Raw genomic sequence first — 55,720 nt, 5'->3', positions numbered from 1 at the left:
GCGTGGGGAGGCCGAACGGCCCCGTACCGGCAGACGGACCCTTCGCGACGAACGGTTTCGGCGGCCCGCGACGTGTGTCAGGTCAGCCCGCGCCGGAGGGCGGCACCGTCATCGCGGGGTTCCACAGGTCCTGGTCGGAAGGAGCGCCGGGGCTCGGCGGCTCAGCCGTTCGCCGTGACCAGGACGAGCGGGGTGTCCCCGCAGGGCAGCAGGCGCAGGTCGGCGGCGCGGTGTCCGGTCGGCGGGCCCGTGAGGACGGCGGCGAAGTCGGGGCCCTTGGTGAGGGAGCCGGCGAGATGGGCCGGGTCGGTGGAGGCGGCGACCCGGCCCCGGGCGTTGACGAGCCGGGCCGGTGCGGGCAGTCGCTGGAGCACGGGGAGGACGGCCGCTTCGAAGTGCCGCAGGTAGACGTCGGCGGCGGCCACGCCCACGAACCGGCCGTCGAGGGCGACCGGCGCGGAGAGGGTGAGGCTGTACTCGTCGGAGCACAGGTAGTCCACGTAGGGCCCGGCGACGGCCCGGCGGCCGGTCTCGCGGGGCAGGGTGTACCAGTCCCAGTGGGTGTAGTCGGAGTAGGCGGAGTGCTCCGGGTCGAGGTCGAGGAGGAGCGGACGGACGGCTCCGTCGGGGCCGCGCTGCCACCATTCCAGCCAGCCCGGTACGTCGGTGAGGAGGCCGGGGGCGGCGACGAAGCCGACGCCCGAGACCAGCGGATGGTCCGCGAGCCGGGCGTGCAGTCCGGGGCGCAGCGCGGTCAGGTCGGCGGCGACGGGCTCGCGGCCCGCTCCGGTCGCCCCGGCGAGCAGGGCGCCCGTGTCGGCGCCGGTCTCGGCGACGGCGGCGAAGACCTCTTCGAGGGTGTCCCGGACGCGGCCGACGACCGCGTCGACCGGATCCGTGTCAGCGACGGCCCTCGCGGGGCCCGCGAGCCCGGTGCTCCTGCCCATGCGTGTCCTCCTCGGGACGAGGCTCGGTTGCGCGGTCGGGGACGCCGAGGCGCAGCGCGATCAGCCGCTCCACCGACTCCCGTACGCACGTCTCGGCGAGCGTTCTGGCCCGCTCGTCGGCCTCATCCTGCACGGCGGAGATCACGGCGCGGTGACGATCCGACACATTGCCGAGATGGACGGGGTCGTCGAGGACGAGGCAGAGGAGCGCGCCCAGGTCCGTCTGGAGGGCGATCTCCTCTCGGGTGAGGCGGGCGGACTGGGCGGCGGCGGCGAGTTCGACGTGGAAACGGCCGTAGAGCCTGCTGCGGGTCGCCGGGTCTCCGGCGGCGGCGAGTTCCTCGACCGTACGGATGAGGGGGCGGAGGTCTCCGGGCTGGGTGCGGCGGGCGGCGAGCAGGGCGGCGGCGCCGGAGACGGCGGCCCAGTGGTCGCCGAGGTCGCGGAGCTCCTCGGTGGACCAGTCGGCGAGGCGGGCGCGCAGCCGCTCCTGCGGCGGGTTGTCGGGCAGGGTGACGAAGCTGCCGCCCCCGCGGCCCCGGCGGGTGGTGACGAGGCCCTGCTGCCGCAGGGCCATGAGGGCTTCGCGCAGGGTGACGGTGGAGACGCCGAGCTGTGCGGCGAGTTCGGTCTCGCCGGGCAGCTGCTCCCCGTCGGCGAGGAGTCCGAGCTCGATGGCGTCGCCGATGCGGCGGACGACGGTGTCGACCCGGGCCCGGGTGTCGACGGGGGCGAAGACGGCCCTGCGGGTCGTGCCGGTCCCGGCCGCGCCGCCTGCCTCGTCCGGCCTGCCGTTCGGTCTCACGGTTAACCACCTCGCGCGTCGAGCGTTGACTCAGGCTTTACCTTAAAGGGGTCTTGAGATTTGAACTATGACTTCATATGTTTACGCCCACGCCCGAGCAACGCTCCACCGCACCAGAAAGGTTCCCGCTCATGGAGGGAATGGCGATCCGGCTGACGGGACTGCGCAAGGCCTACGGCCGGACCGAGGCCGTGGCCGGGGTGGACCTGGAGATCGCGGACGGCGAGTTCTTCTCGATGCTCGGCCCCTCCGGCTCCGGGAAGACGACCGTGCTGCGGATGATCGCCGGCTTCGAGGCACCGACGGCGGGGACCGTCGAGCTGGCCGGCCGCGACGTCACCCGGCTGGCCCCCTTCGAGCGGGACGTGCACACCGTCTTCCAGGACTACGCGCTCTTCCCGCACATGACGGTCGAACAGAACGTCGCCTACGGCCTCAAGGTCCGCGGCGTGCCCCGCGCCGAACGCCTGGTGCGCGCCCGGGCCGCCCTCGCGCAGGTCGGTCTCGACGGTCTCGGCAGGCGCCGGCCCGCCGAGCTCTCCGGCGGCCAGCGCCAGCGGGTCGCCCTGGCCCGCGCGCTCGTCGGCCGGCCCCGCGTCCTGCTCCTCGACGAACCCCTCGGCGCGCTCGACCTCAAGCTCCGCGAACGGATGCAGGTCGAACTCAAGGAGATCCAGCGGGAGGTCGGCATCACCTTCGTCTTCGTCACCCACGACCAGGAGGAGGCCCTGACGATGAGCGACCGGATCGCCGTCTTCCACCAGGGCCGGATCGAACAGGTCGCCGCCCCCGCCGAGATCTACGAGCGCCCCGCGACCCCCTTCGTCGCCGGGTTCGTCGGCACCTCGAACCTGCTGACCGGGGAGACCGCGCGGCAGGTGGTCGGGACGGCGGGCACGTACAGCATCCGCCCGGAGAAGATCCGGATCCTCCCCGACCACAAGGCGCCCGGCGACCCCGGGCACGCCACCGCCGCCGGCACGGTCGCGGAGGTCGTCTACCTCGGCGACTCCACCCGCTTCCTGGTCGACCTCGACGGCGGCGGCCGGCTCACCGCCCTCCAGCAGAACCTGGAGACCTCCTCCGCCGACCTGGCCGCCTTCCGGGGCGCCCGGATCGGCCTCCAGTGGCACCCGGACCACGCCGTGCGCGTCCCGGAGACCCCCTAGGCGCCGAGAGCTCCCCGGTCCCCCGTCACGTCCCGCTTTCCCCCTGCCCCGTCACGCCCCGCTCCCCTCCCCCCGTCACACCCCGTTCCCCCACGCCCCCGTCCCCTCACGCAACGGAGAACCACGTGCGCCCGCACCGCTCCCTCCTGGCCGCAGCCGCCCTCTCCGGGCTGCTCCTCGTCACCGCCTGCGGATCGGCCGACCCGGCGGGGTCCGGGAAGTCCGGCGGCCTCAACCCGCCCGACCTGAAGGCACCCACCGCGCTCGGCAAGGCCGAGGGCGAGGTCAACCTGATCGCCTGGGCCGGATACGTCGAGGACGGCTCGAACGACCCGAAGGTCGACTGGGTCAGCTCCTTCGAGAAGCAGACCGGCTGCCAGGTCAACGCCAAGACCGCCGCGACCTCCGACGAGATGGTCTCGCTGATGAAGACCGGCGCGTACGACGCCGTCTCCGCCTCCGGCGACGCCTCCCTCCGCCTGATCGCCTCCGGCGACGCCGCACCCGTGAACACCGCGCTCGTGCCGAACTACGCCGACGTCTTCACCGGGCTCAAGAACAAGGAGTGGAACTCCGTCAGGGGCGTCGCCTACGGCATCCCGCACGGCCGCGGCGCCAACCTCCTCATGTACGACACGCAGAAGGTGAAGCCGGCCCCCGACTCCTGGTCCGCCGTCTTCGACAAGGCCTCGGCGCACAGCGGCAAGGTCACCGCCTACGACTCCCCCATCTACCTCGCCGACGCCGCCCTGTACCTCAAGGCGACCAAGCCCGAGCTCGGGATCAAGAACCCGTATGCCCTCGACCAGAAGCAGTTCGACGCCGCCGTGGCCCTGCTCAAGGAGCAGAACGCGCACATCGGCGAGTACTGGAGCGACTACCTCAAGGAGATCTCCGCCTTCAAGAGCGGCGACTCGGTCGTCGGCACCAGCTGGCAGGTCATCGCCAACCTCGCCAAGTCCGAGGGCGCGAAGGTCGACGCGGTCCTGCCGAAGGAGGGCTCCACCGGCTGGTCCGACACCTGGATGGTCTCCGCCAAGGCCAAGCACCCCGTCTGCGCCTACAAGTGGCTCGACTGGATCGTCTCGCCGAAGACCAACGCGCAGGTCGCCGAGTACTTCGGCGAGGCCCCGGCCAACGCGAAGTCGTGCGCCGAGACCGCCGACAAGAACCACTGCGCCGTCTTCCACGCCACCGACGAGGCGTACTGGAAGCAGGTCCACTTCTGGACCACGCCCATCGAGCAGTGCCTGGACGGCCGGACGGACGCGCGCTGCGTGCCGTACGCCAAGTGGGTCCAGGCCTGGAACGAGATCAAGGGCTGACCCCGGCGCCATGACCGCACTCACCCCCGGGCTCTCCCCCGAGTCCGCGCAGCGAGCCGCCGGCCCCGGCCGCGGTGCCGTCCGGCGGCTCGCCGGGGCCCTGCACCGGCGGCCCCGGCTGCGCCTCGCCGCCCTGCTCACCGCCCCGCTGCTCTGGCTGGTCCTCGCCTACCTCGGCTCCCTGGCGGCCCTGTTCCTCTCCGCCTTCTGGTCGACCGACACCTTCACGTCGGAGGTCGTCCGGATCTGGACCTCCCAGAACTTCGAGGAGCTCGTCAGCTCCCCCGTCTACCGCACGGTCGCCCTGCGCACCATCGGCGTCGCCCTGGCCGTGACCGCGCTCTGCGCCGTCATCGCCTTCCCGCTCGCCTTCTACACGGCGCGCGTCGCGCACCCGCGCCGCCGACCGCTGTTCGTGGTCGCGCTGCTCATGCCGCTGTGGGCCGGCTACCTGGTGAAGGTGTACGCGTGGCGGCTCATCCTCTCCGAAGGGGGGCCGCTCGACTGGGCGCTGCGGCCCCTCGGCCTCAGCGGGCCGGGGTACGGGCTCACGGCGACGGTGCTCGTCCTGACGTACCTCTGGCTGCCCTACATGGCGCTGCCGATCCACACCGCGCTCGTCCAGCTCCCCGACAACCTCCTGAACGCCTCGGCGGACCTGGGGGCGAGGACCTGGCGGACCTTCGTCTCGGTGGTGCTGCCGCTGGTGTGGCCGGCGGTGGCCGCGGGGTCCGTCTTCACCTTCTCCCTGAGCCTCGGCGACTACATCACCGTGCAGATCGTCGGCGGCAAGACCCAGCTGATCGGCAACCTCGTCTACTCCAACGTCACCCTGAACCTGCCGCTGGCGGCCGCGCTCGGCACCGTGCCGGTCGCCGTCATCGTGGTGTACCTCCTCGCGGTGCGGCGCTCCGGTGCGCTGCGCAGCCTGTGACCGGCCGGAAGGACCGCGACCGATGAACCTCTCCCGTCCCGCGCGGATCGCGCTGCGCACCGCGGCCGGCCTCGGCTTCGCGGCGATCTACCTGCCGCTGCTGCTCGTCCTGCTCGGCTCGCTCAACCCGGACCGCTCGGCGAGCTGGCCGCCGCCCGGCCTCACGCTCGACTGGTGGGCGGCGGCCTGGGACAACGAGGGCGCCCGCGAGGCGCTGTGGACCTCGGTCCGGGCGGGGCTCGCGGCGACGGCCGTGGCCCTGCTGCTCGGCACGCTCATCGCCTTCGCGGTGCAGCGGTACACCTTCTTCGGGCGGGAGGCCGTCTCCTTCGCGGTGGTGCTGCCGATCGCGCTGCCCGGCATCGTCACGGGCATCGCGCTCAACTCGGCCTTCGGCACGGTCCTGGAACCCCTCGGCGTCGGCCTCGGGATGTTCACGGTGGTCGTGGGCCACGCCACCTTCTGCATCGTGGTCGTCTTCAACAACGTGGTGGCGCGGTTGCGGCGGCTGCCCGGTTCGTACGAGGAGGCCGCGATGGACCTGGGGGCGCACACGTTCCGCGTCTTCCGGGACATCACCTTCCCGCTGCTGCGCTCGGCGCTGCTCGCGGGCGGGCTGCTCGCCTTCGCGCTGTCCTTCGACGAGATCGTGGTGACGACGTTCACGGCGGGGCCCGGGGTGCAGACCCTGCCGGTGTGGATCTTCAACAACATGACCCGCCCTCAGCAGGCCCCGGTGGTCAACGTGGTGGCGGCGGCGCTCGTCCTGCTCTCGGTGATCCCGATCTACGCGGCGCAGCGGCTCTCCTCGGACACGCCGGGCGGCGGGCGGGTGTGAGGGGCGCCGCCCGGCCCGTTCCATCGGCGTCCGTCAGCGGGGTCGCTTCACCCATTCGAGGGTCACGCGCAGGCTCGCGTTGGCACTGCCCTGCACGACGAGCGCGGTGAGCCTGCCCGCGTCCAGGCCGAGCTGGCAGCCGAACTCGACGGTCGCGCGGTCGGGGGCCGCCTGGTGGAGCGCCGCGCCGATCTGCCCGGCGAAGGAGGAGAGGGCCTCGGTGACGCCCGACAGGTCGGGCAGCCGACCGCCGAGCCCTTCGAGGTCCGCCTCCGGGCCGAGGCGTCGGGCCTCCACGAAGAGGGTCGCGTCTCCGACCTCGACCTCGGTGATGTCCGGCATCGAAGCTCCCTGCGTTCAGAGTGTCGGGCTCAGTGCGCCCGCGACCGACCTGGACGCGGGGCCGGTGATGTCTGCGGTGTCCGTGCTTTCCGGGCCGTCCGCGGCGAGGGCGCTGCCCCGGAGCCACTCGGGCCAGCTGAGGTTCCAGTCGCCGAAGCCGTTGTCGAAGGGCGTCATGGGCTTCCCGTACCCGTTGACGACCCGTACGAGGTCCCCCTCGCGCACCGTGCGGAAGAGCCAGGCGGCGTCCTCGGTGCTCATGCCCGTGCAGCCGTGGCTGACGTCCTCGTTGCCCTGGGAGTCGAGCGACCAGGGCGCGGCGTGCAGGTATTCGCCGCTCCAGGTCACCCGGGTGGCCCAGCGGACCTTGAGGTCGTAGAAGTCGGTGCTGCCGCGCTCGATGCCGATGGTGTCGCCGCGCATGCGGACGAGGGGCTCCTTGCCGAGGACGACCTTGATGCCGCCCCGGGTTCGGTAGCCGGCCTTGCCGGTGGTGACCGGGAGGGTGCGCAGGGGTTCACCGTCGCGGAAGACGGTCATCCGGTGGGCGGAGACGTCGGTGACGGCCTCGATCCGGGCGCCCGTGGTGAACGTGAGGGGGCGTGAGGGGCCGCCGTAGAGGCCGCCGCCGAGGTGGGCCCCGTCGAGGCCGCTGTGGACGCGGATCGTGGCGTGGGCGGGCCAGTAGGTGCGGGGCCGGTAGTGGAGGGTGGCGGAGTCGACCCAGTGCCAGGCGCCGTCGACGTGGGGTTCGGACCGCACGTCGAGGGCCCGTTCCACGGCGCGGCGGGTGTCGGGATCGTCCTCCGGCACGGGCCTGCTGAGCTCGGCGGTGATCGGCCGGCCCACCCCGTACGGGCCGCCGCCCCCGGGTCCGAAGGTGACGGTCAGCCGCTCCCCGGCGGGCATCGGGGCGGTCCGGAAGTCGAGGCGGGCGCGGCGGGCGCCGCCCGCCCCCGCCCCGTCGACGACGAGCCGGGCGGCGTACCGGGCCCCGGCCGGCAGGGGTGCGGCGCTGGTCCACCGGGTGTGGTCCGCGCTCTGCGCTCCGGCGACCCGGCGGCCGCGCTGGTCGGTGACGGTGACGTCGGCGAGCACTCCGGGGGTGCGGAGCGCGAGCTCCACGGGCCCGGTGGCCCGGGGGCCGAGCGTGAACGGGCGGCCCGTGAGGACGCGGTCGCCGCCGAGGACGACCGAGCGGCGCGGGCCGGAGCACAGGCCACCGCCGGCGGCGCAGCCGTCCACCGCGACGACGGCGGTGGCGGCGCGGGAGGCGGCGGCCCGGCGTTCGTCCTCGGATTCCCGGTCCGGGGACTGGGCCGCCGTGCTGACGAGGACGGCTCCGACGGCGAGGGAGAGGACTCCCCACCCCCGTGCGTATCGGCGTGACGACACGTCGGACACCCTCTCCTTCATGCGGTGACGTCTTCCTGCGGTGACGTCGGCGGACGGTGCCGACCGCAGCATCAAAGCGGATGAGAGGAGAAAAAGATGATCAATACACCGGGCGTGGCGGCGGAGTCGGGGGCGAGACGACTCGAATGGGTCAGCGGGCCGGTCGACGGGCTCGGCCCACCGGTCGACGGGCTCCGCAGGCCGATCGACAGGCTCCGCAGGCCGGTCGACGGGCTCCACAGGCCGGTCGAGCGGGGCGGGAGACCCGGCGGCCGGGTCAGCGGGCCGGTTCCGGGAGTTCCTCGCCGGTCTCCAGAAGGGACTTGAGGCTGGAGATCAGCGCGGGCCAGCCCTCGCCGATCAGCCCCTTGATGGTGCCGTCGGGCTCCAGGTCCCCGTGGGTGACCGTGAGCTTGACCATGTCGCCGGACGGCTCGATCACGAAGGTGACCCGGGACCGGCGCTCGCGGGTGAGGCGCTCGTACGCCTCCTCCTCGAGGCGGACCGCCTCCGCCCAGGCCGGGGTGAAGGTGTGCCAGGTGTACGAGAGGAGGCGGCCGGGCTCGGCCTCGAGGACGACCTGCTCGGCGTCCTCGGTCCTGCGGCCGTTCTCGTCCCAGACCATCGGCGCGCCCGGGGTCCACTCCGACTCGAAGGCGACGCCCCAGTAGCGGCGCGTGAGCTCGGGGTCGGTGAGCGCCCGCCAGAGCTCCTCGGGGGTGGTCCGGATGTAGGTGGTGTAGACGAACGAGTCGCTGTCCATCGTGCTGCCCCTCGGATCTGCTCCCCCGCGGCCTGCCCCTCTCCACCCTAGGCAGGCGCCGGACGGACGTGCCAGCGAAGAACCCCCGTCCGGCACGGGTGCTCCGGCGGTTGATTAGGTGCGGAGGAAACTATTCAACGTGCTGCTAGCGTGTCCGGATGTCCCTCAAGCACGCCGTCCTCGCAGCTCTCCTGGAGGGCGAGGCCTCCGGATACGACCTGGCCAAGATCTTCGACGTGTCCGTCGCCAACTTCTGGGCCGCCACACCGCAGCAGCTCTACCGCGAGCTGGAGCGGCTCGCCGAGGCCGGTCTGATCACGGCCCGCGTGGTGGAGCAGGAACGGCGCCCCAACAAGCGGATGTTCAGCCTCACGGAGTCGGGCAGGCGGGATCTGGTCGCCTACACGACGACCCCGCCGCGGCCGAGCGCCGTCCGCGACGAGCTGATGGTGCAGGTGCAGGCCTGCGACGAGGGCGACACCGCGGCCGTCCGTGAGTTCGTGGCCCGGCGGATGGAGACGGCCCGGGCGAAGCTGGCCCGCTACGACCGGTTGCGGGAGTGGATGCTCGACGGCCGGGACGAGGACACCTATCTGGGTGAGGCGGAGCGGGTGGGTCCGTACCTCACCCTGATGCGCGGGCGGTTCTTCGAGGAGGAGAACCTGCGCTGGGGCGAGCGCGCCCTCGCCGTGCTCGACCGGCGCGCCGCCGCACGGGACGCGGCCCCGCGGAGGGATGACGCCGCCTCTACTCTGCGGTAACGTCACCGCCCGGCCGCCGGAGGCACCGGGGGCGACACAGAGACGGATCGGGCGGGCCTGAAATGAACGTCGGTGACCTCGTCGAGGACTTCACCCTTCCGGACGAGACGGGCGCTCCGCGTTCGCTGACCGGTCTGCTCTCCGAGGGCCCGGTCGTCCTCTTCTTCTACCCGGCGGCCCTCACGCCGGGCTGCACCGCCGAGGCCTGTCACTTCCGTGACCTCGCGGCCGAGTTCCGCGCCGTCGGCGCCCTGCCCGTCGGCATCAGCTCCGACGGGGTGGAGCGGCAGCAGGAGTTCGCCGAGCGGCACTCGCTCGGCTATCCCCTGCTGTCCGACACGGACGGTGCCATAAGGGAGCGGTTCGGCGTGAAGCGCGGGTTCTCGCTGGCCCCGACGAAGCGGGTCACCTTCGTGATCGGCCAGGACCGGCGGATCCGGGAGGTCGTCCGCAGCGAACTGCGGATGAGCGCGCACGCGGACCGCGCGCTGGCCACTCTGCGCGGCGCCTGACGGGGGCCTTTCTTCGCCGCGCGACGGAGGCCTCTCCCCCGCCGCGCCTGACACGGGCCTTCCCCGGCCGCGCCTGACGCGGGCCTTCCCCCGGCCACGCCTGCCCGGGGCAGCACTCTCGGGCGCCGGAGGGCTTCACCGCCGGTCAGATGCCGAGCAGCTTCACCTTGGCCGCGGCGAACTCCTCGGAGGTGAGCAGGCCCTGCTGGACGAGCTCGCCGAGCCGGGCCGGCTGGTCGGTGATCGACGGCGCCCCGCCGGCGGCGGTCGGCGCGGCCGGAGGCGGGGGCGGTCGGCACGGCCGGGGGCGGGTCCGGCTCCGGCGGAGGGGCGCCGGGGCTGCCGCCGGGCCTGGAGTCGGCGATGGCCTGCTCCTGGTCCCCCTCCCGGCGCGCGGCACGGGCGGAGTTGCGGCCCGCCGCGTAGGCCGCGCCGCCCGCAAGGACGCCACGCGACGGGGGCGCGCCGCGCCTCCTCGACGGGCTCGGGCGGGATGCGCACCGGCTCCGGCGGTCCGCGGCCTCCATCCGAACACGGCGGCGGAGGGCCCGCACGCGGGGCGGCCACGACGTGCGGACGTGCGGGGACCGGGTGAGACTCGCTGCATCGCCGGGCCTCCCACGGCCCACGCGGGAACGGAGTGTGCAGGAATGGACGACTACCCCCTCCTCAACGTCTTCTGGACCATGCTGTGGTTCTTCCTCTGGATCATGTGGCTCTTCCTGCTGTTCAAGGTGATCACCGACATCTTCCGCGATCACTCCCTCGGCGGCTGGGGCAAGGCGGGCTGGCTGATCTTCTGCATCCTGCTCCCGTACCTCGGCGTGCTGGTGTACGTCATCGCCCGTGGCAAGGGCATGGGCCAGCGGGACGTCAAGCAGGCGAAGGAGACCGAAGCGGCGTTCCAGGACTACATCCGCAAGACCGCAGGTCCGCAGGGCGGCGGAGCCGCCGACGAACTGACTCGGCTCGCCGACCTCAAGGCGAAGGGCGCCATCACGGCCGAGGAGTTCGAGAAGGCCAAGGCCAAGGTCCTGGCCTGAGGCTCCCCATGCGACGGACGGGACGGCGGCGCGCCGAAGCCGGCGGAGACGGGCGTGGCGACGGGCTTCAGGGTTCCCTCCTGCGGGAGATCGCGGCGGCGCCCGGGAGGCTTCCGGAAGCGCTCGCCCTCTTCGCCCTGCGTCACCTCGGCCCCGGGGCGGGGCCGTCGGTCGAACGCCTCCGCGCCGCCCATCCCGACGCCGACGCGACCGCCCTGCGAGCCCTCGTCGTCACCCGCGGACGCCGACGGGTCACGGCGGAGGGCTCCTTCGTCGGCGGCCCCTTCCTGTTCCTCATCCCCGTGGCGTTCTGCGGAGCCCTCCTGGCCCAGGCGCGCATCGTGCTCGAACTCGCCGCCACCGAGGGGCGCGACACCACGGATCCGGAGCGCGCGGCCGAACTGCTCGTCCTGCAAGGGGTGTACGCGGACACCGCGGCGGCCCGGGCCGCCCTCGACGCCGCCCCCGACAGGTCCCGGTCGGAAAGCCGGCGGGGGCGGATGACCGCGCTCCGCGACCTGGTGCTGCGCATGGCCTGGCTGCTCGGACTGCTCACGCCCTCCGACGAGAAGGTCGGACTGTGGACCCGGATCGGCCAGTGGGCGCTCGTCGGCTGTGTGTTCCTGGTGGGTCTGGTGGCCCCGCTCGTCTGGCTGCCGTACATGGCCTTCTCGTACAACCGCGCCACCAACCGGCTGGTCGACCGGGCCACCGTCTTCTACATCGGCTCGCGCGACCTCCGCACCTCACGGGGCATCCGGGTCGATCCCGCCACGGCCGTGGCGGGGCTGCGCGCGCTGGGGTCGATGATGCTGCCGACGGTCGCCCTGCTCCTGGTCATCGCCACCGACACCCGGATCGCGGGCGGCCGGTGGCCGGTGGTCGGCATCGTCCTGACGACGAGCTGCCTGGTCACGGGCGGATGGTGGCTGTGGCGGCGTCGGCGGCAGCGCCGAGAAGCATCCCCCTAATACGTATGCGAAATGCGCCTTTGATACGGTCGGGCCGTGAGGCTGACGAAGTTCACCGACCTGGCGCTCCGCGCCGTGATGCGCCTGGCGGTCACCGCACCCGAGGAGTCCGTCACCACCCGCGAGGTGGCGGAGTCGATGGACGTGCCCTACGCCCACATGGCGAAGGTGGTCACCCGGCTCCAGCACCTCGGCGTGGTCGAGGCGCGGCGCGGCCGGGGCGGCGGCCTGGCCCTGACGGAGCTGGGTCACCGCTCTTCCGTGGGCTGGCTTGCCCGGACCCTGGAGGGCGAGGAGGAGGTCGTCGCCTGCGAGGGCGATCCGCCGTGCCCGCTGCGCACCGCGTGCCGGCTGCGCGGAGCGCTGCGCGAGGCCCAGGAGGCCTTCTACCGCGTGCTGGATCCGTTGACCGTGGCGGAACTCGTGGAGTCGCCGACCGGTCCGCTGCTGCTGACCCTCGGGCCGCGTCCCGCGCGATCGCCCTGAGGGCGCCCGCCCCCCAGGGCGCATCCGCACGCCTTTTGACATCCGCGCGCCTTTAAATACGTAGATCATCTACCAGATTGAGAGTTCTCATGCTGTCCGAGCAGGCCGCTCCGGTCGTCCGCGCCACCTTGCCCGCCGTCGGAGGCGCACTCGGCGAGATCACCGAGCGCTTCTACGGTCGCCTCTTCGCCGCCCACCCCGAGCTGCTGCGCGACCTGTTCAACCGGGGCAACCAGGCCAACGGCGACCAGCGGAAGGCCCTCGCCGGCTCCATAGCCGCCTTCGCCGTCGCCCTGCTGGAGAACCCGGACGGCCGCCCCGACGCCCTGCTGTCCCGGATCGCACACAAGCACGCCTCGCTCGGCATCACCTCCGAGCAGTACAAGATCGTGCACGAGCACCTCTTCGCCGCGATAGCGGAGGTCCTCGGCGACGCGGTGACCCCCGAGGTCGCGCAGGCCTGGGACGAGGTGTACTGGCTGATGGCGAACGCGCTCATCTCCGTGGAGGCCCGCCTCTACCAGGAGGCCGGTGTCGCCGAGGGCCAGGTCTGGCGGACCATGGAGATCGCCGAGAGACGGGAGGAGACGGCCGACACGGTGTCCTTCGTCCTGCGGCACGTCGACGGGACCCCCACGGCTCCCTTCCGGCCGGGCCAGTACGTGAGCGTCCAGGTCACCCTGCCCGACGGCGCCCGGCAGATCCGCCAGTACAGCCTGTCCGCCGCCCCCGGACGCCCGCAGTGGCGGATCACGGTGAAGCGGGTCGCCGGGGACCCGGCGGGCGAGGTCTCCTCCTGGCTGCACGCCCACGCCGCCGCGGGCGACACCGTGGAGGTCTCGGCCCCCTTCGGCGACCTGGTCCTGCCCGAGGGGGAGAGTCCCCTGTTGCTCGCCTCCGCCGGGGTCGGCGGCACCCCGATGCTGGCGATGCTCGACCACCTGGCCGCCACCGGGTCGGACCGCCCGGTCGTCGTGGTCCACGCCGACCGCGCCCCCGCCTCCCACGCGCACGCCGACGAGTTGCGGCGCCTCGTGGACGCGCTGCCGCAGGGAACGCTGCACCTCTGGTACGAGGAGCCGGGCGAGTCCGGCGCCCGCCCGGGGCGGGCGGACGTCACGCTCCTCGACCTTCCGGCGGGCACCACCGCGTATCTGTGCGGGCCGCTGCCCTTCCTGCGCGCGGTGCGCGGAGACCTCCTCGGCCGGGGCGTCGCGGCGGCGGACATCCACTACGAGGTCTTCGGCCCCGATCTGTGGCTCGGCACCGAAGGCTGACCTACCCCCACCACCCCATTCCTTCGATCCCCAAGCACCATGGCGCTCCCGCCAGGGATATTGCATAGTGATGTGCCATATCAACCTCGCAATCAGCGGGTGCGCAGGAATGGGGCGGAAGCGATGGGATCGTTCGGAGCAGCAGCGGGCGGGCGGGGCGCGGGGCGGCCGGTGCGCGGGATCGCCCTCGACATCGGCAGTTCCCGGACCCGCGCCTGGGCTCCGGGGGCGGGCGTCTTCGCGGACGTGCCGAGCGGCCCGGTGCGACGCGGCCGGGTCATGGATCCCGACTCCCAGCTCCGGCTGCTCCGGCGCCTGGCCGCATCGGCTCCGGGCGGCGACGGGCACGACACCGTCGTCATGCTGACCCACCCGGTCCTCGCGGGTCCGGAGGAGCGGGCGGCGGCGAGGCGGATGGTGGACGGCCTCGGCCCGGTGCGGGTCATCGCCGTGGACAGCGCCCGGGCGGCGGCCGCCTACGCGGCCCCCTCCGGCGAGGGGCCTCTGCTGGTCGTCGACCTCGGCGCCCAGCTGACGGAGGTCACGCTCGTCGTGGACGGCCTCGTGGAGGACGCCCGGCAGGCCGAGGCGGGCCTCGACGACCTTCCGGACCCGGGGAGCGCGCCGGACGCGATCGCCACGACGGCCGCCGACATGGTGGGCGAGCTGTGGCGGGACGACCACACCGGCGCCGTCCGGGGCGCGCTGCGCCGGGGCGTCCTGGTGACCGGCGGCGGCGCCCTGCGACTCGACGTGACGGGGCGCCTCGCCCACCTCCTGCGCGCCCGACTCCGGCTGGCGAACGACCCGTCCACCAGCGCCGTCCGCGGTGCGGGTCTGATGCTGGCCTCCGCCCTCCGCCACCCGACCGGCGCCCTCCCGCGCGGCTGACGGGCGCGGGGAACGACAAAGCCCCGGTTGGACGGGGGATTCCAACCGGGGCCGATTGCCGTGACGGGGCGAAGAGCGGTCACCTCTCGGGGGGGACCTTGGGGACCAGACCCCTTCGCGGTCACGTACATATGAACGGTAAACCTTTCCCGAATGTTCCGGGGAATCCCCGGTGGGCGATGTGAGTCACCTCACCCGTTTTCACCGGGTCCGTCAGTCCCTCTCGGGGCGGTAGACGGTGCCGGGCTCGGCCTTGCCGGGCGCGAGGAGCTCGGGCACCGTCACGAACGTGAAGCCCCGTCGCTTCAGCTCGTCGATGATCGAGGGCACCGCCGGCACCGTTCCGTCGTAGATGTCGTGGAGCAGGATGATCCCGTCGCGGTGCGCGTTGTCGAGCACGCGCTGCCGTATGAGCGCCGAGTCGGTGGTGGAGTAGTCCTTGGCCGTGATGCTCCACAGGACCTGGGCGAGGCCGAGTTCCCGGCTGACGTCGGACACCGTGCCGTCGGTGCGGCCCTGCGGCGGGCGCATGAGGGTGGGCTTCCGGCCGGTGATCTTCGCTATGGCGTCCTGGGTGCGGGAAAGCTCGTCGCGGATCTCGGACTCGTCGAGGTCGGTCAGGATCCGGTGCGACCAGGTGTGGTTGGCGACCTCGTGCCCCTCGTCGGCGATGCGCCTGACCACGTCGGGATAGCGGTCGACGTGCTTGCTGCCGAGGAGGAAGAAGGTGGCGGGCACCTGCTTCTCCTTGAGGACGTCGAGGAGATGAGGGGTGTCCTCGCCCGGTCCCGCGTCGAAGGTCAGGGCTATGCACTTGACCTCGGCGCAGTCGACGCGACGGGCCGCGCCGCCCGCCTTGTCGTCCGTGCCGGCCTCTCGCCGGGCGTCCTGCGGGGTGACCGGATCGACTCCGCAGCCGCTCAGAGCCCACATCAGCGACACCGCGGCGAGCAGTGCCGTGCTCACCGCCTTGCCGCGGCCGGACCTGGATCGGAACATGGTGGACCCGCTTTCCCCGTGGTGTCTTCGGTACGGCCGTCACCGCTGGTCAGGGCGGTGCGCGCGGCCGGAAGGCACTCTACACACGGTGTATACCGGGGTGATCGGCGGGGTCCGCCGACCGTTCACGGGCACGCGAGAACCCCCGGGCTGCGCCCGTCCGCGCCGCCCGGGGCATCCACGCGTCCCGCTCAGCGGGACGCGAGCAACAGCCGGGCCTCGGTCTCCTGGTCGCCCGAGACGGCCTGCAGGGACTGGATGTCGAAGCCGGTGGCGAGCACCTTCTCGACCTCGTCGACGGCTCGGTAGCCGCCGTTGAGCGTGACCCCGACCGGGGCGGTCAGGTGGACGGGGCCCACCTCCTCGTGCCGCCCGCCGGCCGTGTCGAACGTGGCGGTCCACACGGTGGGAGCCGGACCCGTGGCCGCCTGGGGGTTCGGTGTCGTGTCCTCCAGCCGGTAGACCCGGTCGAGGACGTCGAACACGGCCTGGGCGTCCTCCTTGCAGCAGTCGTTGAGCTGCACGGTGACGTCGGTGTCGATGTGCAAGTCGTACACGTCGCTCATCTCCTCGCGGCCCGCCGGCCTGTCGTGCTGCCACGCGCTCCTCGTGCCGGGCACTCGTCGTGCCACGCCTCCAGCATCCCTCGCGGACGGTCGCCCCGCGAGGGCCGTCTCCCTCGGTCAGCGGCCTTCGACGACGCGCTCGACGGTGTCGGCCTCCGAGGCGCGTTTGTCGGGCCGGTGCCGCACGACCCGGGCGAAGCGGAGCGTGACGCCCGCCGGGTAGCGCGTCGAGACCTGGAGCCCGTCGTACGCGATCTCCACGACGAGCTCGGGCCGTACGCGTACGGTGAAGCCGTCGTCCGACACGGCGAGCTCCCGGAGCCGCTCGGTCTGCCAGCGCAGCATCTCGTCGGTGAGCCCCTTGAAGGTCTTCCCGAGCATGACGAAGCCGCCGTCGGCGGTCCGCGCGCCGAGGTGCAGGTTGGAGAGCAGCCCGGTCCTGCGGCCGTGGCCCCGCTCCACGGCGAGCACGACGAGGTCGAGGGTGTGGACGGGTTTCACCTTCAGCCAGGTGCGCCCCCGGCGACCGGCCGCATAGGGCGCCTCCAGCGCCTTGACGAGCACGCCCTCGTGTCCCCGGGCCAGGGTGTCCGCGTAGAACCGCTCGGCGGCCGCGGTCTGCGCGGGATCGGCCGGATCGGTGACGACGGCGCGGCGGACCCGCTGCGACTCCGGGAGCAGACGGGCGAGGACGGCGTGCCGCTCCAGGCCCGGCCGGTCGATCAGCTCCTCCCCCTCCCTCGCGAGGACGTCGAAGAAGACCGCCGTGAGAGGCAGTACGGCACGCGCACCGGCCACGTCGACCCGGGAGCCGACCCGGGCGGAGATCATCTGGAAGGACACGGGCCTGCCGCTCCCGGGATCGAGCGCGATCACCTCGCCGTCCAGGACGAAGCCGTCGGCGGCGACCGCGCGGGCCGTCGCGACCACCTCGGGGAGGCGGTCGGTGATGTCGTCGAGCGAGCGGGTGTACACCCGGACGTCGTCGCCGCGCCGATGCACCTGGATGCGGATCCCGTCGAGCTTCTCCTCGACCGCGCACGGCCCCAGGTCGGCGATCGCCTCGGCGACGGAAGCGGCGGTGTGGGCGAGCATGGGCTGCACGGGACTGCCGACCCGCAGGGTGAACCGCTCCAGCGCGGAGGCCCCCTCGTCCAGCACGGCCCGGGCGACCGGCGGCAGCGAGCCTTCGAGCATCACGGCGCGCCGCAGTTCGAGGGCGGGCACCCCGGCGGCCCGCGCGACGCCCTCCAGGGCGATGGCGTCGAGAGCGCCCTGCCGCACCTCCCCCGTCAGCAACCGCACCAGGAGTTCCTGTTCGTCGTGGGTGGCGGCGGAGAACAGTCCGTGGACGAGCCGGCTCCGCTCGGCGCGGGCTCCGGCACCCGACACGGCGGCGAGCTCCGCCATCGCCGCGTCGACCTGCCCGAGCGTGAGCGCGGGACCTTCGGCAGGCGGCACGGCCGGCGGGACGACGTCCTTGAGGACGCTCCATCCGACCCCGATCCGCCCCTGCGGCAACCTCCCGGACAGATACGCGATGACGAGCGGGCTCTCGTCGGGCTCGGCCTCGGCGAACAGCTCGGCCAGCAACGCGATCTTGCGCGAGCGCGCGGAGGCGGCGGTGACCTCCCGGGACACTTCCGCGACACGCGCCAGCAGCATGGGCCCATCCTCTCCACCACCCGCCCCGACCGCATGTCAGGGCGCCCCGTCAGGGCCAGGCCACCGGACGCCTCCTCCGCCGGGACCGCGCCGCACCCACCTCCCTCCTCCGCCGGAAACGCTCCAGGAACCTCGCACGCCCCGGACGCCCCACCGGCCGGTCGCCCGCCGCGGGGCGCCCCGCGGGGGCGGGTACCGCCGGAACCCTCTCCCCGCCGACCGGCACCGTCGGAACCGCCTCCGCCCGCACCAGCCCGGCCAGTGCCACCGTCGATGCCGGCGCCACCGCCGACGCACCGACTCCGCCCGCGCGCGTCTCGCCGGGATGCGGGGCCTGTCGCTCCGCGCGCGCCTCGTCCAGTGCCAGGGCGAGGCTCAGCCGGTGCCAGAGGATCTCGTCCGGATCGTCGGCCCGCATCAGCCGTTCGGCGATCTCGCGCGCGACCGGCGACACCGGCATCCCGGGCGGCGGAGGCGGGCGCAACCGGTCGAGGTGCGTGCGCTCGTACGGATCGTCGACGACCTCGGCCACCTGGACCGGGTCGAGCAGGGAGGCGATGGCGGCGGCCCGCGCCCAGGGGTCCTCGGCGGCCCGGAGCAACAGGGCGAGCCGCCGCGCCCGCCAGTTCCTCGCCCTCCGGTCCTCGTGCGCGGCGAGGAGCTCGCGGAGGTGCAGCGGCAGCCGCCCGGTGAGGAGGTCCGGGCGGGTGAGGCCGAACTCGACGACCTCCTGCGCCAGATACATCCACACCACCATCCGGTAGCGGTTCAGCGAGAACCGCACCGGGCTGACGTGCCCCGTCCGGGCGAGCCGGGTGAACCGGTCGGCGGTGATTCCGAGGAGGGCGGCGGCCTCCCCCGTACCGACCGCGCGCACCCGCTCGCGCAGGCCGACGGGGAAGTCCGGGGCGGCCCTGAGGCGGTCGAGCTCGCGCCGCTCGACCCGCCGCCGCTCCCCTTCGCCGGTCGGCGCCGTCCTCACCAGGCCGAGCTGGACCGCGAGCCGGAACTCGTCGCGCCTCAGCTCCAGCTCCTGCGCGGCCCGCCCCGGTGTCACCGTGCGCGCCCCTTCGTCCACCGCCATCTCGCGGCCCTCCCCCTGCGTCCGTGTTCCCTTCGAGCAGCGGGCCTCCGAGGCCCACACAGAAGAACGTAACGCAGAGTGACGACAGCCGCACCACCTGTGGACAAAGGGCTGTGGACAACCCTCGCGGGCAGTGGCGTCAGAGGACGCCGTCGCCCGGGAGGCCGGGCTGCCGGGCCGCCACGCCGAGGTGTTCCCCGACCCGGTTGACCAGCAGCGTCATCTCGTACGCCACCTGACCGACATCCGCCTCCGCCGCGCTCAGGACGCACAGGCAACTGCCCTCGCCCGCCGCCGTCACGAAGAGCAGCGCGTCGTCGAACTCCACCATCGTCTGCCGTGCCCGACCCGCCCTGAAGTGCCGGCCCGAGCCCCGCGCGAGGCTGTGCAGACCGGAGGAGACGGCCGCCAGGTGCTCGGCGTCCTCACGGACGAGCCCGCTGCTCGCGCCCGTCACCAGGCCGTCGTTCGACAGCACCAGTGCATGCCGTATGTGTCCGACCCGCTGCGTCAGGTCGTCCAGGAGCCAGTCCAGTTCCTTGTCCAACGCCATCAGTGGTCCTCCCCCTAGCGGTTGCGTCCCCCTCGGCCCGGACCCCGGTGGTCCTCAAGGCCTTCGTGGTCCGTCCCGTCGTGGTCCGCGTATCGCCGCAAGCCTTACGCACTGTCGTGAACAGGGCAAGCACCACACCGCGCCCGCGCGTGCCGCGGGCGCGGTGACGCCCCCTCAGCCGACCGTGTCCAGGAGCCGGGCGGTGTGCATCCGCCCCGCGTATTCGACCAGGCGGATCAGCACTTCCTTCCCCGAGTCGCGGTCGCGCGCGTCGCACAGCACGACGGGCGTGCCGCGGTCCAGGTCGAGGGCGCGGGACACGTCGTGCGCCCCGTACGTACGCGCGCCCGTGAAGCAGTTGACCGCGACCACGAAGGGGATCTTCCGGTGTTCGAAGTAGTCGACGGCCGGGAAGCAGTCCTCCAGGCGCCGCGTGTCGGCGAGGACGACGGCCCCCAGGGCGCCCTGCGACAGCTCGTCCCAGAGGAACCAGAACCGGTCCTGGCCGGGCGTGCCGAAGAGGTAGAGCGAGAGGCCGGAGCGGATCGTGATGCGGCCGAAGTCCATGGCGACGGTCGTGGTGGTCTTCTGGTCGACGCCCCCGGTGTCGTCGACGAGTTCCCCGGCCCTGCTGAGCCGTTCCTCCGTGCGCAGGGGCCGGATCTCGCTGACCGCGCCGACGAGGGTGGTCTTTCCTACGCCGAATCCACCGGCGACCAGGATCTTCAGCGCGAGGGCGGAGGTGTCCGCGTCGTCGCCCGCGCCGGTGCTCTCAGAGCGCTCGTAGGCCATCGATTACTTCCCTCAGGATTCTTTCGTCAGGGAGCTGAGCGGGCGGTACGGGTCGGCTGACGCGCACGAAGCCCGATTCGAGGAGGTCGCCGAGGAGGACCCGGACGACCCCGACGGGCAGGTCGGCGTCGGCGGCGAGTTCGGCCACCGACTGGGTCTCGGCCCGGCACAGGGTCAGCAGGGACCGGTGCTCGGGGCCGAGGAGTGCCTCCTCCGCCGGTCCGGGCGGCTCGTCGTCCACGACGACGAGGGCGATGAGGTCGAACCGTACGTTGCTGGGGCCCGGTTTGGTCCGTCCGCCGGTCATCGCGTACGGGCGGACGAGCGGTCCCGCGTCGGCGTCGTACCACTGACTGCCCGGTACCGGCGGCCCGTCGCCGGTGCTGTCGTCGTTCATGGGTCTCTCCGGATCAGCCGGCGGCCGGCGGGGTCACCGTGAGGCGCGGCGGGGTGTGCAGGTGCTCGCCGACGCGCTTCACGAGCCGGGCCATCTCGTAGGCGATGAGGCCGATGTCGGCGCTCACGGAACTGAGCACGGCGAGACAGGAGCCGTCTCCCGCCGCGGCGACGAAGAGGAAGCCGTCGTCCATCTCGACCATCGTCTGGCGGACTCCGCCGGTGTGGAACTGCCGTCCGGCGCCCTTGGCGAGGCTGTGGAAGCCGGAGGCGATGGCGGCCAGGTGCTCGGCGTCCTCACGGCTGAGCCCGTTGGAGGCGCCCACGGCGAGTCCGTCGTTCGAGAGCACCACGGTGTGGCGGACCTCGCGGACCCGCATGACGAGGTCGTCGAGGAGCCAGTCCAGTTCGCCGGACCGGTGGTGCGAGATCCGCTCGTGGTCGATCATGCGTCGTCTCCTTCGGAGCGAGGGTCGAGAGGTGCGGTGCCGTGGCCGAGGCCGTGGCCCTTGTCGGTTCCGAAGCCCGTGCCGAGGGGGCGCCTGGTGCCCGGGGCGGCGCCGCCGCCCCGCTGCCAGCCGTCCCGGTACGCCGCCATGCGGTCCCGGACCTGTTCCGGGGTGCGCGCGTCCGTGCCGGACGCGACCGGTGCGGGCACCGGTGCCGGGGCGGGTGCCTCGCGCAGCTGCGGAACGAGACTCGCCTGCCGTACGCGTCGGGGCAGTTCGCTCCCCGCCTCGTCCCGGGCGGTCGGTGCGACGGGCGGCTGCTCCGCCGGAGGCGCCGGTACGGATGCGGAGGGGCCGCGGCGGCGGAGTTCGGTCACTTCGGCGGAGGCGAGAGCGGGAGCGGAGGAGGGGAGGGAGGCGGGCGTGGAGGAGGGCGCGGGTGCGGAGGAGGTGGCGGGCGCGGGCACGGCGGTCGGACGCGTCGGCGGCTGCGGGCGGGAGGCCGGAGGGGACTGGGACGGGCCCGGGCGCCGCGTCCCGTCCGTCTGCTGGGGCAGGCTCGCGGGGCGCGTTCCCGGCTGCGGGGCGGCCCGGCGTCCGGACGCGGCGGGCGGGGCCGGGTCGCCGGGGAGTGCGGGGTTCCTCGGGACCGCGGGCGGGGCGGGCTGCGCGATCTGGGGCCGGCCGAAGCGGCGGGCCTCGGCGCGGTGCGCCTCCTCGCGCTCCCGTGCGGCACGCTCGTCGTCGCCGTGCGGGGCACTGCCGGGTCGGAACCCGCTCCGTGCGGCGCCGGCACCCGGTCCGCCCGGCGTGCGGGTACGGGGGTTCCCCGCGCGCGGGGTTCCGTCGTGAGGCGTGTCGGAGTGATGCGTCTCGGGGTGGTGCGCACCGGAGTGATGCGTACCGGAGTGGTATGCGTCGGAGTCGGTCGCCGGCGTGCCGCGGCCGGGTGGCAGCGCGCCCTGGAGCAGTTCGGTCGGAAGCAGGACGACCGCGGTCGTACCGCCGTAGGGCGATGTCCTCAGGTGGACCTTGATGTCGTGGCGGGAGGAGAGGCGGCTGACCACGAAGAGGCCGAGCCGGTCGCTGTCGAAGAGGTCGAGGGCCTCGGACTGGGCGATGCGGCCGTTCGCCTCGGCGAGGGTCTCCTTGCCCATGCCGAGCCCCCGGTCCTCGATCTCCAGGGCGTAGCCGTTGCCGACGGGTTCGCCGCTGACCCGGACCTTGGTGTGGGGCGGGGAGAACTGGGCGGCGTTCTCGATGAGTTCGGCCAGGAGGTGGGTGAGGTCGGCGACGGCTCCGCCGACGACGGCCGTCTCGGGAAGCCGGCGCACCTCCACGCGCGCGTAGTCCTCGATCTCGGAGACGGCGGCGCGGACGACGTTGGTGAGGGGGACGGGCATGCGCCAGGCGCGTCCCGGGGCGGCTCCGGAGAGGATGATCAGGCTTTCCGCGTGGCGCCGCATACGGGTGGTGAGGTGGTCGAGCCGGAAGAGGTCGCCGAGCTCGTTGGGATCGTCGGCACGTCGTTCCATGCTGTCCAGGAGGTTGAGCTGGCGGTGGACGAGGACCTGGCTGCGGCGGGCGAGGTTGACGAACACCCCGGAGATTCCGCTGGCGAGTTCGGCGCGTTCGACCGCGGCGGAGAGCGCCGCGCGGTGGACGGTGGTGAGCGCCTCGCCGACCTGGCCGATCTCGTCCTGGGAGACGGGTCCGGGCGGCGCTTCGGCCTGGACGTCGATCTCCTCGCCCGCGCGGAGCCGGCGCATGGCGGCGGGGAGTTTGCGGCGCGCGATGCCGAGGGCGGTGTTGCGGAGGGTGACGAGCTCGACGACGAGGCCACGGCCGATCCGTACGGAGATGACGAGCGAGGCGGCGACGGCGGCGAGGCCGAGGACGACCGCCGCACCGCTCGCCGTGAGGACGCCGGTGAAGGGGTCGGAGCGGTCGGCGGCCGCGCGGCGCGCGTCGGTCTCGATCGCGGCGAGTCCCTCGTGAACGGCCGCGAGGGCGTCGTCCCATTCGGTGGAGGTGACCGCCTGGGCGGCGGGGCGGCCGGGGTCGGCGGCGCCGACCCGGTCCTCCGCCCGGGTGAGCCGGGCGTGGTCGCCGCCGGTGGAGAGGCGGGTCCAGGCGGCTCGGGCGGCGGCGGGCAGGTCGGCGGCGGACGAGTCGATAAGGGTGCGCCGGGTCTCGACGGCCCCGGAGAAGTCGCGGAGCCGGTCGGCGGAGAGCCGGCCGGTGAGATGGGCGGAGGTGAGGAGGGCGTCCTCGCGGGACAGCATCTCGCCGGCGCGGCCGAATTCGAGGAGTACGCGCGCGTCGGACCCCCGCTCGGCGTCCTGGATGCCGGTGAGGGCGCCGTCGACCGCGAAGGCGGCGGAGATGGCGTCCGTGTACTCCTCGTACGTCCGGCCCCAGTCGGCGCGCCCGTCGGCCGCGGCGGTACGGAGCCGGGCGAGGCCCTCGACCTTGCCGACGAACGTGCTCACCCGGACGCCGACGTCGCCGGGCAGGTCTCCGGTGTCGCCGACGGTGTGCGTGTCGTCCAGACGGAGCCGGGAGACGGCCTCGTCCGTCCGGCGGATCCGGTCCTTCAGCTCGGCGGCCCGGGCGGTGCCGGGCGCCGCGATCTGGCGTACGGCGGCGCGCCGTTCGGCCTGGAGGGCGGCGAGGGCGGCCGTCACGGGCTCGCGGATCTCGGCGTCGACGCGCTGGAGCCGGCGGAGGCCGGCGACGTCCTGCGCGGTGGTGACGGTGGCGAAGCCCCAGAGGGCGAAGAGCGAGACGACCGGGACCATCAGGAGCGAGACGATCTTGGCGCGGACGGAGCGGGGGCGCAGCCCCTGGAAGGCGGGACGGACACGGTGCCCGTCGGGCGGGGGCCCGGCGGGGGCTCCGGGCCGTTCGGCGGACCGCGCGGAGGGCCGTCCGGGGATCGGTCCCGAGGGGTGTGCGGTCGCGCCGGTGAGGGCGCCCGGCGCCGAGGTGCCCGCGTGTCCCGCGGTCGGCGGGGTGCCGGGGGTCCGCTCCCCCGGTTCGTCGGCGGGCGGGCCCGCGTGTGCGCGCCGCCCGCGCGCGGCCGCCGGTGGCGGCGTGGCCGCCTCGGCGTCCTTGGTCTTGCGGGGAGTTCGCATGGCCTCCTCGTTCCGGCTGCGTCTGTGCTCTGGTGCGGTGGGGCGTGGCGTGGGGTGCGCCAGGGGTCGGATCAGGTCGTGGGCGCGGGGGCCGTCTCCCCGGCGCGGAAGCCGGGCGGTGCGACGTCGACCGCGCGCTCGTCCGGTTCGGTGAGGCGTCCGGCCGAGGCGTACGCGGCGCGTTCGGCGGCCGTCGGGGTGAGGGCGACGAAGGCGGAGGTGATGAACAGGTACGAGCCGAGGCCGACGGCGAGGGGGAAGATGAACTGCATGAGCATGGCTCCCGGGAGAGGGGCCCCGGAGGGGACGACCTCGATCCGCACGGCGAACATGCCGGTGTAGTGCATGCTGGTGACGGCCGCGCCCATCACGAGCGAGGCGACGGCCACGGCGGCGGGCGCATGGATGTTGAGCGCCGCCCAGAGGGCCGCCGTGGCGGCGATCACGGCGATCAGGACGGAGAGTCCGACGAGGAGCGGGTCGTACCGCACCTGCCCGTGGAGCCGGAGCGCGGCCATGCCCATGTAGTGCATGCTCGCCACGCCGACGCCCGTGGTCAGACCGCCGATCAGGAGCGAACGGACCCGGTCGCGTCCGTAGCCGACGACGAAGACGCCGACCCCGACGACGGCCATCGCCATGAGGAGGCTGAGGAGGGTGAGCGGAACGTCGTAGCGGATGTCGGTGCCCGTCACGCCGAATCCGAGCATCGCCACGAAGTGCATCGTCCAGATGCCGGTGCCGATCGCGGAGGCGGCGGTGATCAGCCAGTTGCGCCGTGACCGGCCGGTCGCGTCGAGCGCTCGCACGGTGCAGCGCAGCCCGAGGGCGGCGCCGATGCAGGCCATCGCGTACGACAGCACGGGTGTCAGCCAGCCGAAGGTGGCGTGGTCCAGGTGTCCCATGGCCCAGGGACGCTAGTGCGCATCGGGGGGCGCACCAGGGGCGCATTTCGAAAGCTGCTGGAATATGACAGAGAGAGGGCCCCGAACGATCAGGCCGAGTTCGAACGGGCACACAGAACGTTCACCCCTCCGGGTGTCGCATCCTGCGAGATCATGAACCCATGAGCGATGACCCCACGCAGGTACGAGAATTCTTCGGCGCCCGCGCCGCCGACTGGGACAGCCGGTTCCCCGACGACGGTCCCGCGTACGCCGCCGCCGTGGGCGAGCTCGGTCTGCGTCCCGGCGACGCGGTGCTGGACGCCGGCTGCGGGACCGGCCGGGCGCTCCCGCCGCTCCGGGCCGCCGTCGGCCCCTCCGGCACGGTGCTCGGCGCCGACCTCACCCCCGAGATGATCGAACGGGCCGTCGCCGCCGGACGCGGCGGCGAGGAGGGCGGGACGCTGCTGCTCGCCGACGTCGGCCGGCTCCCGGTGCGCGACGGCGCGCTCGACGCCGTGTTCGGGGCGGGGCTCGTCTCGCACCTCGCGGACCCCGTGGCGGGCCTGCGGGAACTCGCCCGCGTCGTACGGCCCGGGGGCCGCCTCGCCCTGTTCCACCCGATCGGGCGAGCCGCCCTCGCGGCCCGTCACGGCCGGCGGATCACCCCGGACGACCTGCGCGCGGAGCCCCGGCTGCGTCTCCTGCTCGCCGAGGCCGGCTGGCGGCTCGTCGACTACGTCGACGAGGACGCGCGCTACCTGGCCCTCGCGGTCCGCGAGGCCTGAGCCTCCGTCGCGGGCGAAAGGATCGGCAGGCGCCCGGCGGGGCGGCGGTGCCGGGGCTCGGGCCCCTCACGGGTCCGCGCGCCGAGCCGCCCCCCGCGCACCGGCCGGGCCCACCGGGCGTGCGCCCCCACACGTCCATCACCGACGCCAACGCCCCCTTCTTTACCGGCACTTCACTGTCTACCGTGGAGGTGCCGGGCAGTCGTGCCCGGGAAAGGCGGCGGGCCGTGGCACGAGTTCCGGAAAGACTGCGCAGACTCCTCCCCTCCGGCCGGAAGGCGCCCGAAGCCGCCGCTCCGGCACCCCCGCGCCCCCGCCAGGGGCACAACCTCTTCGAGGCGGCCGCCGAGTACATAGCCGCCTGTGCCGAGGACGACCCGGCCCGGGCGGAGGAGGCGGCGAGCCGGGTCTCCCCCGGCATGCTCTCCTTCGGCGTGAACGAACTGGCCTGCCGCGCCCTGATCACCCTCGCGCGGGAGCGGAACCAGTCCCCCCGCACCGTGGCCCGCTCGCTGCTCGGCCTGCGTGACCAGTCGGCCGCCGGGCGGGCCGGCGACGCGTGACGGAGCCGTTCCGGAAGGCCGAGGTTCCGGGGCGGAGACCCTCGACGCGCGGGTTACCCACTGGTTAAGGTGCGCCGACGACCAGATGGGGAGGACGCCGTGGCTGGGACGGACCCGATCGCCGAGGCCGACGCCGACGCGCTGTTTGTGCTGACCGCGGCGCTGCTGACACCCGGGCGTTTCCCGAGCGTGCTCGGTGACGACTACCCGGCGGCCTGCGCGGCGCTGGGCCTGCGGCCGTACGCCGAGGGGTACGGGCTCGTGTTCGGCCAGGACGGGCACGGCGCCCGCTGGACGGTCGTCGTCGACGACGTGTCGCTCGTCGCGGTGGCCATCTCCTCCTGGGACTGCGGCATGGCCTACGACCTCTCCCCCGACGAGCGTTCGGTGGTGACCGGGCTGCCGGGCTGGCCGCTCCCCGTGGCGACCGTCGCCCCCGGCGTCCCGGCCCCGCACGACCCGGAGCCCGAAGAGGGCGATCCCGCACCGCTGGCCCCGCCCTCCGGAGAGGAGTGGGGGCCGGCGCAGCGCCGGCTGGGCGCCGACGAGGTGGCGCTCCAGTGGGACACCTGGCGGGCCCGGGCGAGCGACGAGGGGACGGACGGAGAGCCGTCGGCACCCTCCGGCGCGGGGACCACGGGGGCCGGCACCACCGGCTCCGACCCGTACACCGGGGTCAGGAAGGCCCTGCACGAGCTGCGCGGCTACCTGGAGGAGCCGCCGCCGGTGGGGCGGGTGCGATCGGCCGCCGGAATACTGCGTGCCGACGGTCCGGGCTGGTCGCTCGTGGCCAAGAGCGACGACATGGCGTTCGTCCTCCTCGACGAGCTGCCGCGCGAGGTGCTGCCCGTGACGCGCGGACCACAGCTGCCCGCTCTCCTCGAAGCACTCGACGCGATGGCGGTGCGCTCCTCCTGAAGACCTCCTGGACCTCCTGGACTTCCTGAAGACCTCCTGAAGACCTCCTGGAAGTGCTCGGCACCATCGCCGTCCGCTCCTTCCGAGATCCCCGTCCCTCCCGGCCCCGTCATAACGCCCCATAGGACGACGGTCCGAGGTGTGGTTCCCAGCCATGGCCCGACGACAGGGGTGCGCCGCACGATGTGGCGCCGCACCTCTTTCCGTCGTCCCACCGGAGGCCCACCATGCGCCTGTCCCCAGGCGTCTCCTTGATCACCGCGCTCCTCGCCGGGGTCACCGTCCTCGCCCCCGGCGGGCCCCGCCGGGGCCGAAGCGCCGGCCGCCGCGCACTGCGCACGCCAGGACCGGATCCACGTGCCCGGCGCCGAGCGCCGGCAGTCCGCCTGTCTGGACGACCTCACGACCACCGGGCTCGCCGGCACCCCGTACACGGACATGGCGGACCAGGCCGGTCTCGCCGCGAAGGCGACCCGCAACCCCTCGGGGGTGCCCGGCATCCAGGTCGACGGCTACTTCCCCGACGACTCCCGCCTCAACACCACCCACGGTTGGGCCCATGACTCCCAGTTCGTCATCCGGCTGCCCGACCACTGGAACGGCGGGCTCGTCGTCACCGGCGCCCCCGGAAGCCGGCGCCAGTACTCCACGGACGCGCTGATCTCCGACCAGGTGCTCGCCCGGGGCTTCGCCTACGCCGCCACCGACAAGGGCAACACCGGCCCGGACTTCTTCACCGACGGACGGGAACCGGGCGACGCCGTCGCCGAGTGGAACCACCGCGTGACCGAGCTGACGCGGGCCGCCAAGAAGGTCGTGCGGCAGCGTTACGGCCGGGCTCCGGAGCACACGTACATGACCGGCATCTCCAACGCCGGCTACCTCACCCGCTGGCAGCTGGAGAACCGGCCCGAGCTGTACGACGGCGGGGTCGACTGGGAGGGCGTGCTGTGGACGACACACGGCCCGAACCTCCTGACGAGCCTGCCGGTGACGGTGGCCCGGTCCCGGGGTCTCGCCGATGACGAGGACCTGATCGCGGCGGGCTTCGCGCCGGGCTCGCGCTTCCTGTGGCCGTACCACGAGAAGGCCTACTGGGGTCTGACGCAGAAGCTCTTCCGGGCCGAGTTCGACCCCGCGTACGACCCGGCCTGCCCCGGCTCCACCGCCGGCGGGACCGTGGAGCAGATCCTCGCGCCCTGCGCCTCGGACGCCGCGTACGACTACGCCTCGCGGCCGGCGTCCGTCCACCGCGCGGTCGCGAAGGTCGCGCTCACCGGAAGGATCGGCAAGCCGCTCATCACGCTCCACGGCGATCTCGACACCCTGCTGCCGATCGCCACGGACTCCGACGTGTACGCACGGATGATCGACGCGCGGGGCCGGGGCGGGCTGCACCGCTACTACAGGGTGCAGGACGGGACGCACACGGACGGCCTCTACGACACGTATCCGGACCGGCTGCGGCCGATCCTGCCGTGCTACCGCTCCGCGTTCGACGCCCTGACGCGTTGGGTCGAGGAGGGCACGGCGCCGCCCTCGGACCGCACGATCGCGCGGCCGGCGAGCGGTGACGTGGTCAACTCCTGCGCCCTGGAGGGCTGATCAGGGGCTCAGGACGGCTCAGACCCGCTCCAGCGGACGGTGCGGCTCCGGCGGCAGTTCGACCCGGATCGGGTCGCCGGGCCGCACCTCCCCGCCGGTGAGCACGACGCTCATGATGCCCGCCTTGCGCACGATCCCGCCGTTCTCGTCACGGCCGAGGACCTGCTTGAGCAGCCCGTGCCGGAAACCGTCGATCTGCGCGCAGGGATTGCGCAGTCCGGTGACCTCGACGACGGCCTCCGCACCGAGGTGGAGGAGGGTGCCGGTGGGCAGGGAGAGGAGGTCGATCCCCCGGGTGGTGACGTTCTCGCCGAGGTCGCCGGGGGCGACCTCGAAGCCGGCGCCCGCGACCTCGTCGAAGAGCTCGGCGTGGATGAGGTGGACCTGACGGAGGTTGGGCTGGGTGGGGTCCTGCGCGACGCGGGACCGGTGCTTCACCGTCACGCCCGCGTGGACGTCGCCCTCCACCCCGAGCCCGGCGAGGAGGGTGATGCCCTCCCGGTTGGGCTTGGTGAACGAGTACGTGCCGTTGCTGCTGACCGTGGTGACGGTGCCGCTGGTCATGGTGAGGAATCCCCCTTCTCCTCCGGCCCGGGCAGCGGCTCCCCGCCACCCTTCCGGACCGATGATCACATCGCGCCTCGACGTACGACCCTACTCCCCGCCCTCGCCGCGCAGCGGCGCCCCCACCTCGTGCAGATGGCCGAGGGCCTGGCGGTACGAGTCCACGAAACCGGTCTCCGTGTACGGGACGCCCAGCGCGGCGCAGTGGGCCCGGACGGCGGGCTGGGCCAGACGGAGGTTCGGGCGCGGCATGCTCGGGAAGAGGTGGTGCTCGACCTGGTAGTTGAGCCCGCCGAGGAACCAGTCGGTCAGGGCGCCGCCCCGGATGTTGCGCGAGGTGAGGACCTGACGGCGCAGATGGCCCCAGCTGTCGCCGTCCGCGTGCTCGTCCGGCCGCTCCATGCCCTTGTGGTTGGGGGCGAAGGCCATGCCGAGGTGCACGCCGAGGAGCATCTGGTGGACGAGGGCGAAGACGAGGGCCTGGGCGGGCGTCAGGAGCGTGAGGAGCAGCGCCGCGTAGCCGGCGAAGTGGGCGAGCAGGAGGGCGCCTTCGACGAGCCGCTCGCGCCGGTCGCGGCACGGACCGTCCTTCGCGAGCAGGGCCTGGACCCCGTACACCTTGAGCGCGATGCCCTCCAGGGTGGTCAGCGGGAAGAACAGCCAGGCCTGGTGGCGGGTGAGGAACCCGCGCAGGCCCGTGCGGCCCGCCGTCTGGTGCTCGGCGAAGACGAGGACGTCGGCGGCTACGTCCGGGTCCTTGTCGAGGTGGTTGGGGTTGGCGTGGTGGCGGTTGTGCTTGTCGTTCCACCACTCCCGGCTCATGCCGAGGAGGAGGTTGGCGTGGACGAGCTGGAGGACGCGGCTCGCCCTCCGGTTCGCGGTGATCTGGGCATGGCCGGCGTCGTGCCCGACGAAGGCGGCGCGCGCGGAGAACAGGGCGAGGGGGACGGCGAGGAGCAGCGCCCACCAGGAGGGGCCGATCAGGGCGAGCCCGGTCACCACGGCGGCGATGCCGAGGAGGTTGACGGCGATGCCGCGGGCATACCAGCCGGGGCGGTGTCGGAGGAGGCCCTGTTCCCTGACCGTCCGCAGGAGGGGGCTGAACTCGCTGCCGCCCCTGGCGCGGGCGGGCGCCGCGGCGGGGGCGGCGGCCGGGGGCAGGACGGTGGCCTGGGGCATGGCGGGCTCCGGTTTCTGTGGGTCTTGCGCGAGGGATGGGCGCCTACCGAGAACGTACGGATCCGTGATCGCCCGGAGCCATGGCGTCACCACCCGTCCACGACCGGGGGCGCGCCGGGGTGGGGGGGGGGGGGGGGGGCCCCCCCCCCCCCCCCCCCCCCCCCCCCCCCCCCGTACCCCTACTCCGCCGACCGCAGCACCGGGAAGCTGCCCGTGTTCGTCGGCGCGTGGTCCGGCAGCCACAGCACCGCGATGGCACCGCCCACCCCCTCCGCGGACCCCTCCGAGGCCACGTTCCGGAAGGTCAGCCGGGCGCCGAGGACCCGGGCCTGGCCCGCCGCGATCGTCAGGCCCAGGCCGTGGCCCTGGCCCGCGCGGTCGCTCGTCCCCGTACGGAAACGGCTCGGGCCCTCCTTGAGGAGCGCCTCGGGGAAGCCCGGACCGTGGTCGCGGACCCGGACCACCCGGCCCTCGACGGTGACCTCCACCGGCGGCTTGCCGTGCTTGGCCGCGTTGGCGAGGAGATTGCCCAGGACCCGCTCCAGACGGCGCGGGTCGGTGTTCACCCAGGACTCGTGCACGACCCGGACGACGACCTCCGGGTCCAGGGCCCGCACCCGCCGCTCCACGAACTCGCCGAGCGCGATCTCCTGGAGCTCGGCCCGCTCCGACGCGCTGTCGAGCCGGGCCACCTCCAGGACGTCCTCGACCAGCGTCCGCATGGCCTGCGCCCGGTCCCGTACGAGCTCGGTCGGACGCCCCGGCGGCAGCAGCTCGGCCGCCGTGAGCAGCCCGGTCACGGGGGTGCGCAGCTCGTGCGCGATGTCGGCGGTGACCCGGCGCTCGGCCTCGATCCGCTCGTTCAGGGCGTCGGTCAGGGCGTCGACGGCCCAGGCCAGGTCGTCGGTCTCGTCCCGTACGACCCCGCCGACCGCGTCCCGCACCCGTACGTCCGTGTTCCCCTGGGCCACCCGGCCGGCCGCCACGGCGGCCTTCCGCAGCCGCCGCGAGAGCCCGCCGCCGATGAGCACGCCGAGCGCGCAGCCGCCGAAGACCACCGACACCGAGCCGATCACGAGGGCCCGGTCCAGATCGTTCATGATCGTCGCGCTGCGGTCGGCGAAGGGGATGTGCAGCGACAGCACGTCGCCGTTGGCGAGCGGCACGGCCGCCCACACGTCCGGCGGCCCGCCGTGCCGGTGCTCCTGCACGTACGTCCCGCGCCGCTTGTCCCGCATCAGCTGGTCCAGCTGCTCCGGCAGCGCCGGGTCGTTGATCTTCGTGCCGAAGCGGGGCTCCTTCGGCTTCGACGTCTCGTACATCCGCTGGGCGAAGAGCAGCCGCTCCATCTGCACCTCGCGCGCGTTGTCGAGCATCGAGATCCGGGCGGCGTTGTGCACGACGATGCTCAGGGTGACCGCGATGAGGGCGCCGACCGCCGCGATGGCCACGGCGATCTTCCAGCGGACCCCGGTCCGCAGGGGCAGCAGCTTCACACGCACCGGTACGGGCCCTAGCTCTTGAGCTTGTAGCCGAAGCCGCGCACGGTCTCGATCCGGTCCTGGCCGATCTTGGCGCGCAGCCGCTGCACGTGGACGTCCACGACCCGGGTGTCACCGCCCCAGCCGTAGTCCCAGACCCGCTCCAGGAGCTTGTCCCGGGACAGCACGGTGCCCGGCGCCGACGAGAACTCCAGGAGCAGCCGCATCTCGGTCGGGGTCAGCGCCACCGGCGCCCCGCCCCTGCGGACCTCCATGCCCTCGGTGTCGACCTCCAGCTCGCCGAAGACGAGGAGCCCGCCGCCGTCCGGCGCGTCCTCCCGCTCGCCCGCCCCGGCGCCGCCGGCGTGCCCGAAGCGGCGGAGCACGGCCCGGATGCGGGCCATGAGCACCGAGCCGTCGAAGGGCTTGGTCACGTAGTCGTCGGCGCCCGCCTCCAGACCGAGCACGACGTCGATCGAGTCGGCGCGCGCCGAGAGCATGATCACGGGCACGGTCGACTCGTCGCGGATGCGGCGGCAGAGGCTGACCCCGTCCATCCCCGGCAGCATCACGTCGAGGAGCGCGATGTCGGGCCGCTGCGCCCGGAAGGCGTCCAGGCCGGAGAGCCCGTCGGGCATGGCGGTCACCCGGAAGCCGTCCCGCTCCAGGGCGAGCTGGGTGGCCTCACGGATGACGTCGTCGTCCTCGACGAACAGGACATGGGTTTCGGCCATCGTGCGTGCCCTTCGGGGTCTGTGCGTTCTCTCGGCGGCGGCGGTCGGCGGCGGTCAGGGGTGGTCGGCGGTGGGCAGGGGCTGTCCGGTGCGGTCCGGGGCGGGACGGGGAACGGTCCGGGAAACGATCCGGGGTTCAGTCGGCGGGGGACGCGCTCGGCGCGGGCTCCGCGCCGTCGCCGTCGCCGACGGCCCTGCTGTACTCGTTGTGCACCCAGTCGTGCTGGGTGAACCTGTTTCCCGACCAGCGGTAGGTGATCACGTCCTCGCCCGAGGGGTACGCCACCGGGTCGCCCTTCGCGTACACCTGCTTGGTGACGACGAGGTCGCCCCGGTCGATCGTGGCGTAGACCGCCGCGTCCTCGGCCATGAACACGTTCTCGTACCGGTCGCTCTGCTTGCGGTACACGTACGTGCCGATGCCGACGGCGTCGCCGCAGGTCATCACGTTGACGACGACGTCGGGGGCGGAGGCGTTCGTGAGGTCGCCGTAGGAGGCGTCCACGGGGTACGCGTCGGCCACGCACGGCTTCAGATCGCTCTTGAGCCGCTGGCCGATCTTCGGGTCGGCCTTCAGGAGCGCGATCGGATCCACCCGCTCGGCGTACTGCAGGCCGGCGGTGCCGGGGGCGGAGGGGGTGGGTGCCGCGGCGGCGATCTCGTCGGTGCGGGCCGCGCCCTCGTCGCGGGAGCCGGTGCCGCCGGTGGAGCAGGCGGCCAGGGACAGCCCGACGGCGACGAGCCCGGCCGTCGCCGTGACGCTCGCCGCCTTGACGGTACGGCGCGGGCGGCGCCGCCCGGTCGCGCACCGGTCGTCGCCGCCGAAGCCGAAGCCGGAGCTGCGGTCGCCGTCGATGTCGCTGGAGCCGAAGCCACTGCGACGGCCACCGGGGCCATCGGGGCCACCGGAGCCGCTCGGGCCCGTGGGGCCTCCGAGGCGGGCCTCGGGCTCCTCGTCCTCGTGGCCTCTGCCGTCGCCGTCGGGTCCGCCGTCTAGGCCGCGCACCGCTTCCGCCCCCCTTCGTCGCCTCGTACGGTCGTCCGCTCCCCGGCCCGCCCCAGGGCACGGGCGTCGAGGTCACGGCTCTCCAGCTCCTGGCGGAGCCGGGCGAGCGCGCGGTGGAGCGTCGACTTCACCGTACCCGTCGACATGCCGAGCGCCGCCGCCGTCTCCTCCGTGCTCATCTGCTCCCAGTGACGCAGGACGACGACGCTGCGCTGCTTCGGCGCGAGCACCTTCAGGACGTCCATGAGGAGGGCGCGGTCGGCGTGCTGCTCGGTCGGGTCCTCGACGCTCGCGTCCGGCAGCTGCTCGGTCGGCACCTCCTCCAGCTTGCGGGAGCGCCACCACTCGGTCCGGGTGTTGATCATCACCCGGCGCAGGTAGGCGTCGGCGAGGGACTTGTCGGCGATGCCGTCCCAGCGGCCGTACGTACGGGCCAGAGCCGTCTGGAGCAGGTCCTGGGCGTCGACGGGGTCGGCGACGAGCCGTCGGGCACTGCGCAGCAGCGCGTCCTGCCGCGTGCGTACGTACTCCTCGAAGTCGAGCACTTCGCCCTGCCGCATCCCAACCGCCTCCGATCCCCGTGACCTGTCCCCGTGACCTGTCCTCGTGTCGTGGACGACGCTACGGAGCGGTTGTCACGGGGCTGTGCGGGGCAGCCGTCGGTCGACGCACGGCTACCCATCGGTTGTGTAACAGCGGGGGCGGAAGAGGTTTGAGGCCCCGCTCCATGGGGAGCGGGGCCTCGGAGGGGCCGGAGGGCGCCTCAGGACAGCGGGAGCCGGTACCGGTCGCCCTCCAGCGGCTCCACGAGGCCGTCCGCGACCAGCCCGTCCAGGGCCCTGCCCCGCTGCACCGGCTCGTCCCAGACCGCGTCCAGGGCCGCCTGCGTCACCGGCTCCGTCGACTCCCGCAGCACCGCGAGGAGCCGGCCGCGCACCTGACGGTCGGTCCCGGCGTACGTCTGGCCGCGCCGCGGCGGGCCGTCGTGCGCCGGCTTCCCGGAGAGCCGCCAGGCGCACCGTTCGGCGATCGGGCAGCGCCCGCAGTCCTCGTTCTTCGCCGTGCACACCAGGGCGCCCAGCTCCATGGAGGCGGCCGCCCAGCGGGCGGCCGTCGTCTCGTCGTCCGGCAGCAGCGCCCGGGCGAGCCGCCGCTCGGCGGCCGTGGTCGCGTTCGGCGGGTACTGGACGCCGGTCGCCGCCCGCGCGAAGACCCGGCGCACGTTGGTGTCCAGGACCGGATGCCGCTGCCCGTACGCGAAGGAGGCCACCGCCGCCGCCGTGTACTCGCCGATCCCGGGCAGCGCGAGCAGCTGCCCGTGGTCGCGGGGCACGTCGCCCTGGTGCCGTTCCGTTATGGCGACGGCCGCCGCGTGCAGCCGCAGCGCCCGGCGCGGGTAGCCGAGCCGGCCCCAGGCGCGGACCGCCTCGCCGGGGGCCTCGGCGGCCAGGTCGGCCGGGCGCGGCCAGCGCGCCAGCCACTGCTCGTACACCGGCAGGACCCGGACGACCGGGGTCTGCTGGAGCATGAACTCGCTGACCATGACGCCCCAGGCACCGGCCTCGGGGCGGCGCCAGGGCAGGTCGCGGGCGTGGCGGTCGAACCAGGCGAGGACGGGCCCGTGCAGCTCGGCGGGGAGCGCCGGGGCGACGGGGGCCGTGGACGTGGGGGGAGTGTCGATGGAAGTCATGGCACCTCCGATCCTGGCACGTCCCCGGCGGGATCAGTACGCGCCGTGGCGTGCGCGAGAGCGACGCCCGGAGTGCGCGGGCGCGTGCGCGGAGGCGTGCGCGTGCGTCCCGCGCCCCGCGCACCACACCACGGCCGAGCTCCGGCTCGACCGGGCCGTCTCCACCAGCGACCGCACGGGCCGCTCCGCCGCCCGCATCACGACGAGGGCGACCAGGGCGCCGGCGATCAGGCCGACGGTCACGTCGTGCGGGTAGTGGACCCCGACGAAGACCCGGGAGAAGGCCATGAGCAGCGCCATCGGCACGGTCAGCCAGACGATCCCGCGCCAGGACAGGGCGAGGGCGATCGCGGCGGCGCCCGCGATGGCCGAGTGGTTGCTCGGGAAGGACCAGTCGCCGTGCGGCGGGCAGGCGACGAGCGAGACGGGCGCGCCGGCGACCGCGCGGCACGGGCGTTCCTCGTCGATCAGCGACTTCAGGGCCTCGCTCACCACGTAGCCGAAGCCGGTGGCGACCGGGGCGAGCAGCGCGAGCGCCATCGCTCGGCTCGACCCCTCCCGGGAGCGCCACCAGCCGACGAGGAAGAGCACGGCGAAGAGCAGCAGCCCGAGCTCCGTCCACACCTCGGCGAGCCACTGGAACCAGTGGGGCGTGGAGTGGGCGAAGTCGGCGACGTCGAGATAGAGACGGTCGGAGAGGTCGAGAAGGGTGTTCATGGTGCACGACGCTAACCGGAATCCGGAGCTCGCCGCCCCGGGCCAACGTCCAGAACGACCCCTGACGAAAGTGGGGGGGCGGTGATCGGCGCTGGTTCCCTCCGTTTTCCGTCGGTTCCGGCAGGGGCGCGGACAGGGCTTCCTCGGGGTCCCGGCACGGTTCGGTCAGGGTCCCGGCAGGTTTCCGTCGGGACTCCGGCCGGGTTCCGTCGAGGTTCCGGCAGGGTTCCTCCGGGAGTGCGGGAAAAGTTCCCCGGACCGACGGATGTGATCATCGGCAAAACTTGGGCTCTCGGGCGGCGGGTGGGGCGGGAGTTGGGCCGGATCTCTCGTAAGGTTCGGGGCGTGGGATCTTTGCGCAATCCGGTCGGGCCGCTTCCCTCCACCATCTACTGGCGACGGAGGGCGGTGGCGGCGTGCCTGGTGGCGCTGCTCGCGCTCCTCGCCGTGTGGGCCTTCACCTCCGGTGACGGCGGTGGGAAGAAGCCCAACGACGCCGCCAACGGCTCGTCGCCGACCCCTCCTTCGATCACTCCCGGACCTTCCGGCACCGGCACGGCGATCAGCCAACAGCCGGGCGGACGCGACGAGTCGGGCGACTCCGGCGACAACGGCGGTTCGGCGGGCTCCGATACGGACGGCGGCACCGACGCGGGAACCGACGCCGGCACGACCTCCGGCGCCGGGGACGCGACGGGTGCCACGGGCACCGGAAAGAACGGCGACACCGACGGCGCCGGCGGCGACGGGGGCGCGGGCACCGGCGCGGGCCAGCAGGTCCCGGCCGACTCCCCGCTCCCCAACTGCCCCGTCACGGCGCTGGACTTGACCCTGCGCTCCACCAAGGTCACCTACGAGGCGGGGGAGAAGCCCCGCTTCCAACTCGTCGTGAAGAACACCTCGAACACCGCCTGCAAGGCCGACTTCGGGCCCCGCCACGCGGTTCTGACGATCAGTGACGACCGGGACCAGGAGGTCTGGTCCAGCGCCGACTGCCCGCGCCCCGGCACCCCGCTCCTGCTCCGCGTCCCCCCGCACGCCACCATCACCCACACCGTGGACTGGGACCGGCGTCGCAGCACCTCGCAGTGCGCCACCACCCCGCCGGGCCAGGCCGGCCCCGGCACCTACCTGGTGGAGGCGGAGTTCCCGGGCACGAAGGTGCTCGCGGCGTCGTTCCGGCTCGCGAAGGACTGAGCCGAGAGGTACGGACGGACGAGCGGTCCGTACGGGCCGGGCCGAGCGTCCTCTTGGTATCGAGTCGCGCGTCCCCGTACGGGCCGAGACGAGTGTCCCCGTACGGGCCGAGTCGCGCCTTCCGTACGGGCCGGGCCTTGCGTGCTCCGAGCGGTACGTCCTAGACGTACCGCTCCAGGATCGAGGACTCCGCGAGCCGCGACAGTCCCTCGCGGACGCTGCGGGCACGCGCCTCGCCGACGCCGTCGACGGTCTGGAGGTCGTCCACGCTCGCCGCGAGCAGCTTCTGCAGCCCGCCGAAGTGCTCCACCAGACGCTCGATGATCGCGCCGGGCAGTCGCGGCACCTTCGCCAGGAGCCGGTAGCCGCGCGGCGAGACCGCGGAGTCGAGGGTCTCGGGCGAGCCGCTGTAGCCGAGGGCCCGCGCCACGACCGGAAGCTCCAGGAGCTCGGTGTGGGTGAGCGCGTCCAGCTCGGTGAGCGCCTCGGCGACCGTCCGCGAGCGCTTCGCCGTCGGCTCCGGCACGTAGTCCCTGATCACCAGCTCGCGCTCCGGCTCCACGCCCGCGATCAGCTCGTCGAGCTGGAGCGAGAGGAGCCGCCCGTCGGTGCCGAGCTCCACCACGTACTCGGCGATCTCGGTGGCGATCCGGCGGACCATCTCCAGGCGCTGCGCGACGGCGGTGACGTCCCGGACCGTGACCAGGTCCTCGATCTCCAGGGCGGAGAGCGTGCCGGCCACCTCGTCGAGCCGCAGCTTGTACCGCTCCAGGGTCGCGAGCGCCTGGTTGGCGCGGGACAGGATCGCGGCCGACTCCTCCAGGACCCGGCGCTCACCGTCCACGTACAGCGCGATCAGACGCATCGACTGCGAGACGGAGACGACCGGGAACTTGCACTGCTTGGAGACCCGGTCCGCGGTGCGGTGGCGGGTGCCCGTCTCCTCGGTGGGGATGGAGGCGTCCGGGACGAGCTGCACGCCCGCGCGGTGGATCTTGGTGATGTCCTTGTCGAGGACGAGCGCGCCGTCGAGCTTGCACAGCTCGCGCAGGCGCGTGGCGGTGAACTCGACGTCCAGCTCGAAACCGCCGGTGCACATCGAGTCGACCGTCTTGTCCAGGCCCAGGACGATGAGACCGCCCGTGTTCCCCCGGAGGATCCGCTCCAGGCCGTCGCGCAGCGCGGTGCCCGGCGCGACCGCGCTCAGGGCGGCGCGCATCAGCGCTTCGTTGCCGGAGCCCGCGCCGGACTTTCCAGGAGCTGCTGCCCCGTCCTTGGCTGCCACTGCACTCCTCCGGCTCGTACGGATGGGCGAGACCAGGGCAAAGTCTAGCGACACCGCCCCGGCCCGGTTGTGGGCACACGTTCCGCCGAGGCGCGGGGGTCCCCCCGGAAGGGGTCCGGGGGAGGGCGGGCACACCCCCGCCGGGAGGACTCCCCGGACCGGTACGGCGCCCCCGGGGCCGGCTCCGATCAGTCGCCCGGCACCTCCTGCGCGCCCTTGCTCCGTCGGCTCCGCGGCAGCACCCGCAGCGCGTCCCCCACGTCCGCCACCTCCGTCACGTTCATGCCGGCCGGCACCTTCCCCGGGTCCCCCGGCACCAGCGCGTGGGTGAAGCCCAGGCGGTGCGCCTCGGCGAGCCGCCGCTGGACGCCCGTCACCCGCCGCACCTCGCCCGCGAGCCCGACCTCGCCGATCGCCACCAGGTTCTTCGGGAGCGGGGTGTCGCTCGCCGCGGAGGCCAGCGCCAGGGCGATCGCCAGGTCGGCCGCGGGCTCGGTGAGCTTCACGCCGCCGACGGTCGCGCTGTAGATGTCCCGCTTGCCCAGCGCGCTGATCCGGCCGCGCTGCTCCAGGACCGCCAGCATCATCGAGACCCGGGAGGTCTCCAGACCCGAGGTCGTCCGCCGCGGCGACGGGATCTGCGAGTCGACCGTCAGCGCCTGCACCTCGGCGACCAGCGGCCGCTTGCCCTCCAGGGTGACCGTCAGACAGGTCCCGGGCACGGCCACGTCACGCCGGGTCAGGAAGAGCCCGGAGGGGTCGGCAAGACCCGTGATGCCCTCGTCGTGCAGCTCGAAGCAGCCGACCTCGTCGGTCGCCCCGTACCGGTTCTTCACGCCCCGGACCAGGCGCAGGCGCGCGTGCCGGTCGCCCTCGAAGCTGAGGACGACGTCGACCAGGTGCTCCAGGAGCCGGGGGCCCGCGATGGCCCCCTCCTTGGTGACGTGACCGACGAGGAGCGTCGACATCCCGCGCTCCTTGGAGGCCCGGATGAGGGCCCCCGCGACCTCGCGGACCTGGGCCATGCCGCCGGGCGCGCCGTCGATCTCGGGCGAGGCGACGGTCTGCACCGAGTCCAGGATCAGCAGGGAGGGCTTCACCGCGTCGAGGTGCCCGAGGACGGCCGACAGATCGGTCTCGGCCGCCAGGTACAGATGGTCGTCGATCGCGTTGATCCGGTCGGCGCGCAGCCGGACCTGGCTCGCGGACTCCTCGCCCGTGACGTACAGCGTGCGGTGCTCGTCGCTCGCCGCCTTGGCCGCCACGTCGAGCAGCAGCGTGGACTTGCCGACGCCCGGCTCGCCCGCGAGCAGCACGACGGCGCCGGGCACCAGGCCCCCGCCGAGGACCCGGTCCAGCTCGTCGACGCCGGTCGAGCGGGCGGTCGCCTGCCGGCCGTCGACCTGTCCGATGGGGAGGGCGGCGGTGGAGACCCGGCCGGCGGCGGTCGTCCGGACGGCGGGCGCGCCGTACTCCTCGACCGTCCCCCAGGCCTGGCACTCGGGGCAGCGGCCGAGCCACTTGGCCGTCTGCCAGCCGCACTCGGTGCAGCGGTAGGACGGCCGGTCCTTGGCGGTTTTCGTACGGGCAGCCATGAGCCCCACCGTATCCGCCACCACCGACAACGGGCCCCGGCCGTCCACAGGGGGAGTCCCACGGCACCGGAACACCTGCTTCCTGTCCCCTTTCGAGCGATGTCTTCACCCGTAAGAATGAGAATCGAGCGACCGGTACGAAGAGTGCCCGCCGCCCTGCCTACGGTCGCCCAGTGACGAGCAGCAGGCTGGATCCCCCCGCACGCACCACCGGCGCACACCGGGCGCACCGCGCCACGGGCCAGGGACCGCGCACGCTCGGCCGGCGTCCCCCCGCCCGTTACGAGGCCGCCCTCGACGGCCTCTTCACGTACTGCCTCTCCGTGCTCTGCGACCACGACACGGCCACCGCCGTCCTCGGCGAGGTCCTCGCCGTCGCCGAGCGCCACCACGGCCGCTGCCCCTCCGACGAGGACGGCCGCACCGCCTGGCTGTACGCCCTCGCCCGCTGGGCCTGCCTGCGCAGCCTCGGCGAGCAGCGCGGCAGGCGCCAGGGCGCCCACACCGGCCGTCCGGCCGTCACCGCCCCCGAGCCGCCCCGGGTCTCCGAGGAGACCGCCGAGCGGCGCCGAGCCGATCTCGCCCGGCTCGCCTGGCCCGAGGCCGCGGGCACCACACCGGAGCAGCGCGAGGCGCTGGAGCTCGCCGTGCGGCACGGGCTCAGCCACCGCCAGGTCGCCGCCGTGCTCTCCCTCGACCCGCTCGCCGCCCGCGAGCTCCTCGCCACCGCCGGCTGCGAGGTCGAGCGCACCCGCGCCGCCCTCGCCGTCGTCGAGACCGGCAGCTGCCCCACCGTCGCCCGGCTCACCGGCGACCACCGGGTGCTCCTCTCGGCCGCCCTGCGCGCCGAACTCGTCCGGCACGTCGACGACTGCCCCCGCTGCCGCCGCGCCGCCGAGCGCGTCGGCGCCACCGGCCCCTGGCCCGGTGCCACCGCCCTCCCGGCGGACCGGCTGCCGCTCGTCGAGGCGCCCCGGGCCGCCGCGTACATGGCGATGCTGCACGTCCCGCGCGCGCGTGCGGGCGCCCCGCGCTTCGCGCCGACCGGCTTCCCCATGGACCCGAAGGACCACGTCGCCCGCCGCGACCGGATGCGGGCCCGCGCGGTGACCACCACGGTCGTCGCCGCCGTGGTCGCCGCCCCCGTCCTCGCCCTGTGGACCTCCTACCGCGGCACCCCCGACACGGACGCCGGGCACGACGGGGCCAGGATCAGCGCCCGCGAGGCGGACGAACCGGCCGGCCGGGACGGCGGCCCCTACGACCGGTACGAGAACGCGGGCAACGCCCGCACCACCCCGGAGCCGAGCTTCACCCAGGGCAGCCGCGCCCCCGACGTCTCCGTCGAGGTCGTCAGCCCCGGCGCCCCCACCGAGCCCACCCGGCCCGGCGAACCCGCCGCCGGCTGGATCGCGGTCACCGCCACCGGCCACGGCGACGTCACCCTGCTCACCCTCACCGCCGCCGGCGGCTCGCCCGTCGACTGGTCGCTGTGGACGGACGCCCCCTGGCTGTACGTGAACCAGGCCTCCGGCACGCTCCGCCCCGGCGAGAAGATCACGATCACCGTCCGCGTCGACCACGGCCGCGCGCCCGCCGGCGCCTGGAGCGGGCGCGTGGGGGTGAACCCCTCGGGCGCGGTGATCAGGATCGACGGCCACGGCCCGGCCAAACCCCCGACCGGCCGGGTGATCACGCCCCCGCCGGTCACGACGACGCGGCCGACCACCCCGCCGACGTCTCCGCCCACGACGGAACCGACCACCCCGCCCACGACGGAGCCGACGACGCCGCCCCCGACGACCGAGCCCACGACCCCGCCGCCCACCACGGAACCCACGACGGAACCGACCACCCCGCCCCCGACGACCGGGGAGCCCTCGCCCACGGACTCGGACCCGGGCACGCCCCCGTCGTCACCGGAGGAACCGCCTCCGTCCTCCTCCTAGGAGGGGTCCGCCGGGTGCGGGGCCACCAGCGGCAGCTGCGAGGCGAGCCGGGCCTCGCACAGCCCGGCCAGGACCTCGTACGCCTCCTCGCCCATCATCTCGACCAGCTCGGGCCGGTACGAGACGTAGACCGGCTCGGCGCCGACGTGCGCCGACGACGCCGTCGTGCAGTACCAGTGCAGGTCGTGGCCGCCCGGCCCCCAGCCGCGCCGGTCGTACTCGCCGATCGACACCTGGAGCACCCGGCTGTCGTCGGGACGGTCGATCCAGTCGTACGTCCGCCGCACCGGCAGCTGCCAGCACACGTCCGGCTTCGTCTCCAGCGGCTCCCGGCCCTCCTTCATCGCCAGGATGTGCAGCGAGCAGCCCGCGCCGCCCGCGAAACCGGGCCGGTTCTGGAAGATGCAGGACCCCTCCCAGCGGCGGGTCTGCCGGTCGCCGTCCTCGTCGAGCTGTACCCAGCCCGACTCCGTGCCGACGTCGTGGAACTGCCACAGCTCCGGCGTGAGGCGCGCCACGTGCTCCGCGACCCGCTTCTCGTCGTCCTCGTCGGAGAAGTGCGCGCCCAGGGTGCAGCAGCCGTCGTCGGCGCGCCCCTCCTGGATGCCCTGGCAGCCGTTGCCGAAGATGCACGTCCAGCGCGAGGTCAGCCAGGTCAGGTCGCAGCGGAAGACCTGCTCCTCGTCGGTCGGATCGGGAAACTCGACCCACGCGCGCGCGAAGTCGAGCCCCTTCTCGTCGGGCTCGGCCCGCTTGTCCCGCTTCTTCACGGCCTTCGCCGCGTGCGCGCTCCTGGCGTCCTTCACGCGCGAGCCGTCGTTCTCTTTGTCCGGCTTCGCCTTCTTCGTCTTTGGCACAACTCCAAGCGTATGCGGGCCGGAGCAGTAGCGTTCCGCCCATGAGACTCGGAGTCCTCGACGTCGGTTCGAACACAGTGCACCTGCTCGTGGTGGACGCCCACCCCGGCGCCCGGCCGCTGCCCGCCCACTCGCACAAGGCGGAGCTGCGGCTCGCCGAGCTGCTCGACGAGCGGGGCGCGATCGCGCCCGACGGCGTCGAGCGGCTCATCGCGACCGTGCGGGACGCGCTCCTGGCCGCCGAGGACAAGGGCTGCGAGGAGGTGCTGCCCTTCGCGACCTCCGCGGTCCGCGAGGCCAGCAACGCCGACGCGGTCCTCGCGCGCGTGAAGGACGAGACCGGCGTCGACCTCCAGGTCCTCACCGGCGAGGAGGAGGCCCGGCTCACCTTCCTCGCCGCCCGCCGCTGGTTCGGCTGGTCCGCGGGCAAACTGCTCCTCCTCGACATCGGCGGCGGCTCCCTCGAAGTCGCGTACGGCATCGACGAGGACCCGGACACGGCGGTCTCCCTGCCCCTCGGCGCCGGCCGCCTCACGGCGGGCTGGCTGCCCGGCGACCCGGCCGACACCGCCGACGTGAAGGCGCTGCGCCGCCACGTGCGCGCGCAGATCGCCCGGACGGTCGGCGAGTTCAGCCGCTTCGGCAAGCCCGACCACGTCGTCGCCACCTCCAAGACGTTCAAGCAGCTCGCCAGGATCGCGGGCGCGCCCGGTTCGAGCGAAGGCCTCTACGTCCAGCGGATCCTGACCCGCAAGTCCCTGGAGGAGTGGGTCCCGCGCCTGGCCGCCATGACCGTTCCCGAGCGCGCCGCCCTCCCCGGCGTCTCGGAGGGCCGCGCCGGACAGGTCCTGGCGGGCGCGCTCGTCGCGGAGGGCGCGATGGACCTCCTCGGCGTCGAGGAACTGGAGATCTGCCCCTGGGCCCTGCGCGAGGGCGTCATCCTGCGCCGCCTGGACCACCTGCCGGAGCACTGAGGGACCGGCCGGGGGCGCGGACCGGGCGGCCGCGCCGCCCACGAGCCGGTCGTGCCGCCCGGCAGTCGTCCGTGACGTCCGAGCAGTCGCCCGTACTGCCCGGCAGTCGCCCGTGACGTCCGAGCAGTCGCCCGTGACGTCCGACAGTCGCCCGTGCCGCCCGGCAGCCGGGCGTGACCGGAACCACCCCCCGGCCCCCCGGCCCGCCCCGTACCCTGTCCCCGTGGCAGAACCAGTGGTGCGCATCCCGGATGCGAAGGTCGCCCTGTCGACGGCCTCGGTCTATCCGGAGTCGACGGCGACGGCCTTCGAGATCGCCGCGCGCCTCGGGTACGACGGCGTCGAGGTCATGGTGTGGACCGACCCCGTCAGCCAGGACATCGAGGCACTGCGCCGGCTCTCCGACTACCACCAGGTCCCGATCCTGGCCGTGCACGCCCCCTGCCTGCTCATCACCCAGCGCGTCTGGTCCACCGACCCGTGGGTCAAGCTCCAGCGCGCCCAGGCGGCGGCCGAGCGGCTCGGCGCGACGACGGTCGTCGTGCACCCGCCGTTCCGCTGGCAGCGCCAGTACGCCAAGGACTTCGTGACCGGCATCTGGCGGATGGCGGACGAGACGGACGTGCGCTTCGCCGTCGAGAACATGTACCCGTGGCGGTACAAGGACCGCGAGATGCTGGCGTACGCCCCCGAGTGGGACGTCACGAAGGACGACTACCGGCACTTCACCGTCGACCTCTCGCACACCGCGACCGCCCGCACCGACGCCCTCGCGATGATCGACCGCATGGGCGACCGGCTCGGGCACGTCCACCTCGCCGACGGCAAGGGGTCCGCCAAGGACGAGCACCTCGTCCCGGGGCGCGGCACCCAGCCCTGCGCCGAGCTCCTGGAGCGGCTCGCGCTCTCCGGCTTCGACGGGCACGTCGTCATCGAGGTCAACACCCGCCGGGCGATGTCCGCCGCCGAACGCGAGGCCGACCTCGCGGAGGCCCTGGCCTTCACCCGCCTCCACCTGGCCTCCGCGGCCACCCGCTCCGCTGAGGGGCCCCGCCCGACCGAGCGGGCCCCCCGCCCATGACCGACCCGGCCCCGCGCCGGCGCGGCCGCCCGTCCCGTACCGAGGAGGAGAGCGGACCGGGCGCGCGCGAACGCATCCTCGAAGCGGCCCGCGCCCAGTTCGCCGAGCGCGGCTACGACAAGGCCTCGGTGCGCGGCATCGCCAAGGCGGCCGGGGTGGACCCGGCGCTCGTGCACCACTACTTCGGCACGAAGGACGAGGTCTTCGCCGCCGCGATCGAGGTCTCCTTCGAGCCCACGGCCGTCGTCCCGGCGATCCTCGGCGGCCCGCGCGAGGCCATCGGCGAACGGCTCGCACGGTTCTTCATCGGCGTCTGGGAGAACCCGGCCTCCCGCGCCCCGCTCCTCGCGATCGTCCGCTCCGCGCTCACCCACGAGGCGGCGGCCAAGGTGCTGCGGACCTTCGTGCTGCGCCGGCTCCTGGAGCGGATCGCGGCCGAGCTGGACGTGCCGGACCCGGGCTTCCGCGCGGAGCTGGCCGCCTCGCACATGATCGGGATCGTGATCATGCGGTATGTGATCCAGGTGGAGCCGCTGGCCTCGGTGGACCCGGAGCGGATCGTGGAGCAGGTGGCCCCGACGCTCCAGCGCTACCTGACGGAAGCCTGAGGAAGCCCGACGGCGGCGTCGGGAAGCCCGGTGGCGGCCCGAGGAAGCCCGACCGGACCCGACCGAGGCGTCCGAGAGCTGAACACCCGTCCCGCATTCCGGACGTCCTGTCCAGATCTTGGAGCATCGGCGTACGCTCGAAAGCAAGCACACCCATCACGAGGAGCGAGCGACGATGCCCGAGCTGAGGTCCCGCACTGTCACCCACGGCCGCAACATGGCGGGCGCACGCGCCCTTATGCGCGCCTCCGGTGTACCCGGCGCGGACATCGGCCGGAAGCCGATCATCGCCGTGGCCAACTCCTTCACCGAGTTCGTCCCCGGCCACACCCACCTCCAGCCGGTCGGCCGGATCGTCTCCGAGGCCATCACCGCCGCCGGCGGCATCGCCCGCGAGTTCAACACGATCGCCGTCGACGACGGCATCGCCATGGGCCACGGCGGCATGCTCTACAGCCTGCCCTCCCGCGACCTGATCGCGGACAGCGTGGAGTACATGGTCGAGGCGCACTGCGCCGACGCCCTCATCTGCATCTCCAACTGCGACAAGATCACCCCCGGCATGCTGATGGCCGCCCTGCGCCTCAACATCCCGACGGTCTTCGTCTCCGGCGGTCCGATGGAGGCCGGCCGCGCGGTCCTGGTCGACGGCACGGTCCGCACGCTCGACCTGGTCGACGCGATGTCCGACGCCGTGAACCCGAAGATCTCGGACGAGGACATGCTCCGGATCGAGGAGAACGCCTGTCCGACCTGCGGGTCCTGTTCCGGTATGTTCACCGCCAACTCGATGAACTGCCTGACCGAGGCCATCGGCCTCTCCCTCCCCGGCAACGGCTCGCTGCTCGCCACCCACACCGCCCGCAAGGGGCTGTACGAGGACGCGGCCCGCACGGTCGTCGACATCACCCGTCGCTACTACGACGAGGACGACGCCTCCGTCCTGCCGCGCTCGATCGCGACCCGCGCCGCCTTCGAGAACGCCATGGCCCTCGACATCGCCATGGGCGGTTCGACCAACACGATCCTGCACCTGCTCGCCGCCGCCCAGGAGGCCGAGGTCGACTACGGCCTGCCGGACATGGACGAGGTCTCGCGCCGGGTGCCCTGCCTGGCGAAGGTCGCCCCGAACGTCGCCAAGGACCGCACGTACTACATGGAGGACGTGCACCGGGCCGGCGGCATCCCGGCCATCCTCGGCGAGCTGTACCGCGCCGGCCTGCTCAACGAGGACGTGCACGCCGTCCACTCCGCCTCCATCAAGGAGTGGCTGGAGACCTGGGACGTGCGCGGCGGCTCCCCGTCCGACGAGGCCACCGAGCTGTTCCACGCGGCCCCCGGCTGCGTCCGCTCCGCGACCGCCTTCTCCCAGTCCGAGCGCTGGGAGGCCCTCGACGTGGACGCGGCCGGCGGCTGCATCCGCGACGCCGCGCACGCCTACTCCAAGGACGGCGGCCTCGCCGTCCTGCACGGCAACCTCGCCGTCGACGGCTGCGTCGTGAAGACCGCCGGCGTCGACGAGTCGATCTGGACCTTCGAGGGCCCGGCCGTCGTCTGCGAGTCGCAGGAGGAGGCCGTCGAGAAGATCCTCCTCAAGCAGGTCAAGGAGGGCGACGTCGTCGTCATCCGTTACGAGGGCCCCAAGGGCGGCCCCGGCATGCAGGAGATGCTCTACCCCACCTCGTACCTGAAGGGCCGCGGCCTGGGCAAGGCGTGCGCCCTGGTCACCGACGGCCGCTTCTCCGGCGGCACCTCGGGCCTCTCCATCGGCCACGCCTCCCCGGAGGCGGCCTCGGGCGGCACGATCGCCCTCGTCGAGGACGGCGACCGCATCCGCATCGACATCCCGAACCGCTCGATCGAGCTGCTCGTCGACGAGTCCACCCTCGCGGCCCGCCGCGAGGCCCTCGGCGGCGTGTACGCGCCGAAGAACCGGCAGCGCAAGGTGTCGGCGGCGCTGCGGGCGTACGCGGCGATGGCGACGAGCGCCGACAAGGGCGCGGTCCGGGACGTGACGAAGCTGGGCTGACCCCGGCGGGAGCACGGGAGCGGTACGAGCGAGCGGTACGAGGAAGGGGAGCGGGCTCCGGGCCCGCTCCCCTTCCTCGTACGTACGCCTCAGCCGCTCACCAGGCGGCCGGATCGCGCGCGTCCACGGCGAACACGGAGCCGTCCGGCGCGGTCCCGAACACCCGGTCCCCGGCGACGACGGGCGCGGGCACCCGGGTCGCGTACCCGAGGCGGCCGTTCCGCAGCCGCGGCCGGGTCTGGCCGATCAGAGCGCCGCGCGCGGTGTCGACGGCGAGCAGCCGTCCGTCCTGGACGGAGAAGTACAGCCGGTCGCCCGGTCCGAGGACCGGCGAGGACACGTTCCCGGCGGCCGTCTCCAGGTCCCACAGCGTCCGACCCTTCTCCGCGGCGGTGTCGAAGGCCGTGAGGTGCCCGTCCACGGCGAGCAGATGGACGACGCCGCCGCGCACGGCGACGCCCTGGAGGTCGATCCGGTGCGGCAGGGCGAGCCTGCGCACCGCCCCCCGGCCGCCGTCGCCGGAACCCACCAGGACGACGGCGTCGGCCAGGCCGGTGTCGTAGAACGAGGCGAGGACCAGGGCGCCGTCGCCGGTACGGCCCAGGGGTTCGAGGTCGCCGTCCAGTTCCCGCTGCCAGACCACCTCACCGGTGGCCGGACGGATCGCGCCGACCCGGGTGCGCGACCCGTCGGGCGAGACATCGGAGACGGTGAGCAGCCCGGAGGACGCGTCGTACGGTCCCGGGCGCGGGATCTCGAAACCGGGCAGGCCGTGCCGCCACAGCTCCTTGCCGCTGCGGGCGTCGATCGCCCGGATGCCGCCGACGCCGTCGGACAGGACGACGGAGGAGCCGGCCGGCCGGTACGACTCGGGAAGGCTCCCGGCGGCGCTCCAGCCGGGGGAGCCGTCCCCGGCCGCGTACGCCTTCAGCGGCCCGGTGGGGGCGGCGGCTCCGATCAGGCCGTCCACCAGGGCCACGGGGACGTCGGGGCCGTCCTGCCCGACGGGTCCGGTCCGCGACCACAGGACGCGCCCGGTGACCGGGTCGAGCCGGGCGAGGCCGACGCCCCGGGCCGCGCAGTACAGCGCGCCCCCGTCGTGCCCACAGGCGGGCGCGGCCGTCGGGCCGTCCTCCTGGAGCGTGGTGTGCCAGCCGGTGAACGAGGTCGCCACTTCGGCGGGGCTCGTCGGGGTCTCCGGCCCGCGGTCCGCCGGCCGGCTGAGCGCCGCGTACACCCCCGCCGCGGTCAGCGCGAGCGCGGCCGCGACGGCGATCGTCGGACGCGGCCGGATCCGGACGCGCGGGCCGCGCGGGGGCGGGGCCGGCGCGGGGGCCCGCACCGGAGTGTCCGCGTCCCACGCGGGCGAGGGGCCGGTCTCGCCCTCGGGCAGGGCGGGCCGCCGCCGCTGCGCCGGTATGAAGGCCTCGGCCGCGTACGAGGGGGGCAGCAGCGCCCGCATGATCTGGGCCGGCGTCGGCCGCTCGACGGGATCCTTGGCGAGGCAGCGGGCGACGAGCGGCGCCAGGTCCGCCGGCACCCCCGTCAGGTCCGGCTCGTCGTGGACGACCTGGTAGGCCACGATGTACGGGCTGTCGGAGTCGAACGGGCCGTGCCCCGTCGCCGCGTGCACGAGCACGGACCCGAGGGCGAACACGTCCGCCGCCGGCCCGACCTCGCGCGGCCGCTGGAACTGCTCGGGCGCCATGAACGGCGGCGACCCGATCAGCTTCCCCGTCTCCGTGTGCAGATCGCTGTCGACCGGCCGGGAGATCCCGAAGTCGATGACCTTCGGGCCGGTGTCGGTCAGCAGGACGTTGCTGGGCTTGAGGTCGCGGTGGACGACCCCGGCCCGGTGGATGTCGCGCAGCGCCTCCGCGAGCCCGGCGGTGAGCCGGCGCAGTTCGGCCGGGGACAGCGGGCCGTTCCGCTTCACCTGGTCGGCGAGGGTGGGGCCGGGCACGTAGAGGGTCGCCATCCAGGGGCGCTCGGCGTCGGGGTCGGCGTCCACGACCGGTGCGGTGAAGGCCCCGCTGACCCGGCGCGCGGCCGTGACCTCCTGGCGGAAACGCGCTCTGAACTCCGGGTCCTCCGCGTACCGTGCGTGCACGACCTTGACCGCCAGCCGCAGCCCGGAGGCGGAGCTCGCGAGGTGCACGACGCCCATGCCACCGGCTCCCAGACAGGCCTGGAGGCGGTAGTCGCCCGCGTACTCGGGCTCCTCCGCATACCGATCGGCACCCGTGCCGCGCAACGGTGGCATCGCCCACCCCCGTGTGAGTCCCCGTCACATCGCGCGCACGTGCGCGACCCGACGGAGCCTAGTCCATGGTGCCCGTGATGTCGGTGGGGCTTGCTAGCCTGCGCGTCGCGGAGAGTGAAACTCGGCGGAGCGCTTTTGCGCCACAGGGGGAGGACATCATGACCACGCGCTACGAGGTCGCACCGGGCTACCGGGTCAACGTGCGCTCGGGCCCGAGCACCAAGTACCCGGTCGTCCGGGTGCTGCCGCTCGGCGCCACGGTGGCGATCCGCTGCCAGCAGTACGGCGAGTGGGTCAGCGGCCCGTACGGCACGACGAACGTCTGGGACAACATCGCGGCGGGCGAGTACGTCTCCGACGCGTACGTCCACACGGGCAGCGACGGCCTGGTCGCACCGCGCTGCGCCTGAACCCCACCTCCGTCGCCCGGGGATAATCGACCCTGTGAGCGACGCAGAGCAGACCCCCGCCAAGGCCGGCCCGCAGCCGGAGGAGATCCGCTTCTTCGGCACGACCTGGGTCGACCACGGCGGCCACTACGCGCTGCGCCGCGCCGGCCTGGCCGCCGGCGCGCTCGCCGCCGCCGTCGCGGCCTGCTTCGTGCTGCGCTTCGCCTACGAGGGCCTGCGGATCGCGGACGTCGGCGGCGTGGTCAACGTGCTGGTCGTCGTCATGTTCGCGGTCTGCAGCGCCATCGCCTTCGGCAAGACCTGGGAGGGCTTCCTCCGCCGCCCGGCCGACCCGGCCCGCGAGGAGTCCCTCCGCAGCCTGAAGGCCATCGGCTTCATCGGCTCCCTCCTCGCCTACGCCGCCCGCTGCCTCCTCGAGGCCCCCGGCGAGAAGCTCCACCGCACGGAGTTCGAGACGGCGGTGCGGCAGTACGAGAAGCGCCGCGCCGCCCGCACGGGCAACCCCACCACCCGCAAGAAGCCAAAGCGCAGGTAACCCCCGCGCCCGCCGTGTGGGCACACGGGACGGCGCCCTCCAGCGGCGCCTCCGCGTTCCGCGCCTGAACCCGCACCCCACGAGCGGCCCCTCGTCCAGGCCCTTGACGACCGGCACCCCCACGCCCAATATTCATCACATGATGAATTACGCGGCGTCGCCCGACCCCGCAGAAAACGCAGCGGTCATCGCCCAAGCCCTCACCACCACCCGAGCCGGCCGCCAGGTCCTCCGAGGAATGGACTTCACCGTCCCCACCGGCCAGGTGACCGGCCTCCTCGGCCCCTCCGGCTGCGGCAAGACCACCCTGATGCGCGCCATCGTCGGCACCCAGGCCAAGGTCGGCGGCACCCTCCAGGTCCTCGGCCGCCCCGCCGGCGACCCCGCCCTCCGCTCCCGCATCGGCTACGTCACCCAGGCCCCGTCCGTCTACGACGACCTCACCGTCCGCCAGAACCTCGACTACTTCGCCGCCGTCCTGCTCCCCGGCCGCGCCCACCGCACCGACCGCCGCACCGCCGTCGACCGGGCCGTCGAGGACGTCGACCTCGCCGACCACGCCGACGTCCTCGCCGGCCGGCTCTCCGGCGGCCAGCGCAGCCGGGTCTCCCTCGCCGTCGCGCTCCTCGGCACCCCGGAACTCCTCGTCCTCGACGAGCCCACGGTCGGCCTGGACCCCGTCCTCCGCCGCGACCTGTGGGACCTCTTCCACCGGATCGCCGCCGACCGGGGCACCACCCTCCTCGTCTCCTCCCACGTCATGGACGAGGCCGAGCGCTGCCACCGGCTCCTCCTCATGCGCGAGGGCGAGATCCTCGCCGAGGACACCCCGGAGGCCCTCCGCCGCCGCAACGACACGGCCACCGTCGAAGAGGCCTTCCTGCACCTGGTCGACGCGGCGGCGGCCCGCGACCGCGCGCGGACCACCCACACCGAGGAGCCCCGCCCGTGAATGCCCACCCGTCGCCCACCACCACCCTTTCGAGGCCGCGCTTCGCGCCTTCTCTCTCCCGCACCCTCGCCACCGCCGCCCGGGTCCTGCGCCAACTGCGCCACGACCCGCGCTCGATCGCCCTGATGCTCCTCGTCCCCTGCCTGATGCTCTTCCTGCTCCGCTACGTCTTCGACGGCAGCCCCGGCACCTTCGACGGCATCGGCGCCTCGCTCCTCGGCATCTTCCCGCTCATCACGATGTTCCTGGTGACCTCCATCGCCACCCTCAGGGAACGCACCTCCGGCACCCTGGAACGCCTGCTCGCCATGCCCCTCGGCAAGGCCGACCTCATCGCCGGCTACGCCCTCGCCTTCGGACTCGTCGCCGTCCTCCAGTCCGTCCTGGCCACCGGCCTCGCCGTCCGCCTCCTCGGCCTCGACGTCACGGGCTCCCCCTGGCTCCTCCTCCTGGTGGCGCTCCTCGACGCCCTCCTCGGCACCGCGCTCGGCCTCTTCGTCTCCGCCTTCGCCGCGTCCGAGTTCCAGGCCGTCCAGTTCATGCCGGCCGTGATCTTCCCCCAACTCCTGCTCTGCGGCCTGTTCACCCCGCGCGACCGCATGGCCCCCGCCCTGGAGGCGATCTCGAACGCACTCCCCATGTCGTACGCCGTCGACGGCATGAACGAGGTCCTCCGCCACACCGACATGACCGCCGCCTTCGTCCGCGACGCCCTCGTCGTCGCCGGCTGCGCCGTCCTGGTCCTCGGCCTCGGCGCGGCCACCCTCCGCCGCCGCACCGCCTGACCGCCCCTCGGACACCCCACGCACCCCCGGCCCCGCCGGTGCGAGGATGACGACACGTACCCCCTCCGGCGAGGTGAAAGACCCATGACGCAGACCGTCGCAGTCCTCGGCACCGGCAAGATCGGTGAAGCGCTCCTCAGCGGCATGATCCGTGCCGGCTGGCGCCCCGCGAACCTCCTGGTCACCGCCCGCCGAGCCGAACGCGCCGAGGAGCTCCGCACCCGCTACGGCGTCGAGACCGTCACCAACGCCGAGGCCGCCAAGCGCGCCGACACCCTCATCCTGGCCGTCAAGCCGCAGGACATGGGCCGCCTCCTCGACGAGCTCGCCCCGCACGTCACCGCCGACCGCCTCCTCATCAGCGCGGCGGCCGGCATCCCCACCTCGTTCATCGAGGACCGCCTCACCGCCGGCACCCCCGTCGTCCGCGTCATGCCGAACACCCCCGTCCTCGTCGACGAGGGCATGTCCGTCATCTCGGCCGGCAGCCACGCCACCCCCGAGCACCTCGCCCACACCGAGGAGATCTTCGGCGGCGTCGGCAAGACCCTCCGCGTCCCCGAGTCCCAGCAGGACGCCGCCACCGCCCTCTCCGGCTCGGGCCCCGCCTACTTCTACTTCCTCGTCGAGGCCATGACCGACGCCGGCATCCTCCTCGGCCTGCCCCGCGCCCAGGCCCACGACCTCATCGTCCAGGCCGCCATCGGCGCCGCCGTGATGCTCCGCGACAGCGGCGAGCACCCGGTCAAGCTCCGCGAGGCCGTCACCTCGCCGGCCGGCACCACCATCAGCGCCATCCGCGAGCTGGAGAACCACGGCGTGCGCGCCGCCCTGATCGCCGCCCTGGAAGCGGCCCGCGACCGCAGCCGCGAGCTCGCCTCCGGCAACAGCTGACTAGGCGGCCCCGGCCCCCTTCAGCACGTCCTCCGTGCTCACGACCCGGGCGAAGCGCCCACCGTGCAGCGACACCGCCGTCGCCCAGGTCAGCTCCTCGGCGCTCTGCGTCCACCCGAACGGCCCGGCCAGGTCGAAGGTGTGCATGGCATCGATCGGGAACAGCACGTCGTACCCGAGGTTCCCGCCCATCCGGGCAGTGGTCTCGTTGCACATGTTGGTCTGGATCCCCACGACCACGAACTGCCCGACACCGACCCCCTTGAGCCAGGCGTCCAGGTCGGGCTCCCCGTAGAAGGCGGAGTTCACGGACTTCGTCACGAACAGCTCGGGGCCGGACCCCTTCCCCCGCCGCTCCTCGACGAAGTCCTTGAACCCGTTCCCCTCCGTCCCCGGCTCCAGCGGCGAACCCGCCTGCTTCGAGTCGTGCCGCACGAAGACGACCGGCCGCCCCGTCTCCTGCCACGCGTCGATCAGAGCCGCGATGTTCCGCTCGGCCTCCGGATTGTTCCGCCGACCCCAGAACTCGGACTCGAAGCCCTTCTGCACGTCGACGACCACCAGCGCTGCGTTCTCGTTGATCTCCATGACCACGATCCTCCCGCCGACCGCCCCACCCTCCCAGAGGGGTGAATGCCAGCGATCGATGCTTTACTGCCAAACGTGTCAGAGACCCCAGAGATCCCCGAGGTCCCCGAGACCCGCCCCCAGCGCATCGCCCTCGTCGCCTTCCCCGGCATCCGCGCCTTCGACGTCTCCGTCATCACCGAGGTCTGGGACAGCGACCGCACCCTCCGCGGCGTCCCGCCCTTCGAACTCCGCAGGGCCGCCACCGACCCGGACGCCCCCATCCCCCTCCGCGGCGGCCTCACCCTCGCCCCCGACCGCCCGCTCACCTGGCTCGACGACCTCACCCCCGCCGACCTGGTCGTCGTCCCCGGCATCGAGGACCCCTACGCCGACCTCCCGGCCCCCGTCCTCGACGCCCTCCGCCGCGCCCACACCGCCGGCGTCCCGGTCGCCTCGCTCTGCGCCGGCGCCTTCGTCCTCGCCCGCGCCGGCCTCCTCGACGGCCGCCGCGCCGTCACCCACTGGCACCTGGCCGGGACCCTGGCCGCCCTCCACCCCGCCGTCCAGGTCGAACCCGACGCCCTCTTCGTCGAGGACACCGGCATCTGGACCTCGGCCGGCACCGCCGCGGGCATCGACCTCTGCCTCCACCTCGTCCGCACCGCCCACGGCGCCGAAGCCGCCGCGACGGTCGCCCGCTCCATGGTCACCGCCCCCTTCCGTACGGGGACGCAGGCCCAGTTCATCGAGCACCCCACCCCCCGCGCCGACCGTGACGCCGACGCCCTCGCCGCCGTACGCGCCCACGCCCTGGCCCACCTCGCCGAACCCCACACCGTCGCGAGCCTGGCCGCGATCGCCGGCATGTCCCCCCGCTCCTTCGCCCGCCACTTCCATGCCACGACGGGAACCACCCCCCTCCACTGGCTCATCACCCAGCGCGTCGCGGCAGCCCAGAAGCTCCTGGAGCGGACCGACCACCCCCTCCCCGAGGTGGCCCGCCGCGCGGGCTTCGGCAGCGAGGTCACGATGCGCCAGCACTTCGCCTCCCACCTGGGCACCAGCCCCCGGGACTACCGCACCGCCTTCCGTCACCCGGGCAGAGGGGAGTCCCAGGACCAGGGTTGACACGGAACCCCCCGGTCCGTAGTGTTCTCCGAGTTGTCCGACGTGAGCACCGACCCCGGTCGGCCCCGGACAGCCATTCCGCAAGATCTACTGAAGCTGACGACGCTTTGTCGCGCCGTCGTGCTTTCCGTGCGTTTTTGCGAAATGAGGAATCCGCGTTCGAAGGTTTGAGCGCAGCGGCCCGATTAGCGTCGGGGGCAGGGAATCCGCTAAAGTCTCACTCGTCGGAACGGCCCAACAGCCGGAAAGGCAAATCCCGCTGACTGGGAATCAGACGCCGAAAGGATCTGATAGAGTCGGAAACGAAGGAAGCGCCCGGAGGGCCCGGAAACGGGACCGAAGGAAGCGTCCGCACCTTGAGAACTCAACAGCGTGCCAA

General features: G+C 73.6%; 56 protein-coding genes. 27 read left to right on the top strand and 29 right to left on the bottom strand.

The features are described from left to right. Nucleotides 1-161: 161 nt before the first annotated feature. Together ACIGW4_RS19200 and ACIGW4_RS19195 are read right to left on the bottom strand one after the other, a co-directional pair. Entirely contained in the window at nt 162-947 is a 786-nt protein-coding gene (locus ACIGW4_RS19200; RefSeq protein WP_399581735.1) for a cache domain-containing protein, read from the bottom strand. Further along, complete coding sequence (locus ACIGW4_RS19195; protein ID WP_399581732.1) at nt 901-1,752, bottom strand: FadR/GntR family transcriptional regulator; 852 nt, start codon at nt 1,750-1,752, stop codon at nt 901-903. Before ACIGW4_RS19195 ends, ACIGW4_RS19200 begins: the two co-directional genes overlap by 47 nt. 131 nt (nt 1,753-1,883) lie before the next feature. Here ACIGW4_RS19195 and ACIGW4_RS19190 point away from each other — a divergent pair, with 131 nt between their 5' ends. The 4 genes from ACIGW4_RS19190 (at nt 1,884) to ACIGW4_RS19175 (ending at nt 6,018) form a co-directional block, all read left to right on the top strand. After that, nucleotides 1,884-2,921 carry an ABC transporter ATP-binding protein gene (locus ACIGW4_RS19190; protein WP_123458082.1) on the top strand — a complete coding sequence of 346 codons (1,038 nt, stop codon included), beginning with the start codon at nt 1,884-1,886 and terminating at the stop codon, nt 2,919-2,921. A 125-nt stretch (nt 2,922-3,046) separates the two neighbouring features. Continuing rightward, the gene (locus ACIGW4_RS19185) at nt 3,047-4,246 is read left to right on the top strand and encodes an ABC transporter substrate-binding protein (protein ID WP_398711106.1); all 1,200 of its coding nucleotides are present in this window, start codon (nt 3,047-3,049) and stop codon (nt 4,244-4,246) included. 10 nt (nt 4,247-4,256) lie between these two features. Continuing rightward, nucleotides 4,257-5,180 (top strand): ABC transporter permease, encoded by a 924-nt coding sequence (locus tag ACIGW4_RS19180; RefSeq protein ID WP_123458084.1) that lies wholly within the window; start codon nt 4,257-4,259, stop codon nt 5,178-5,180. Nucleotides 5,181-5,202: 22 nt separating this feature from the next. Further along, entirely contained in the window at nt 5,203-6,018 is an 816-nt protein-coding gene (locus ACIGW4_RS19175; protein ID WP_123458085.1) for an ABC transporter permease, read from the top strand. A 33-nt stretch (nt 6,019-6,051) separates the two neighbouring features. On the opposite strand, the gene ACIGW4_RS19170 is transcribed toward ACIGW4_RS19175, so the two are convergent. The 3 genes from ACIGW4_RS19170 to ACIGW4_RS19160 form a co-directional block, all read right to left on the bottom strand. After that, nucleotides 6,052-6,360, bottom strand: a complete 309-nt coding sequence (locus ACIGW4_RS19170; RefSeq protein WP_123458086.1) for a CU044_2847 family protein — start codon at nt 6,358-6,360, stop codon at nt 6,052-6,054. 15 nt (nt 6,361-6,375) lie between these two features. Continuing rightward, entirely contained in the window at nt 6,376-7,755 is a 1,380-nt protein-coding gene (locus ACIGW4_RS19165) for an Ig-like domain-containing protein (protein ID WP_399581728.1), read from the bottom strand. A 277-nt stretch (nt 7,756-8,032) separates the two neighbouring features. Then, a complete protein-coding gene (locus ACIGW4_RS19160) occupies nt 8,033-8,518 on the bottom strand; it encodes an SRPBCC family protein (RefSeq protein ID WP_399581725.1) in 486 nt (161 codons plus the stop codon). A 158-nt stretch (nt 8,519-8,676) separates the two neighbouring features. On the opposite strand from ACIGW4_RS19160, the gene ACIGW4_RS19155 reads away from it, so the two are divergent. Together ACIGW4_RS19155 and ACIGW4_RS19150 are read left to right on the top strand one after the other, a co-directional pair. Then, nucleotides 8,677-9,279, top strand: a complete 603-nt coding sequence (locus ACIGW4_RS19155; RefSeq protein WP_123458089.1) for a PadR family transcriptional regulator — start codon at nt 8,677-8,679, stop codon at nt 9,277-9,279. Nucleotides 9,280-9,341: 62 nt separating this feature from the next. Further along, nucleotides 9,342-9,791: a peroxiredoxin gene (locus tag ACIGW4_RS19150; protein ID WP_399581722.1), complete on the top strand. Its 450-nt coding sequence runs from the start codon at nt 9,342-9,344 to the stop codon at nt 9,789-9,791. 145 nt (nt 9,792-9,936) lie between these two features. On the opposite strand, the gene ACIGW4_RS19145 is transcribed toward ACIGW4_RS19150, so the two are convergent. Beyond that, nucleotides 9,937-10,191, bottom strand: a complete 255-nt coding sequence (locus ACIGW4_RS19145) for a hypothetical protein (RefSeq protein ID WP_399581719.1) — start codon at nt 10,189-10,191, stop codon at nt 9,937-9,939. Nucleotides 10,192-10,441: 250 nt separating this feature from the next. Here ACIGW4_RS19145 and ACIGW4_RS19140 point away from each other — a divergent pair, with 250 nt between their 5' ends. The 5 genes from ACIGW4_RS19140 to ACIGW4_RS19120 all read left to right on the top strand — a co-directional run bounded on the left by ACIGW4_RS19140 (nt 10,442) and on the right by ACIGW4_RS19120 (nt 14,459). Then, the gene (locus ACIGW4_RS19140; RefSeq protein ID WP_398711103.1) at nt 10,442-10,834 is read left to right on the top strand and encodes an SHOCT domain-containing protein; all 393 of its coding nucleotides are present in this window, start codon (nt 10,442-10,444) and stop codon (nt 10,832-10,834) included. 8 nt (nt 10,835-10,842) lie between these two features. Beyond that, nucleotides 10,843-11,805, top strand: a complete 963-nt coding sequence (locus tag ACIGW4_RS19135; RefSeq protein WP_399581717.1) for a hypothetical protein — start codon at nt 10,843-10,845, stop codon at nt 11,803-11,805. Between the two features lie 36 nt (nt 11,806-11,841). Next, nucleotides 11,842-12,291: an RrF2 family transcriptional regulator gene (locus ACIGW4_RS19130; RefSeq protein WP_399581714.1), complete on the top strand. Its 450-nt coding sequence runs from the start codon at nt 11,842-11,844 to the stop codon at nt 12,289-12,291. A gap of 89 nt (nt 12,292-12,380) precedes the next feature. After that, the gene (locus ACIGW4_RS19125; RefSeq protein ID WP_399581712.1) at nt 12,381-13,568 is read left to right on the top strand and encodes a globin domain-containing protein; all 1,188 of its coding nucleotides are present in this window, start codon (nt 12,381-12,383) and stop codon (nt 13,566-13,568) included. 123 nt (nt 13,569-13,691) lie between these two features. Continuing rightward, nucleotides 13,692-14,459, top strand: coding sequence for a rod shape-determining protein MreC (locus tag ACIGW4_RS19120; protein ID WP_398711100.1), 768 nt, complete (start codon nt 13,692-13,694; stop codon nt 14,457-14,459). A 213-nt stretch (nt 14,460-14,672) separates the two neighbouring features. On the opposite strand, the gene ACIGW4_RS19115 is transcribed toward ACIGW4_RS19120, so the two are convergent. The 10 genes from ACIGW4_RS19115 to ACIGW4_RS19070 all read right to left on the bottom strand — a co-directional run bounded on the left by ACIGW4_RS19115 (nt 14,673) and on the right by ACIGW4_RS19070 (nt 25,005). Then, nucleotides 14,673-15,458 carry a polysaccharide deacetylase family protein gene (locus tag ACIGW4_RS19115; RefSeq protein WP_123458097.1) on the bottom strand — a complete coding sequence of 262 codons (786 nt, stop codon included), beginning with the start codon at nt 15,456-15,458 and terminating at the stop codon, nt 14,673-14,675. 191 nt (nt 15,459-15,649) lie between these two features. Continuing rightward, nucleotides 15,650-16,090: a hypothetical protein gene (locus ACIGW4_RS19110; RefSeq protein WP_260174756.1), complete on the bottom strand. Its 441-nt coding sequence runs from the start codon at nt 16,088-16,090 to the stop codon at nt 15,650-15,652. Between the two features lie 51 nt (nt 16,091-16,141). Continuing rightward, the gene (locus ACIGW4_RS19105) at nt 16,142-17,689 is read right to left on the bottom strand and encodes an ATP-dependent DNA ligase (RefSeq protein WP_399581707.1); all 1,548 of its coding nucleotides are present in this window, start codon (nt 17,687-17,689) and stop codon (nt 16,142-16,144) included. 49 nt (nt 17,690-17,738) lie between these two features. Continuing rightward, nucleotides 17,739-18,773, bottom strand: a complete 1,035-nt coding sequence (locus ACIGW4_RS19100) for a DUF6397 family protein (RefSeq protein ID WP_399581704.1) — start codon at nt 18,771-18,773, stop codon at nt 17,739-17,741. 139 nt (nt 18,774-18,912) lie between these two features. Beyond that, complete coding sequence (locus ACIGW4_RS19095) at nt 18,913-19,326, bottom strand: roadblock/LC7 domain-containing protein (protein ID WP_123458100.1); 414 nt, start codon at nt 19,324-19,326, stop codon at nt 18,913-18,915. A gap of 174 nt (nt 19,327-19,500) precedes the next feature. Beyond that, nucleotides 19,501-20,118 carry an ATP/GTP-binding protein gene (locus ACIGW4_RS19090; RefSeq protein ID WP_030690179.1) on the bottom strand — a complete coding sequence of 206 codons (618 nt, stop codon included), beginning with the start codon at nt 20,116-20,118 and terminating at the stop codon, nt 19,501-19,503. Then, the gene (locus ACIGW4_RS19085) at nt 20,099-20,515 is read right to left on the bottom strand and encodes a DUF742 domain-containing protein (protein WP_123458101.1); all 417 of its coding nucleotides are present in this window, start codon (nt 20,513-20,515) and stop codon (nt 20,099-20,101) included. Before ACIGW4_RS19085 ends, ACIGW4_RS19090 begins: the two co-directional genes overlap by 20 nt. 13 nt (nt 20,516-20,528) lie before the next feature. Next, a complete protein-coding gene (locus ACIGW4_RS19080; RefSeq protein ID WP_030690181.1) occupies nt 20,529-20,963 on the bottom strand; it encodes a roadblock/LC7 domain-containing protein in 435 nt (144 codons plus the stop codon). Continuing rightward, complete coding sequence (locus ACIGW4_RS19075; protein ID WP_399581698.1) at nt 20,960-24,100, bottom strand: nitrate- and nitrite sensing domain-containing protein; 3,141 nt, start codon at nt 24,098-24,100, stop codon at nt 20,960-20,962. The genes ACIGW4_RS19080 and ACIGW4_RS19075 overlap by 4 nt, the downstream gene beginning before the upstream one ends. Nucleotides 24,101-24,171: 71 nt before the next feature. Continuing rightward, nucleotides 24,172-25,005: an MHYT domain-containing protein gene (locus ACIGW4_RS19070; protein ID WP_359587076.1), complete on the bottom strand. Its 834-nt coding sequence runs from the start codon at nt 25,003-25,005 to the stop codon at nt 24,172-24,174. A 161-nt stretch (nt 25,006-25,166) separates the two neighbouring features. On the opposite strand from ACIGW4_RS19070, the gene ACIGW4_RS19065 reads away from it, so the two are divergent. From ACIGW4_RS19065 to ACIGW4_RS19050, 4 genes are all read left to right on the top strand, one after another. Continuing rightward, nucleotides 25,167-25,772 carry a class I SAM-dependent methyltransferase gene (locus ACIGW4_RS19065; protein WP_399581695.1) on the top strand — a complete coding sequence of 202 codons (606 nt, stop codon included), beginning with the start codon at nt 25,167-25,169 and terminating at the stop codon, nt 25,770-25,772. Nucleotides 25,773-25,999: 227 nt separating this feature from the next. Further along, nucleotides 26,000-26,335: a hypothetical protein gene (locus ACIGW4_RS19060; RefSeq protein ID WP_398711095.1), complete on the top strand. Its 336-nt coding sequence runs from the start codon at nt 26,000-26,002 to the stop codon at nt 26,333-26,335. Between the two features lie 99 nt (nt 26,336-26,434). Then, nucleotides 26,435-27,253 (top strand): hypothetical protein, encoded by an 819-nt coding sequence (locus tag ACIGW4_RS19055; protein ID WP_123458106.1) that lies wholly within the window; start codon nt 26,435-26,437, stop codon nt 27,251-27,253. Between the two features lie 357 nt (nt 27,254-27,610). Then, nucleotides 27,611-28,858 carry a tannase/feruloyl esterase family alpha/beta hydrolase gene (locus ACIGW4_RS19050; RefSeq protein ID WP_399581691.1) on the top strand — a complete coding sequence of 416 codons (1,248 nt, stop codon included), beginning with the start codon at nt 27,611-27,613 and terminating at the stop codon, nt 28,856-28,858. 18 nt (nt 28,859-28,876) lie between these two features. Here ACIGW4_RS19050 and ACIGW4_RS19045 read toward each other — a convergent pair whose 3' ends face one another. From ACIGW4_RS19045 to ACIGW4_RS19010, 8 genes are all read right to left on the bottom strand, one after another. After that, complete coding sequence (locus tag ACIGW4_RS19045; RefSeq protein WP_123458108.1) at nt 28,877-29,422, bottom strand: MOSC domain-containing protein; 546 nt, start codon at nt 29,420-29,422, stop codon at nt 28,877-28,879. A 90-nt stretch (nt 29,423-29,512) separates the two neighbouring features. Continuing rightward, entirely contained in the window at nt 29,513-30,601 is a 1,089-nt protein-coding gene (locus ACIGW4_RS19040; RefSeq protein ID WP_398711093.1) for a fatty acid desaturase family protein, read from the bottom strand. Nucleotides 30,602-30,780: 179 nt separating this feature from the next. Continuing rightward, nucleotides 30,781-32,097, bottom strand: coding sequence for a two-component system sensor histidine kinase CseC (gene cseC / locus ACIGW4_RS19035; RefSeq protein ID WP_123452935.1), 1,317 nt, complete (start codon nt 32,095-32,097; stop codon nt 30,781-30,783). 17 nt (nt 32,098-32,114) lie between these two features. Continuing rightward, a complete protein-coding gene (gene cseB, locus ACIGW4_RS19030) occupies nt 32,115-32,816 on the bottom strand; it encodes a two-component system response regulator CseB (protein ID WP_123452933.1) in 702 nt (233 codons plus the stop codon). A gap of 136 nt (nt 32,817-32,952) precedes the next feature. Further along, entirely contained in the window at nt 32,953-33,672 is a 720-nt protein-coding gene (locus ACIGW4_RS19025; protein WP_399582096.1) for a hypothetical protein, read from the bottom strand. Nucleotides 33,673-33,809: 137 nt separating this feature from the next. Continuing rightward, nucleotides 33,810-34,382, bottom strand: a complete 573-nt coding sequence (locus ACIGW4_RS19020) for a SigE family RNA polymerase sigma factor (protein WP_123452929.1) — start codon at nt 34,380-34,382, stop codon at nt 33,810-33,812. 203 nt (nt 34,383-34,585) lie between these two features. After that, a complete protein-coding gene (locus ACIGW4_RS19015; RefSeq protein ID WP_123452927.1) occupies nt 34,586-35,512 on the bottom strand; it encodes an A/G-specific adenine glycosylase in 927 nt (308 codons plus the stop codon). Between the two features lie 33 nt (nt 35,513-35,545). Continuing rightward, entirely contained in the window at nt 35,546-36,229 is a 684-nt protein-coding gene (locus tag ACIGW4_RS19010) for a phosphatase PAP2 family protein (protein ID WP_399581685.1), read from the bottom strand. A 345-nt stretch (nt 36,230-36,574) separates the two neighbouring features. On the opposite strand from ACIGW4_RS19010, the gene ACIGW4_RS19005 reads away from it, so the two are divergent. Further along, nucleotides 36,575-37,426: a hypothetical protein gene (locus ACIGW4_RS19005; RefSeq protein ID WP_399581682.1), complete on the top strand. Its 852-nt coding sequence runs from the start codon at nt 36,575-36,577 to the stop codon at nt 37,424-37,426. Between the two features lie 160 nt (nt 37,427-37,586). Here the strand turns inward: ACIGW4_RS19005 and disA are convergent, their stop codons facing one another. Together disA and radA are read right to left on the bottom strand one after the other, a co-directional pair. Further along, on the bottom strand, nt 37,587-38,711 hold the full coding sequence (gene disA, locus ACIGW4_RS19000; protein WP_041129817.1) for a DNA integrity scanning diadenylate cyclase DisA: 1,125 nt from the start codon (nt 38,709-38,711) through the stop codon (nt 37,587-37,589). A 188-nt stretch (nt 38,712-38,899) separates the two neighbouring features. Further along, nucleotides 38,900-40,306, bottom strand: a complete 1,407-nt coding sequence (gene radA, locus ACIGW4_RS18995; RefSeq protein ID WP_399581678.1) for a DNA repair protein RadA — start codon at nt 40,304-40,306, stop codon at nt 38,900-38,902. Nucleotides 40,307-40,479: 173 nt separating this feature from the next. Between radA and ACIGW4_RS18990 the strand changes: the two genes are divergently transcribed. Continuing rightward, nucleotides 40,480-42,255, top strand: coding sequence for a hypothetical protein (locus tag ACIGW4_RS18990; protein ID WP_399581675.1), 1,776 nt, complete (start codon nt 40,480-40,482; stop codon nt 42,253-42,255). On the opposite strand, the gene ACIGW4_RS18985 is transcribed toward ACIGW4_RS18990, so the two are convergent. Beyond that, complete coding sequence (locus ACIGW4_RS18985; protein ID WP_398708457.1) at nt 42,252-43,061, bottom strand: hypothetical protein; 810 nt, start codon at nt 43,059-43,061, stop codon at nt 42,252-42,254. The genes ACIGW4_RS18990 and ACIGW4_RS18985 overlap by 4 nt on opposite strands. 92 nt (nt 43,062-43,153) lie before the next feature. On the opposite strand from ACIGW4_RS18985, the gene ACIGW4_RS18980 reads away from it, so the two are divergent. From ACIGW4_RS18980 to ilvD, 4 genes are all read left to right on the top strand, one after another. Continuing rightward, entirely contained in the window at nt 43,154-44,086 is a 933-nt protein-coding gene (locus tag ACIGW4_RS18980; RefSeq protein ID WP_123452915.1) for a Ppx/GppA phosphatase family protein, read from the top strand. Between the two features lie 223 nt (nt 44,087-44,309). Next, nucleotides 44,310-45,167, top strand: coding sequence for a sugar phosphate isomerase/epimerase (locus tag ACIGW4_RS18975; RefSeq protein ID WP_123452913.1), 858 nt, complete (start codon nt 44,310-44,312; stop codon nt 45,165-45,167). Then, nucleotides 45,164-45,775, top strand: coding sequence for a TetR family transcriptional regulator (locus tag ACIGW4_RS18970; protein WP_123452911.1), 612 nt, complete (start codon nt 45,164-45,166; stop codon nt 45,773-45,775). Before ACIGW4_RS18975 ends, ACIGW4_RS18970 begins: the two co-directional genes overlap by 4 nt. Before the next feature lie 175 nt (nt 45,776-45,950). After that, nucleotides 45,951-47,804, top strand: a complete 1,854-nt coding sequence (ilvD, locus tag ACIGW4_RS18965; protein WP_399581670.1) for a dihydroxy-acid dehydratase — start codon at nt 45,951-45,953, stop codon at nt 47,802-47,804. 97 nt (nt 47,805-47,901) lie between these two features. Here the strand turns inward: ilvD and ACIGW4_RS18960 are convergent, their stop codons facing one another. Beyond that, nucleotides 47,902-50,067: a PQQ-binding-like beta-propeller repeat protein gene (locus tag ACIGW4_RS18960; protein WP_399581667.1), complete on the bottom strand. Its 2,166-nt coding sequence runs from the start codon at nt 50,065-50,067 to the stop codon at nt 47,902-47,904. 77 nt (nt 50,068-50,144) lie between these two features. Here ACIGW4_RS18960 and ACIGW4_RS18955 point away from each other — a divergent pair, with 77 nt between their 5' ends. The 5 genes from ACIGW4_RS18955 (at nt 50,145) to proC (ending at nt 53,643) form a co-directional block, all read left to right on the top strand. Then, nucleotides 50,145-50,477 carry an SH3 domain-containing protein gene (locus tag ACIGW4_RS18955; protein ID WP_398708459.1) on the top strand — a complete coding sequence of 111 codons (333 nt, stop codon included), beginning with the start codon at nt 50,145-50,147 and terminating at the stop codon, nt 50,475-50,477. Between the two features lie 34 nt (nt 50,478-50,511). Then, entirely contained in the window at nt 50,512-51,012 is a 501-nt protein-coding gene (locus ACIGW4_RS18950; protein WP_399581663.1) for a hypothetical protein, read from the top strand. A 139-nt stretch (nt 51,013-51,151) separates the two neighbouring features. Beyond that, nucleotides 51,152-51,964, top strand: a complete 813-nt coding sequence (locus ACIGW4_RS18945) for an ABC transporter ATP-binding protein (protein ID WP_399581660.1) — start codon at nt 51,152-51,154, stop codon at nt 51,962-51,964. Continuing rightward, nucleotides 51,961-52,749: an ABC transporter permease gene (locus tag ACIGW4_RS18940; protein ID WP_398708413.1), complete on the top strand. Its 789-nt coding sequence runs from the start codon at nt 51,961-51,963 to the stop codon at nt 52,747-52,749. The genes ACIGW4_RS18945 and ACIGW4_RS18940 overlap by 4 nt, the downstream gene beginning before the upstream one ends. 84 nt (nt 52,750-52,833) lie before the next feature. Then, nucleotides 52,834-53,643 carry a pyrroline-5-carboxylate reductase gene (proC, locus tag ACIGW4_RS18935; RefSeq protein ID WP_123452897.1) on the top strand — a complete coding sequence of 270 codons (810 nt, stop codon included), beginning with the start codon at nt 52,834-52,836 and terminating at the stop codon, nt 53,641-53,643. On the opposite strand, the gene ACIGW4_RS18930 is transcribed toward proC, so the two are convergent. Beyond that, nucleotides 53,644-54,231 (bottom strand): cysteine hydrolase family protein, encoded by a 588-nt coding sequence (locus ACIGW4_RS18930; RefSeq protein ID WP_399581657.1) that lies wholly within the window; start codon nt 54,229-54,231, stop codon nt 53,644-53,646. Between the two features lie 45 nt (nt 54,232-54,276). Between ACIGW4_RS18930 and ACIGW4_RS18925 the strand changes: the two genes are divergently transcribed. Further along, a complete protein-coding gene (locus ACIGW4_RS18925) occupies nt 54,277-55,341 on the top strand; it encodes a GlxA family transcriptional regulator (protein WP_399581654.1) in 1,065 nt (354 codons plus the stop codon). The last annotated feature ends 379 nt before the right edge of the window (nt 55,342-55,720 follow it).

The organism is Streptomyces sp. NPDC053513, from assembly GCF_044544765.1.
Classification (GTDB): domain Bacteria; phylum Actinomycetota; class Actinomycetes; order Streptomycetales; family Streptomycetaceae; genus Streptomyces; species Streptomyces litmocidini.
The sequence above is the reverse complement of the archived record's forward strand: the minus strand, read 5'-3'. Positions and strand labels throughout refer to the sequence as shown.

Coding starts and splice junctions, on each gene's coding strand:
- ACIGW4_RS19200 (WP_399581735.1), bottom strand. CDS start 947: ATGGGCAGGAGCACCGGGCTCGCGGGCCCCGCGAGGGCCGTCGCTGAC.
- ACIGW4_RS19190 (WP_123458082.1), top strand. CDS start 1,884: ATGGAGGGAATGGCGATCCGGCTGACGGGACTGCGCAAGGCCTACGGC.
- ACIGW4_RS19180 (WP_123458084.1), top strand. CDS start 4,257: ATGACCGCACTCACCCCCGGGCTCTCCCCCGAGTCCGCGCAGCGAGCC.
- ACIGW4_RS19175 (WP_123458085.1), top strand. CDS start 5,203: ATGAACCTCTCCCGTCCCGCGCGGATCGCGCTGCGCACCGCGGCCGGC.
- ACIGW4_RS19170 (WP_123458086.1), bottom strand. CDS start 6,360: ATGCCGGACATCACCGAGGTCGAGGTCGGAGACGCGACCCTCTTCGTG.
- ACIGW4_RS19160 (WP_399581725.1), bottom strand. CDS start 8,518: ATGGACAGCGACTCGTTCGTCTACACCACCTACATCCGGACCACCCCC.
- ACIGW4_RS19155 (WP_123458089.1), top strand. CDS start 8,677: ATGTCCCTCAAGCACGCCGTCCTCGCAGCTCTCCTGGAGGGCGAGGCC.
- ACIGW4_RS19150 (WP_399581722.1), top strand. CDS start 9,342: ATGAACGTCGGTGACCTCGTCGAGGACTTCACCCTTCCGGACGAGACG.
- ACIGW4_RS19140 (WP_398711103.1), top strand. CDS start 10,442: ATGGACGACTACCCCCTCCTCAACGTCTTCTGGACCATGCTGTGGTTC.
- ACIGW4_RS19135 (WP_399581717.1), top strand. CDS start 10,843: ATGCGACGGACGGGACGGCGGCGCGCCGAAGCCGGCGGAGACGGGCGT.
- ACIGW4_RS19125 (WP_399581712.1), top strand. CDS start 12,381: ATGCTGTCCGAGCAGGCCGCTCCGGTCGTCCGCGCCACCTTGCCCGCC.
- ACIGW4_RS19120 (WP_398711100.1), top strand. CDS start 13,692: ATGGGATCGTTCGGAGCAGCAGCGGGCGGGCGGGGCGCGGGGCGGCCG.
- ACIGW4_RS19115 (WP_123458097.1), bottom strand. CDS start 15,458: ATGTTCCGATCCAGGTCCGGCCGCGGCAAGGCGGTGAGCACGGCACTG.
- ACIGW4_RS19105 (WP_399581707.1), bottom strand. CDS start 17,689: ATGCTGCTGGCGCGTGTCGCGGAAGTGTCCCGGGAGGTCACCGCCGCC.
- ACIGW4_RS19100 (WP_399581704.1), bottom strand. CDS start 18,773: ATGGCGGTGGACGAAGGGGCGCGCACGGTGACACCGGGGCGGGCCGCG.
- ACIGW4_RS19095 (WP_123458100.1), bottom strand. CDS start 19,326: ATGGCGTTGGACAAGGAACTGGACTGGCTCCTGGACGACCTGACGCAG.
- ACIGW4_RS19090 (WP_030690179.1), bottom strand. CDS start 20,118: ATGGCCTACGAGCGCTCTGAGAGCACCGGCGCGGGCGACGACGCGGAC.
- ACIGW4_RS19085 (WP_123458101.1), bottom strand. CDS start 20,515: ATGAACGACGACAGCACCGGCGACGGGCCGCCGGTACCGGGCAGTCAG.
- ACIGW4_RS19080 (WP_030690181.1), bottom strand. CDS start 20,963: ATGATCGACCACGAGCGGATCTCGCACCACCGGTCCGGCGAACTGGAC.
- ACIGW4_RS19075 (WP_399581698.1), bottom strand. CDS start 24,100: ATGCGAACTCCCCGCAAGACCAAGGACGCCGAGGCGGCCACGCCGCCA.
- ACIGW4_RS19070 (WP_359587076.1), bottom strand. CDS start 25,005: ATGGGACACCTGGACCACGCCACCTTCGGCTGGCTGACACCCGTGCTG.
- ACIGW4_RS19065 (WP_399581695.1), top strand. CDS start 25,167: ATGAGCGATGACCCCACGCAGGTACGAGAATTCTTCGGCGCCCGCGCC.
- ACIGW4_RS19045 (WP_123458108.1), bottom strand. CDS start 29,422: ATGACCAGCGGCACCGTCACCACGGTCAGCAGCAACGGCACGTACTCG.
- ACIGW4_RS19040 (WP_398711093.1), bottom strand. CDS start 30,601: ATGCCCCAGGCCACCGTCCTGCCCCCGGCCGCCGCCCCCGCCGCGGCG.
- cseB (WP_123452933.1), bottom strand. CDS start 32,816: ATGGCCGAAACCCATGTCCTGTTCGTCGAGGACGACGACGTCATCCGT.
- ACIGW4_RS19020 (WP_123452929.1), bottom strand. CDS start 34,382: ATGCGGCAGGGCGAAGTGCTCGACTTCGAGGAGTACGTACGCACGCGG.
- ACIGW4_RS19015 (WP_123452927.1), bottom strand. CDS start 35,512: ATGACTTCCATCGACACTCCCCCCACGTCCACGGCCCCCGTCGCCCCG.
- ACIGW4_RS19010 (WP_399581685.1), bottom strand. CDS start 36,229: ATGAACACCCTTCTCGACCTCTCCGACCGTCTCTATCTCGACGTCGCC.
- radA (WP_399581678.1), bottom strand. CDS start 40,306: ATGGCTGCCCGTACGAAAACCGCCAAGGACCGGCCGTCCTACCGCTGC.
- ACIGW4_RS18980 (WP_123452915.1), top strand. CDS start 43,154: ATGAGACTCGGAGTCCTCGACGTCGGTTCGAACACAGTGCACCTGCTC.
- ACIGW4_RS18970 (WP_123452911.1), top strand. CDS start 45,164: ATGACCGACCCGGCCCCGCGCCGGCGCGGCCGCCCGTCCCGTACCGAG.
- ilvD (WP_399581670.1), top strand. CDS start 45,951: ATGCCCGAGCTGAGGTCCCGCACTGTCACCCACGGCCGCAACATGGCG.
- ACIGW4_RS18960 (WP_399581667.1), bottom strand. CDS start 50,067: ATGCCACCGTTGCGCGGCACGGGTGCCGATCGGTATGCGGAGGAGCCC.
- ACIGW4_RS18955 (WP_398708459.1), top strand. CDS start 50,145: ATGTCGGTGGGGCTTGCTAGCCTGCGCGTCGCGGAGAGTGAAACTCGG.
- ACIGW4_RS18945 (WP_399581660.1), top strand. CDS start 51,152: ATGATGAATTACGCGGCGTCGCCCGACCCCGCAGAAAACGCAGCGGTC.
- proC (WP_123452897.1), top strand. CDS start 52,834: ATGACGCAGACCGTCGCAGTCCTCGGCACCGGCAAGATCGGTGAAGCG.
- ACIGW4_RS18930 (WP_399581657.1), bottom strand. CDS start 54,231: ATGGAGATCAACGAGAACGCAGCGCTGGTGGTCGTCGACGTGCAGAAG.
- ACIGW4_RS18925 (WP_399581654.1), top strand. CDS start 54,277: ATGCCAGCGATCGATGCTTTACTGCCAAACGTGTCAGAGACCCCAGAG.